Annotated in this window: 45 protein-coding genes and 1 tRNA gene (1 of these 46 running past the window's edge); 8 read left to right on the forward strand and 38 right to left on the reverse strand. The window is 32.1% G+C overall.

Annotation, left to right across the window (positions count from 1 at the left end; all coding sequences use genetic code 11):
• Window positions 1–1,769 (reverse strand): choice-of-anchor L domain-containing protein (locus tag VK164_RS08845; RefSeq protein WP_324208999.1); only part of this gene is annotated, 1,769 nt, incomplete at its 3' end.
• A 108-nt stretch (window positions 1,770–1,877) separates the two neighbouring features.
• Between VK164_RS08845 and VK164_RS08850 the strand changes: the two genes are divergently transcribed.
• From VK164_RS08850 to VK164_RS08860, 3 genes are read left to right on the forward strand one after another with little or no spacing between them, the layout of a single operon-like run.
• A complete protein-coding gene (locus tag VK164_RS08850; RefSeq protein WP_324209000.1) occupies window positions 1,878–2,777 on the forward strand; it encodes a NifU family protein in 900 nt (299 codons plus the stop codon).
• A 45-nt stretch (window positions 2,778–2,822) separates the two neighbouring features.
• Window positions 2,823–4,853 carry a thioredoxin domain-containing protein gene (locus VK164_RS08855; RefSeq protein ID WP_324209001.1) on the forward strand — a complete coding sequence of 677 codons (2,031 nt, stop codon included), beginning with the start codon at window positions 2,823–2,825 and terminating at the stop codon, window positions 4,851–4,853.
• Complete coding sequence (locus VK164_RS08860; protein WP_324209002.1) at window positions 4,850–5,620, forward strand: mechanosensitive ion channel family protein; 771 nt, start codon at window positions 4,850–4,852, stop codon at window positions 5,618–5,620. The genes VK164_RS08855 and VK164_RS08860 overlap by 4 nt, the downstream gene beginning before the upstream one ends.
• Here VK164_RS08860 and tsaB read toward each other — a convergent pair whose 3' ends face one another.
• The 3 genes from tsaB to VK164_RS08875 all read right to left on the reverse strand — a co-directional run bounded on the left by tsaB (window position 5,621) and on the right by VK164_RS08875 (window position 9,044).
• A complete protein-coding gene (gene tsaB / locus VK164_RS08865; RefSeq protein WP_324209003.1) occupies window positions 5,621–6,280 on the reverse strand; it encodes a tRNA (adenosine(37)-N6)-threonylcarbamoyltransferase complex dimerization subunit type 1 TsaB in 660 nt (219 codons plus the stop codon).
• Between the two features lie 97 nt (window positions 6,281–6,377).
• On the reverse strand, window positions 6,378–7,700 hold the full coding sequence (locus tag VK164_RS08870; protein ID WP_324209004.1) for an efflux RND transporter periplasmic adaptor subunit: 1,323 nt from the start codon (window positions 7,698–7,700) through the stop codon (window positions 6,378–6,380).
• A gap of 21 nt (window positions 7,701–7,721) precedes the next feature.
• Window positions 7,722–9,044, reverse strand: coding sequence for a TolC family protein (locus VK164_RS08875; RefSeq protein ID WP_324209005.1), 1,323 nt, complete (start codon window positions 9,042–9,044; stop codon window positions 7,722–7,724).
• A gap of 112 nt (window positions 9,045–9,156) precedes the next feature.
• Here VK164_RS08875 and VK164_RS08880 point away from each other — a divergent pair, with 112 nt between their 5' ends.
• Entirely contained in the window at window positions 9,157–10,548 is a 1,392-nt protein-coding gene (locus VK164_RS08880; RefSeq protein WP_324209006.1) for a DUF4403 family protein, read from the forward strand.
• A 79-nt stretch (window positions 10,549–10,627) separates the two neighbouring features.
• Here VK164_RS08880 and VK164_RS08885 read toward each other — a convergent pair whose 3' ends face one another.
• From VK164_RS08885 to VK164_RS08980, 20 genes are all read right to left on the reverse strand, one after another.
• On the reverse strand, window positions 10,628–10,894 hold the full coding sequence (locus VK164_RS08885) for a hypothetical protein (RefSeq protein ID WP_324209007.1): 267 nt from the start codon (window positions 10,892–10,894) through the stop codon (window positions 10,628–10,630).
• Entirely contained in the window at window positions 10,884–11,423 is a 540-nt protein-coding gene (locus VK164_RS08890; protein WP_324209008.1) for a DUF420 domain-containing protein, read from the reverse strand. Before VK164_RS08890 ends, VK164_RS08885 begins: the two co-directional genes overlap by 11 nt.
• A 42-nt stretch (window positions 11,424–11,465) precedes the next feature.
• A complete protein-coding gene (locus tag VK164_RS08895; protein WP_324209009.1) occupies window positions 11,466–12,092 on the reverse strand; it encodes an SCO family protein in 627 nt (208 codons plus the stop codon).
• A 9-nt stretch (window positions 12,093–12,101) separates the two neighbouring features.
• Window positions 12,102–12,803, reverse strand: coding sequence for a hypothetical protein (locus VK164_RS08900; protein WP_324209010.1), 702 nt, complete (start codon window positions 12,801–12,803; stop codon window positions 12,102–12,104).
• Between the two features lie 78 nt (window positions 12,804–12,881).
• A complete protein-coding gene (locus VK164_RS08905; RefSeq protein WP_166234788.1) occupies window positions 12,882–13,232 on the reverse strand; it encodes a cytochrome C oxidase subunit IV family protein in 351 nt (116 codons plus the stop codon).
• A 21-nt stretch (window positions 13,233–13,253) separates the two neighbouring features.
• Window positions 13,254–14,234: a cytochrome c oxidase subunit 3 gene (locus tag VK164_RS08910; protein WP_324209011.1), complete on the reverse strand. Its 981-nt coding sequence runs from the start codon at window positions 14,232–14,234 to the stop codon at window positions 13,254–13,256.
• A 45-nt stretch (window positions 14,235–14,279) separates the two neighbouring features.
• Complete coding sequence (locus VK164_RS08915) at window positions 14,280–14,867, reverse strand: cytochrome c oxidase subunit 3 (protein ID WP_324209012.1); 588 nt, start codon at window positions 14,865–14,867, stop codon at window positions 14,280–14,282.
• A 2-nt stretch (window positions 14,868–14,869) separates the two neighbouring features.
• Window positions 14,870–15,772: a heme o synthase gene (gene cyoE / locus VK164_RS08920; protein WP_324209013.1), complete on the reverse strand. Its 903-nt coding sequence runs from the start codon at window positions 15,770–15,772 to the stop codon at window positions 14,870–14,872.
• Window positions 15,773–15,859: 87 nt separating this feature from the next.
• Complete coding sequence (locus VK164_RS08925) at window positions 15,860–17,965, reverse strand: gliding motility protein RemB (RefSeq protein WP_324209014.1); 2,106 nt, start codon at window positions 17,963–17,965, stop codon at window positions 15,860–15,862.
• A gap of 6 nt (window positions 17,966–17,971) precedes the next feature.
• Entirely contained in the window at window positions 17,972–18,715 is a 744-nt protein-coding gene (gene deoC, locus VK164_RS08930; protein ID WP_324209015.1) for a deoxyribose-phosphate aldolase, read from the reverse strand.
• A 67-nt stretch (window positions 18,716–18,782) separates the two neighbouring features.
• Window positions 18,783–19,199 (reverse strand): VanZ family protein, encoded by a 417-nt coding sequence (locus tag VK164_RS08935; RefSeq protein ID WP_324209016.1) that lies wholly within the window; start codon window positions 19,197–19,199, stop codon window positions 18,783–18,785.
• A complete protein-coding gene (gene gcvH, locus VK164_RS08940; protein ID WP_324209017.1) occupies window positions 19,168–19,548 on the reverse strand; it encodes a glycine cleavage system protein GcvH in 381 nt (126 codons plus the stop codon). Before gcvH ends, VK164_RS08935 begins: the two co-directional genes overlap by 32 nt.
• A 127-nt stretch (window positions 19,549–19,675) precedes the next feature.
• Complete coding sequence (sprA, locus tag VK164_RS08945) at window positions 19,676–26,812, reverse strand: cell surface protein SprA (protein WP_324209485.1); 7,137 nt, start codon at window positions 26,810–26,812, stop codon at window positions 19,676–19,678.
• A gap of 63 nt (window positions 26,813–26,875) precedes the next feature.
• Window positions 26,876–27,457: a Holliday junction branch migration protein RuvA gene (ruvA, locus tag VK164_RS08950; RefSeq protein WP_324209018.1), complete on the reverse strand. Its 582-nt coding sequence runs from the start codon at window positions 27,455–27,457 to the stop codon at window positions 26,876–26,878.
• Between the two features lie 11 nt (window positions 27,458–27,468).
• Window positions 27,469–29,748, reverse strand: coding sequence for an NADP-dependent malic enzyme (locus VK164_RS08955; RefSeq protein WP_324209019.1), 2,280 nt, complete (start codon window positions 29,746–29,748; stop codon window positions 27,469–27,471).
• Window positions 29,749–29,901: 153 nt separating this feature from the next.
• Complete coding sequence (locus VK164_RS08960; protein ID WP_324209020.1) at window positions 29,902–30,831, reverse strand: carbohydrate kinase family protein; 930 nt, start codon at window positions 30,829–30,831, stop codon at window positions 29,902–29,904.
• A gap of 1 nt (window position 30,832) precedes the next feature.
• Window positions 30,833–32,008: a glycoside hydrolase 100 family protein gene (locus VK164_RS08965; RefSeq protein ID WP_324209021.1), complete on the reverse strand. Its 1,176-nt coding sequence runs from the start codon at window positions 32,006–32,008 to the stop codon at window positions 30,833–30,835.
• 3 nt (window positions 32,009–32,011) lie between these two features.
• The gene (locus tag VK164_RS08970) at window positions 32,012–33,313 is read right to left on the reverse strand and encodes an MFS transporter (protein ID WP_324209022.1); all 1,302 of its coding nucleotides are present in this window, start codon (window positions 33,311–33,313) and stop codon (window positions 32,012–32,014) included.
• Window positions 33,314–33,658 (reverse strand): glutaredoxin family protein, encoded by a 345-nt coding sequence (locus VK164_RS08975; RefSeq protein ID WP_324209023.1) that lies wholly within the window; start codon window positions 33,656–33,658, stop codon window positions 33,314–33,316.
• 119 nt (window positions 33,659–33,777) lie between these two features.
• Complete coding sequence (locus tag VK164_RS08980; protein ID WP_324209024.1) at window positions 33,778–36,399, reverse strand: TonB-dependent receptor domain-containing protein; 2,622 nt, start codon at window positions 36,397–36,399, stop codon at window positions 33,778–33,780.
• Window positions 36,400–36,557: 158 nt separating this feature from the next.
• On the opposite strand from VK164_RS08980, the gene VK164_RS08985 reads away from it, so the two are divergent.
• A complete protein-coding gene (locus tag VK164_RS08985; RefSeq protein WP_324209025.1) occupies window positions 36,558–37,583 on the forward strand; it encodes a LacI family DNA-binding transcriptional regulator in 1,026 nt (341 codons plus the stop codon).
• On the opposite strand, the gene queG is transcribed toward VK164_RS08985, so the two are convergent.
• From queG to VK164_RS09035, 10 genes are all read right to left on the reverse strand, one after another.
• Window positions 37,567–38,490: a tRNA epoxyqueuosine(34) reductase QueG gene (gene queG, locus VK164_RS08990; RefSeq protein WP_324209026.1), complete on the reverse strand. Its 924-nt coding sequence runs from the start codon at window positions 38,488–38,490 to the stop codon at window positions 37,567–37,569. The genes VK164_RS08985 and queG overlap by 17 nt on opposite strands.
• A 1-nt stretch (window position 38,491) precedes the next feature.
• Window positions 38,492–39,514, reverse strand: a complete 1,023-nt coding sequence (gene ruvB, locus VK164_RS08995) for a Holliday junction branch migration DNA helicase RuvB (protein WP_324209027.1) — start codon at window positions 39,512–39,514, stop codon at window positions 38,492–38,494.
• A 74-nt stretch (window positions 39,515–39,588) separates the two neighbouring features.
• The gene (locus tag VK164_RS09000) at window positions 39,589–41,355 is read right to left on the reverse strand and encodes a cytochrome c oxidase subunit I (RefSeq protein WP_166234823.1); all 1,767 of its coding nucleotides are present in this window, start codon (window positions 41,353–41,355) and stop codon (window positions 39,589–39,591) included.
• A gap of 31 nt (window positions 41,356–41,386) precedes the next feature.
• Window positions 41,387–42,535 (reverse strand): cytochrome c oxidase subunit II, encoded by a 1,149-nt coding sequence (locus VK164_RS09005; RefSeq protein ID WP_324209028.1) that lies wholly within the window; start codon window positions 42,533–42,535, stop codon window positions 41,387–41,389.
• A gap of 19 nt (window positions 42,536–42,554) precedes the next feature.
• Window positions 42,555–44,060, reverse strand: a complete 1,506-nt coding sequence (locus VK164_RS09010) for a quinol:cytochrome C oxidoreductase (protein WP_324209029.1) — start codon at window positions 44,058–44,060, stop codon at window positions 42,555–42,557.
• A 27-nt stretch (window positions 44,061–44,087) separates the two neighbouring features.
• Entirely contained in the window at window positions 44,088–44,633 is a 546-nt protein-coding gene (locus VK164_RS09015; RefSeq protein ID WP_166234829.1) for a c-type cytochrome, read from the reverse strand.
• Window positions 44,634–44,642: 9 nt separating this feature from the next.
• The gene (locus VK164_RS09020; RefSeq protein ID WP_166234831.1) at window positions 44,643–45,167 is read right to left on the reverse strand and encodes a DUF3341 domain-containing protein; all 525 of its coding nucleotides are present in this window, start codon (window positions 45,165–45,167) and stop codon (window positions 44,643–44,645) included.
• 4 nt (window positions 45,168–45,171) lie between these two features.
• Window positions 45,172–46,581, reverse strand: a complete 1,410-nt coding sequence (gene nrfD / locus VK164_RS09025; protein ID WP_166234833.1) for an NrfD/PsrC family molybdoenzyme membrane anchor subunit — start codon at window positions 46,579–46,581, stop codon at window positions 45,172–45,174.
• A gap of 31 nt (window positions 46,582–46,612) precedes the next feature.
• Window positions 46,613–49,666, reverse strand: a complete 3,054-nt coding sequence (locus VK164_RS09030; RefSeq protein WP_324209030.1) for a TAT-variant-translocated molybdopterin oxidoreductase — start codon at window positions 49,664–49,666, stop codon at window positions 46,613–46,615.
• Window positions 49,667–49,698: 32 nt separating this feature from the next.
• A complete protein-coding gene (locus VK164_RS09035; protein WP_324209031.1) occupies window positions 49,699–50,973 on the reverse strand; it encodes a c-type cytochrome in 1,275 nt (424 codons plus the stop codon).
• Between the two features lie 215 nt (window positions 50,974–51,188).
• Here VK164_RS09035 and VK164_RS09040 point away from each other — a divergent pair, with 215 nt between their 5' ends.
• Window positions 51,189–51,578, forward strand: coding sequence for an SPOR domain-containing protein (locus tag VK164_RS09040; protein WP_324209032.1), 390 nt, complete (start codon window positions 51,189–51,191; stop codon window positions 51,576–51,578).
• Between the two features lie 53 nt (window positions 51,579–51,631).
• Here the strand turns inward: VK164_RS09040 and infB are convergent, their stop codons facing one another.
• Genes infB through rimP form a run of 3 tightly spaced genes read right to left on the reverse strand, consistent with a single transcriptional unit; the run spans window position 51,632 to window position 56,205 of the window.
• On the reverse strand, window positions 51,632–54,427 hold the full coding sequence (gene infB / locus VK164_RS09045) for a translation initiation factor IF-2 (protein ID WP_324209033.1): 2,796 nt from the start codon (window positions 54,425–54,427) through the stop codon (window positions 51,632–51,634).
• A gap of 54 nt (window positions 54,428–54,481) precedes the next feature.
• The gene (gene nusA, locus VK164_RS09050; protein ID WP_324209034.1) at window positions 54,482–55,723 is read right to left on the reverse strand and encodes a transcription termination factor NusA; all 1,242 of its coding nucleotides are present in this window, start codon (window positions 55,721–55,723) and stop codon (window positions 54,482–54,484) included.
• A 14-nt stretch (window positions 55,724–55,737) separates the two neighbouring features.
• Window positions 55,738–56,205 (reverse strand): ribosome assembly cofactor RimP, encoded by a 468-nt coding sequence (rimP, locus tag VK164_RS09055; protein ID WP_324209035.1) that lies wholly within the window; start codon window positions 56,203–56,205, stop codon window positions 55,738–55,740.
• Window positions 56,206–56,378: 173 nt separating this feature from the next.
• Here rimP and VK164_RS09060 point away from each other — a divergent pair, with 173 nt between their 5' ends.
• Entirely contained in the window at window positions 56,379–57,203 is an 825-nt protein-coding gene (locus VK164_RS09060; RefSeq protein ID WP_324209036.1) for a universal stress protein, read from the forward strand.
• Between the two features lie 121 nt (window positions 57,204–57,324).
• Here the strand turns inward: VK164_RS09060 and VK164_RS09065 are convergent.
• Window positions 57,325–57,395: transfer RNA gene (locus VK164_RS09065), tRNA-Gln, on the reverse strand.
• A 156-nt stretch (window positions 57,396–57,551) separates the two neighbouring features.
• On the opposite strand from VK164_RS09065, the gene VK164_RS09070 reads away from it, so the two are divergent.
• On the forward strand, window positions 57,552–57,671 hold the start of the coding sequence (locus VK164_RS09070; protein ID WP_324209037.1) for a DUF2723 domain-containing protein. It continues 3,081 nt past the right edge of the window; 120 of the gene's 3,201 nt are visible here — the first part of the coding sequence; its start codon is at window positions 57,552–57,554; the stop codon falls past the right edge of the window.

A 57,671-nucleotide genomic window follows, 5' to 3' on the forward strand; every position in this document is an offset into this window, starting at 1 on the left:
TGTCCTGCAGCATCTAATGTTATTGTTTGATTTGCTCCACCATCAACTGTATACGTCACAACTGCATTTGGTGTTCCTGTAAAAGTAACAGTTCCTGTATTGCCTGAACAAATTGTATTTGCTGTTACTGAAGCAGTGGGACCTGTAAAAACAGTTACTACTGCGCTACCCGAAAGAGTAACAACACACCCACTATTTACACTTACTAAATTATATGTAGAATTAGCTGTTAATGCTGGAGTAGTTATACTTGCATTTCCAGATGCATCTAATGTTATCGTCTGATTTGGTCCACCGTCTACATTATATGTCACAACTGCATTTGGTGTTCCAGTAAAAGTTATTACTGTAGTTGTTCCAGACGGGATTGTAGCTGTACCAGAAATAGTTGCTGTTGGTAGTGCAGAATTTACAATAACATCAAACTGAGTAAAAGCAGGGCAAGGAATTGCAAAATTTTCTACTCGAACATAAATAGTTGTAACAATTTGAGTTGCAGTAAAGTTTGCAGAGATCTGATTTATATTATCAATTGCATCTTGAGCTGTTAGATAAAACAATACATCATAATCCGAAGGACTTAATGATCCTAGCACAGACAAATTATTATCTGCCAAATTAAAGTTATAAGTACAACTATATAAATCTGGTGGATTTTGATTTATAGTAATACCTGGTAAATATTCAACAACAATACAATCGCTTTGTGTACATGAAGCTCCAGAAATATTACTTGCTTGCAAACAATATGTACCAGGTTGAGACACTAACAATGTCGACCCTGTAGCTCCAACAATAACATTTGTATCTAATGTCCATATAAAATTATAATCCGCTGGGTCTAAATTAGAATCTAATAATCTTGTATCACCAGGACACATTGCCAAACCATTAGCCTCAGTCATATCATCAGTTTCAACTCCAATACCTACTGGATAAGATAAATCAGCTACCCCAACATTGAAACTTCCGGCCTCAATAAAAACCGCAGAGTTGTAAGCACTATCATTTCTATCTGCAATAACTAATTTTATATGATATGGGTTATTAGGTGTAACCGTTGAAGCGGCTGTCATTAAAACAGTTTGTCCATTAAAATTAATCGCAGCTCCAGCTGCATTAGCCCCTCCATTAAATTCTCCAAAATAAGCAATATTCTCTGAAGAACAACCTGCATTATTTGCATTATCTCTAACAGTAATTACAGAAACTGGAGTTGAAGTCCCCGGCACTAAGGCCAAATTAGTTACTGTTCCAGTTGTAACATCTGTTAAAAAAAAAGCAAAAGCATCAGAATAATTACATTGAAAAGTACCATATTCTTCTGATGCAAATAAGAAATTAAATGACATTTGGTCTGTCAACGGCATAAAATCAAACTCAATAATAGTAGCGTCATTATAATCTGTCAACCCTGGATCAATTCCTAAAGCCTGAATATAATTGAACAATTGATTATCTCCTGGCCAAGAACCATCACTTAACGTTGTAGTATTAGGACCTGGTACATTTGTTAAAGCACCAGTATTCATAACAACCCCTGCGCTTATAGGAAAATTGGGATTTGTATTGGTAAAATATCCAATCCCTGTTCTTGTTCCTAATGTTGCTCCAGAACTCCATGATATGTTGCTCACTAACGCACAAGGAGAGTCAATCAATACATCCTCAACCAATTGCGGTACAGTGTGAGTTGTTGTGTTAACAACAATCGGCTGAGAGAAACCGATGGCAGTTATAAACAAAAAGAATGAGTAAAGTTTTTTCATTGTATAGTTGTTTGTCGTTTTTTTAACCTAAAGTTAATTTTATTTTAAAAAAACAAATATAAACATTTGATAGAATTTTGTTCTTATCTTTGCAAAAACATAGTCAAAATGCGCGTAATATCGATAAAAATAACAAATAACCCTTCAATTGTTAAATTTGAATTAGATGAGTTCATTATCAGAACTGAAAATTTTGAATTTAAAAATATTGATGAAACTCAACAATCACCATTAGCCAAGCAATTATTTTTCTTGCCTTTTGTAAAAACGGTTTATATTTCAGCTAATTTTATTGCCATTGAAAAATTTTCAATTGTAGAATGGGAAGACGTTCAAGATGATTTGGCAAACCAAATTAATGGATTCATTGAAAATGGTGGAGAAATATTAAAAATTAATGAAAACAAGAATAAAAAAATTCCTGTTACTATTTATGCTGAAACTACGCCTAATCCTTCTGTTTTAAAATTTGCTTCTAACAAATTAATGACCAAGACTGCGGTTGAATTTAAAAACATAGACGAAACAGCAGCATCTCCACTTGCTAAAGAATTATTCAAATTTCCTTTTGTAAAAGAAATTTTTATTGATGAAAATTATATTTCCGTAACCAAATTTGCAGTAACAGAATGGGATGAAATAACTTTGGAATTAAGAACTTTCATTAAAGAATATATTGAGAATGGAGGAACTGTGATTGATGAAAACGCTATTATAAAAACCGACAATCATCAAAAACAACAAGAAAGTTATTTTGAAAACTTAGACGTTACTTCACAACAAATTATCAATATCATCGAAGAATACGTTAAACCTGCTGTTCAAAGTGACGGCGGAAACATCATGTTCGAATCCTTTGACCCCACCGAAAAAAGAGTAAAAGTTGTATTACAAGGAGCTTGCAGCGGTTGTCCTTCATCAACCTTCACTTTAAAAAATGGTATCGAGAACATGTTAAAAGATATGTTAAAAGATCAAGATATAAAAGTTGAAGCAATTAATGGATAAACTCCAAACCTATTTAAAAATATTTTACCTTTAAGCGTTCTAACAATGAACGCTTTTTTTATGAATGAACTACATCTAGAATCAAGTCCTTACTTATTACAGCATGCTCAAAATCCAATTTTTTGGAAAGCATGGAACAATAGCACATTGGCAACAGCAAAAAATGAGAACAAACTAATCATTATAAGTATTGGCTATGCTGCTTGTCATTGGTGTCATGTTATGGAACATGAAAGTTTTGAAAATAATGAGGTAGCAGCAGTCATGAATAACAATTATATAGCTATTAAAGTTGACAAAGAAGAGCGACCAGATGTGGATGCCATTTATATGAAAGCTTTACAAATAATGACAGGACAAGGAGGTTGGCCATTGAATGTTGTTTGTTTACCCGATGGAAGACCCGTTTGGGGAGCAACATACGTAAAAAAAGAAAATTGGATTGATACTTTAGAACAACTTGCTGATATGTATCAAAATCACAGTAAAAAAGTTATCGAATATGCCGAAAAATTACACGAAGGCTTGAATATTCTAGGAATAGTTGAACAAAATAAACACACCGATGAATTTCCGTTTGAAAATATTCATTTTTTAGTTGAAAAATGGCAAAAAAGTTTTGATTTAGAATATGGCGGATACGCAAGAGCTCCAAAATTTATGATGCCAAACAATCTTGAGTTCCTTCAATATTATGGCTATGTTTTTCAAAATGATTTCGTTTTAAATCATGTTGATTTAACTCTAACTAAAATGGCCTATGGAGGACTATTTGACACCGTTGACGGTGGTTTCTCACGTTATTCGGTTGACATAAAATGGCATGTTCCTCATTTTGAAAAAATGCTGTATGATAATGGTCAATTAATTTCAGTTTATGCTGATGCCTATAAACGCTCACAAAACCCATTATACAAGTCTATTATTGAAAAAACTTTGCAATTTATTTCAAATGAATTAACGGATAAATCTGGAGGATTTTATGCCTCGCTTGATGCTGATAGCTTAACCGAAAATCAAGAATTAGAAGAAGGCGCATTTTATGTATGGAAAAAAAACGAATTAGAATTTATCCTTAAGGAAGATTATTATTTGTTTGCTGAAGTATTTAACCTCAATTCTTTTGGTCATTGGGAACACGAAAATTATGTCTTAATACAAAAAGAAAGTTTGACAGAAATTGCCACTAAAAATAACCTTTCCCTAGAAGAATTGATAGCAAAAAAACAAGGTTGGGAAAATCTACTTTATCAAGTCCGAAACAAGAGACAAAAACCAAGATTAGATGACAAATGCCTAACTTCATGGAATGCTATGATGCTCAAAGGTTACACGGATGCTTACAGCGCCTTAGGAAATATAGATTATTTAGCTATAGCTGAAAAAAATGCACTTTTTATCACCCAAAAACTTTGGACACCAGAAGGCAATTTACTTCATTCTTACAAAAATGAAACTGCAAAAATTGAAGGCTTTTTAGAAGATTATGCTTTTACTATTGATGCTTTCATCCGATTATATCAAGTAACGTTTAATGAAGAATATCTTCAAAATGCAAAACAATTAACCGATTATTGTTTGGAACAATTTTATGATGAAAACCAACATTTTTTTGCTTTTAACTCAAGGAATGATTCCCAATTAATCGCTCCACATTTTGAAGTAGAAGATAATGTTATCCCTGCTGCAAATTCTGTTATGGCAAACAATTTGTATGTTTTAAGCATATTGTACCATAACTCCTACTACGAAAAATTAGTCAACCAAATGCTACATCATATAACTGTAAAAATTGATTATGCATCAGCTTATTCTAACTGGATGAAATTATGGTTAACAAAAAATAGAGGAAAAGAATTGGCTATTTGTGGCGAAAAAGCTCAACAAGAATTACAAAAAGTAAACAAAGAATATCTTCCAAACATAATTATTGCCGGAAACAGTAGAAATAGTTCAATACCATTTTTAGCACATCGATTTGTAGTAAATGAAACCTTGTTTTACCTTTGTGAAAAGAAAAGTTGTTTACAACCCGAAACTTCTTTTGAAGTAATTCAATCAAAAATCAAATCATGACAGCAATAGAAATTCAAAATTATTTTGAAACCGTTAAAAAATTAGTTCTAGAATATTCTCCAAAATTTGTCGTGGCGGTTATTATTCTTTTAGTTGGACTATGGGCTACAAGTTTTATTACTAGAACCGCTAAAAAATTAATGATAAAGCGAAATGTAGAATTAACACTTTCTAATTTTATTGGAAATCTAATTTTTTGGACACTTCGCATTCTTTTATTTGTTACTGTCATATCAAAACTTGGGATAGAAACCTCTTCATTTGTTGCTATTTTAGGAGCAGCTGGATTAGCAGTAGGTTTATCATTACAAGGTTCATTGTCAAATTTTGCTGGAGGAATTTTAATCATATTATTCAAGCCTTTCAAACTTGGGGATACGATTGAAGCGCATGGCGAAACAGGAAAAGTAGCAGAAATTCTGATATTTTCAACTAAATTAATCACTGCAACCAATCAAGTGATTTATATTCCAAATGGGATTTTATCGAATGGAAAAATTAAAAACTATTCACAATTAGGAATTAGAAGAGCTGATTTGATATTAAAAACAAGTTACCAGTCTAATTTTTCAGAAATTAAATCAAATATCTTAAATTTTGCATCTACTCATGAACTCATTTTACAAGAACCAAAACCTGAAGTGTTAGTGAATGAATTATCAGAAACTACAATTGTTTTTGTTGTAAAAGTTTGGACAAATAATACTGATTTCTCAAAAGTAAGTTCAGATATTTTAGAGTTCAGCAAAGCTATTGTAAAACTTTAATTATTTAATTAAAACAAAATCTTTTAGATAAAAAGGTTCAAAATAAGCTACATCAACAAATTCCTTTTTTTGAAATTTTTCAAAGGATAAAGCACTCATTTCGTTAGCCGAAGGAAATACTTTTGAACTATGAAATACAAATTTTTCATCGATTAATGTATTTTTAAACTTTTCGATTCCGTCACCTACTAAATGAATTGTTTCTGTAATCTCTCGATATGAGGTTTCGTCAATTATTTCAGCCTGTGTAGCTCTAATTTGTTTGTGATTTTTATCAAAAAAAGCGGAAAAAACCTCCATTCTTCTAGCATCAATCATTGGAAGAATAATGCCGTTTTCTATTTCAACTTGTTTAGCTAAAAGTTGTAAAGTATCTATTGCTATTAATGGGACATTCAAAGCATAACAAAATCCTTTTGCCGAAGATATTCCAATTCGCAAACCAGTATAAGAACCAGGACCTTGGCTTACAGCAACAGCGTTTAAATCAGAAAACTTGATGTTGTATTCATTTAAAATTTCTGCAATAAAAACGTGCAACTTTTCGGCATGAGAAAAATTTTGAGCCGCAATTTCTTTACAAGCAATGGTTTTTCCGTTTTTTGCTAAAGCTACTGAACAATTTTTTGTAGCGGTTTCTAAATTTAAAATAAGCGACATAATTGATTTTTGAATTACAAAGTTACTAAGGAATCCGCTCTAAAAAAAATAAGACGCTATTTCTAGCGCCTTATCTAACTCAAATATAATCAAAATTTTATTCTTTTGCTTCAGTTTTGTCTTTTTTATCCTTATCAGACTCAACTCTTACTTTATCATTTGACACTAAATCTTTAGAAACCGTTGTATAAGGCCCGATGATAATTTCCTCACCAGGTTTTAAACCAGATATAATTTCTATATTACTATCATCTTGAATACCTGTTTTTACTACACGTAATTTTGCTTTGTCACCCACTTTTACAAATACACATTCATATTTTTTATCGCTTTTTGGTGCAGTCCCTTTTTTCTCTTGCTCTTCTTTCTCTAGTTCTGCAACAATATCTTTTTTTACTGAAGTGGTATCATCTTTAATTACAACAGCACTAATTGGCACGGCTACAATATTTTCTTTACGTTTTGTAATAATATCTACTGTAGCAGTCATTCCAGGTCTAAATGGGGAATAGTTTTCTGGTTTACCTGCTAGCAAATCCTGATAAGATTCTTTTAATATTCTAACTTTTACTTTAAAATTAGTTACCTGGTCTGCGGTTAAAGCTGTACTCGCCGAATTTGAAATACTTGTAACGATTCCTTTAAATTCTCTTTTCAAATAAGCGTCAACTTCTATATTTGCAGAATCTCCAATGTTTATTTTCACAATATCATTTTCATTCACATCTACTTCAACTTCCATATTGTTTAAGTTGGCGATTCTAAGAATTTCTGTTCCTGTCATTTGTTGAGTTCCTAAAACTCGTTCACCTAATTCTATATTTAACAACGAAATAGTTCCGTCTGCTGGCGCATAAATAGTAGTTCTACCTAAGTTATCTTTAGCTTCAGTTACAGTTGCAGATGCACTTTGCACTTGATAATATGCAGATTGCTTATTAGCAACGGCTACCTCATAAGAAGAAACCACTTTATCCCATTCAGATTTTGAAATAATTCCTTTTTCAAATAATCTTTTGTTTCTATCATAGTTTGCTTTGGCTTCTTTTACCTGAGCATCTGCCTGACTTAAACCTGCTTTCGTAGTAGACATAGAAGCTACTGAACGATTAACACCAGATTCATATAAATCAGGATTGATGCGAACTAATAAATCTCCTTTTTTAACTTGTTGCCCTTCTTTTACAGGTAATGCAATTACTTCACCTGAAACTTCCGATGAAATTTTTACCTCAATTTCAGGTTGAATTTTTCCAGTAGCCGAAACCGTTTCAACTATAGTAGTTTGTGCAACTTTTGACAATTCGACAATTTTTGAATCATCATTATTATCAATAATGCCTCCTTTTTTAAGTCCAACTAATAACAGGATTAATCCAATAGCACTTCCTAATAAAATGAATATGGTTTTCTTTGACATGACTATTTATTTAATTTTTTATTATTGCTTTTTTATTAATGGAATTCCAAAATAGAATTCTAATATTTTAGTTCTAAAAATGTAATCATATTTTGTTCTTAGAACTTCAGATTGTGCATTTTCTAATGCAATTGTTGCTTGAGAAAAATCGAACGCATTAAGTAAACCTACTTCATATCTTTCTTTAGAAAAATCAAAAGCTAATTTTCTTGCATCTAATGATTTTTGGGCCGATTCAAAAGATTTTCTTGCATTGATTACATCATTATAAGCTTGATATACATTACGCTCTAAATCTAATTCCGCTTGTTTTAATTGAAATTCGGCTCTTTCTTGGCTAATTTTTGCTCGTTGAACTCTTCCTCTTGTAGCTAATCCGTTTAAAATAGGAACATTCAATTGCAATCCAATAGCAGTTCCATCAAATAAAGACAATTGATCAACAAAATTAAATGGAGTGCTTTCTGACCAACGCGTGTTGTATCCTACGAAACCAGTTAAAGTAGGTAAATAAGAAGAACGAGAAATAGCCAAATCTTTTTTAGCCAAATCAACATTTGACATAGCTATTTTCACATCTTTAACCGATTCTTTTGCTTTTGCCAAAATAGCTTCTTGTGTTTCATTACTCACATTTGAAAGTGGCAAATCAATGGCTTCATCAGAAATATCAAATGTTGCATACTCTTCAATTAACAATGTTTGACACAAAGCAATTTTTGAAATCAACAAAGCATTTTCAGTACTAATAATTTGTTGTTGTTGTGAAGCATCGGTTGCTTGCAGTTCATATATATCACCAGCTGGAACAGAACCTGCTTCAATTAGATCTTGTGTTCTTTTGATATTCTCTTTTGTAATCAGATTTTGATTTTTTTGTACCTTCAATTGTTCTTTATTGAACAAAATTTGTAAATATGAATTAGCAACCGAAAGCGCAATATCATCTTTCATTTTATCCAAACGATATGAATTTGCTATTTTATTTAACTTGGTTCGCTGTAATGTTTTCCAGTTAGCCAAACCATTAAACAAAGTGATATTTGAATTGGCTCCAGCAGAAAAAGATTTAAAAGTTTCGTTTTGGAACTGATTTGTAACAGGATTAATACTTGCTCCAGTATTTACACTATAATTTGCATTAGCACTCAAAGTAGGTAAAAATCCTCCAATGGCTTCCATTTTTTCAACGTCAGATGTTTTCAAATCTAACTCAGATTGTTTGATGGAAATATTGTTTTTTATGGCATAATCTACACATTCTTCCAACGTCCATTTTTTATCTTGGGCAGCCAATTGAAAGCCTACAAAAAGTAGTAATAGCACTATTTTTTTTGATATCATTTTACGCACTTTAATTCTCATTTCTTATAAGACCTCATTTTTATAATTTTGTTACAGATATCAATTAAAATTTTACATTTACATCGAAAAAATTGAATTTATACCATCAGTAATGAAAATATTTGTTGCCTTAACGCTAATTTGCACTACCTTTTTAGTATTAATCTCTTGTGGAACTACTAAAAAAATTGAAGCTTTAAAACCAGCTCCTTCAAACGATACTCCCGTTGTTTACAAAAATAAAACTTCGTTTGTAGCTATGCCCGTAGAGATAACGTTAAATGAAATTGAGCACCAGTTGAATAAAAATTTAAACGGATTAATCTACAATGATTCCATTTTGAATGATGACAAAACCGAAATGAAAATATGGAAAACAGCACCTATCAAATTAACTGAAAAAGACGGAAATATTGTTTCGGTAATTCCATTAAAAATTTGGGCAAAATTCAAGTACGGAACTGATTTTTTAGGACTAAATGATACTCGAGAAATTAATTTAAACGGAACCATTACTTTAAACAGCAAAACACACTTAACCAATTGGAAATTAACCACTAATTCCAAATTAGAGGATTTCGAATGGAGTGAAAGCCCAAGCATATTGTTAGCCGGAAAAAATGTTCCAATCACCTATATAATCAATCCAACTTTAAGCATTTTTAAAACTAAAATTGCTAAAAAAATTGACAAAGCTATTGATGAAAGTTGTGATTTTAAACCGCATGTTTTATCAGTTTTAGAAAAACTAAGCACACCTTTTTTAACCAGTGAACAATATGAAACTTGGTTCAAAATGGTGCCTATGGAATTATATGTAACCGAAGCCAAACTTGCAAAATCAAAAATCACAATGAACATGGGATTGAAGTGCAATATGCAAACCATGGTAGGACAACAACCCAAAAACGGATTTGATGCTTCTAAAATTGTATTAAAACCAGTTGCTTCAATTCCTGATAACACAACAGCTTCTGTTGTTGCGGTATCAACCTATGAAAGTGCTAGTAAAATTGTAACCAAAAATTTTCAAGGTCAAGAATTTGCTTCAGGAAGTAGAAAAATAGTAGTTCAAAAAGTAGATTTATGGCAAAAAGATGGTAAAATGATTATTGCTTTAGATGTTTTAGGAAGTATTAATGGCACTATTTATTTAGTAGGAATTCCAAATTATAATCCAATTACAAAAGAAATATATTTTGACCAAATGGATTATGTTTTGAATACCAAAAGTATTTTAATGAAATCGGCAAACTGGCTAATGCAAGGCACAATATTGAAGAAAATACAAGAAAACTGTCGCTATTCTATCAAAGGAAATCTTGAAGAAGGAAAGCAAAACATGAAACCTTATTTGAATAATTATTCGCCAATGAAAGGTGTTTTTGTAAATGGCACCCTAAACGATTTTGAATTTGAAAAAGTGGAATTAACAGATAAAGCCATTATCGCATTTATAACTACTTCTGGAAAAATGAATATTAAAATTGATGGTATGGAGTAGATTAAGTTAGAAATAACAAATTCACTATTGATAAATTGAAGATAGAGATGAGTTTAACAAATTTAGCTAAAAAAACTCCTTACTTCTTCTTACCATATCGCATTTTGTAAATTGCATAGCCTAAAACGCCTACTAAAATGTAAGGTATTGCCATTAAATAAACTATACCATCATTAACTGCTTCAGCTTTTACACCGCCATCTTCGCTTTCAAGAGCGGCACGACACATGGCACATTGTGCTTTTGAGGCAATAGGCAATAGGCAATAGGCAATAGTAAAAACAACTATCTGTAAAACTTTTCGCTTTTCCCTTTTCGCTTTTCCCTTATTAACTTTAACTTGCATAATAAGGTGATATCATTAAATAAACTATTACACCCGTAACTGCAACATATAACCATATTGGAAAGGTGATTTTTGCAATTTTTTTATGTTTATCAAATTGTTGCGACCATGCTTTTACATAAGTAGTTAAAACCAACGGAATAATAATAACTGACAACACAATGTGAGTGATTAAAATAAAATAATATATGTATTTAATTACACCTTCTCCACCAAATTTTGTAGAATCTGATGTCATGTGATAGGCAACATACATTGCTAAAAACGCTACCGAACAAGCAATAGCAAACTTCATTAAGTTTTCATGTAAACTTCTTTTTCCGTTTTTTATAGCTATAACTGCTGCAACTAAAATTACTGCAGTTAAACCATTAATTGTTGCATAAATAGGCGGCAAAAAAGACAATGGTTCTACATCAAAGCCCATTCTTTTTAAATTAACCCCAAAAAGTAGCGCAACTACCGCTGGAATAGCTATTGATAAAACTACTATTAGTTTATTGTATTTTGTTTCTATATTATTTTCCATTTTGTTACTTTGAAATTCGTGTTATTTACTTCGTACTTTGTTTTATTCTTCTAATAATTTTTTAATATCTTCTTTAATAGCTTCAACACCTTTGACATCTAACCCATCATAATATAAAATTGGATTTCCTTGAGTGTCTTTTCTACATCTGATATTACCTCCTTTATCAACTAATGCAAATAAACCTGAATGCTCAAATCCTCCTGCTGCTTTGTTGTTTTCGCCAGCATATAAATTGAATCCTTTATTTGCTAATCCATAAATATATTTTTTATCACCTGTTAAGAAATGCCAATTATAATGCTTCACTCCTAATTGATTTGCATGTTCTTTTAAAACAGCCGCAGTATCATGTTCTGGGTCAATAGTAATGGATGCTAAGCCAAAATTTGGATTGCCATAAAATTCTTCTTGCAATTGTAACATGCTTTGATTCATCTTTGGGCAAATAGTTGGACAAGTAGCAAAAAAGAATTCGACCACATACACTTTCCCTAAATAATCTTTATTGGAAATTTTTTTATTGTTTTGATCTGTTAATTCAAATGCTGGAACAGGTCCAATTTCAACTAAATCAGATTTTTGAAATTTAGCAATAATTTTAGGTACAGCCCAAATTCCAAAAATTAAAACAATAAATGAAATTCCAATATATGACTTGTTTTTCATCTTCAATTCTTATTTATTTCTTTCAATATTTTGTTTGATATTATCTCTGAACGCGTCTTTTCTCTCGTTTTTATTCTTCTTTAGTGCTAGTCTATACTCGCGAAGAATAATTTTAATATCATCAGTCATTTCATTATGCAAATCAGCTGCAGAAATGGTATTGTAACTTTCTTTATATTCTTCAACGCCTTTTTTATTTTTCCCTTTTCTTCCTCTATGATTTAATTCTTTGTCTACTATAATCACAGCTGGGGTACCAAAATTTGCATCTAATTTTCCAACCAATTTATAACTATCATAAAACGATTGAATTTCTTCTGGAGTAGCAAATACAAATTTCCATCCTGTCATTTCTCCAGTAATTGGTGCTAACTCATCTATTATCTGTTTCGCTTTAGCTTCATTACCAATTGGCGCAACCATTATCATTTGAAAATCTTTAAATCCTTTGTATTTATTATAAATTTTCTGATTTAAATTGAAAAAATTCCCTCTATTTTCGATTACATTATTTCCTACAAAACCTAAAACCGTTATCTTATCCTTCATACTAATATTTTCATGATTCAATCCTTTCCAATTATGAGGAATATCAGCATTAGCTTTAGAAATAGTTGGCAAAAAAAGTGAATTATGTGTTGCCGTTGAAAATATTAAATAAATTGCAATAGGCAATACAAAAAGTAATATTAGGACTAATTTGTTTTTCATAAAAACGCAGTAAATTTAGTAAACACAAAAGTAAAAAAAATCCCGATGTAAATCGGGATTAAATTATAGAAACAAGTGTTAAAAATTCCACTTGATATGTCCAGTTTTGTAAACATCAAAAACGTAAGCTCCTTCAATTAAAACTATGAAACATAGATATAATATTAAGAATACTACTGTCCAAACGATTGATCTTCTAAACCATTTTTTTTCGCCTTCCATGTGCATGAAAGCCCAAGTAATATAATATGCTTTAACGATTGTTAAGATAATGAACAACCAATTAAGTAAATTCATTCCTGCAAAATTATTAAAGTATAATGATTTAGGTTTAAAAATACCAAACAATACTTCAACAATAGTAATAATAGATAGAATTACAAATACTTTCCAAATTCTTCCTGTATGTGATTCGTGTGCGTGTGCCATGATATGCTTTTATTAAATAAATTATACTAAGTAGAAGAAAGTAAATACAAACACCCATACTAAATCGACAAAGTGCCAATACAATCCAACTTTTTCAACCATTTCGTAACTTTTTCTTTTTTCGTAAGTTCCTAATAATATATTAAAGAAAATAATGATATTAATTAAAACTCCTGTAAAAACGTGAAATCCGTGAAAACCAGTGATAAAGAAAAAGAAGTTAGCAAACAATTTACTTCCATATTCATTTCTAACTAAGTTAGCTCCTTCAACTACATATTTAGTATCCGCTAATCTTTTGATAGACTCTTCTCTAGTTAGAACTGTTTTTTCTTTTTCAGCATTAATGGTTTCTGTACGAACTAATATTGATTCATCAGCTTTGAAACCTTGTACAACTTCATTTACTGAATGAGAAGGAATTGAAGCTTCATCCATGAACCAAAAACCATTGTTTCTGTTTAATTGTTCGCGTTCTTCTGGCAATGTTAAAGCAAAATCACCTAGAGCTACTCTTTCATATTCACCATTAGCTCCTTTTTTTACGAATTGTAAGATAGAACCTCCTTTAGTTTCAACAGCTCCAAATTCACCTTTGATAAAGTTTTTCCATTCCCAAGCTTGGGAACCTAAGAATATTAACCCCCCAACAATTGTAAGTGCCATATAAACAGCTACTTTGGTTTTTTTCAATTGGTGCCCTGCATCTACAGCTAATACCATAGTTACAGAAGAAAAGATTAAGATAAAAGTCATTAACGCTACATAATACATTGGAGCATCAACACCATGTGCAAATGGAAAGTGATTAAAAACCTCATCAGCAATAGGCCAAGTTTCAATAAACTTAAATCTTGAAAAACCATACGCTGCTAAGAATCCTGAAAAAGTTAATGCATCAGATAAGATGAAAAACCACATCATCATTTTACCATAGGTTGCTCCTAATGGTCCTGGACCTCCGTCTAAAGCGTGTTCATTTGAAATAACTGTCGCTCCCATAAATTTTTTAATTGTTAAAAAGTTCCCAAATTTATTATTTTTTTTCTATTTGAAAAAATAGAAAAACAAAAACAAATAAACCCAAATAAAATCCATAAAGTGCCAATACATTGCACTTAGCTCTATACCAAGGGTTTGAGCCGAATTGTATTTTTGTTTATAATGATTATAAATTACTACTAAAAGTGAAATTATTCCACCTAACAGGTGTGCAATATGTACTAAAACAGCAATATACAAAAAAGAAGTCGTAACATTACTTTCACTTCCAGTAAAAAAATAGCCATTATCTATTACTTGTCCAAATCCTTTAAATTGTAACAAAATAAATGCTATACCCAACCCTAAGGTTGAAAGTAACAAAATAGTCGTTTGGCTTCTATTTCCTTTTTTAATCGACTGTAAAGCCAAATAAAATGTAAAACTACTCACTAACATAGCAATTGTACTAATCAAAAATGCCGTCGGCAATTGAAAATCTTTTAACCAATCAGGTCTAGATTTACTTACAACATAAGCACTTGTTAATCCCGCAAAAATCATTGCAATACTTATCATTCCAAACCAAAGTAACAACTTATATGTTCTTCCTTTACGTTCTTGTTCCTCTTCAAAAGTCATTTTATTTTCCATAACTATCGTAAAAATTTATCTAAAACATATACTATTTGCAATAATGAAATGTATGACACACTTACTAACATTAATTTTCTAGCAGCTTTTGCGTCCATCTCTTTATGTAGTTTAAAAGCGTAATATAGCATCCAAACACCTAACAAAACTACAACCACAACAGCTGGTTTAGACAAAAACAATTTACCTGTAAATCCAAATGCAGGAATTACTGAGGCTAAAATAGTCCAAAAAGTATATAAAATTGTTTGCAATGCAGTCTTTTTATCTTTATTTCCCGTTGGAAGCATAAAAAAACCTGCTTTTTTATAATCGTCATACAAAAACCAACCTATTGCCCAAAAATGTGGAAACTGCCAAAAAAACTGAATAATAAATAAAGTTCCTGTTTCAATACCAAAATGCCCCGTAGCTGCTACCCAACCAAGCATATATGGAATTGCACCAGGGAATGCACCTACAAATACAGATAATGGTGTAACTGTTTTTAACGGTGTGTATAAACTCACATACATAAAAATCGAAATTGCACTAAACATAGCAGTTTTCGGATTTACATTGTATAAGATAATTAAGCCTAGTATGGTTAAAATACTTCCTAAAATGAAAGCTGTCTGTTTGGTCATTCTACCTGATGGAAGCGGACGATTTTGGGTTCTATCCATTAAGGCATCTAAATCTTTCTCAATAATTTGATTGAAAACATTTGAAGCTCCAACCATACAATATCCACCAACTGCTAATAATAATAGTACGAACCAATTTTGTGAAGACCAAGAATCAACACCCAACAAATAACCTGCAATTGTTGAAAAAACAACACTAATTGCTAATCGAGCCTTCGTAACTTCTACAAAGTCTTTATATAAAGATTTTTTAATTTGAGGTTGTGTGTTTATATCCACTTTTTTGTTTTTGCTTTGAAATTGCGTGCAAATATACGATTTGGAATTTAGAATTTAGAATTTGAATTTAGAAAATCTAAAAAACCATTAATAATCAAAATACCAGTTAAACAAATCGCTTCTTAGCCCAATTGAAAACCAAGTAGTATTTGATTGTACTGTGGTAGCAGTTTCAGCTGTTGGATCAAAATTTCTAACTAAGACATTTCCAAAAACCTTTAAGTTTGAAGCTGGATTAACCAAATAACCTACTTGTAAATCAGCTATCAAAACTGTGGTTTTATTCCCTTGCGCTATAGAAACACCTGTATCGTATGGTCGATTTTCATCGTAATCCAAATAAATGTTTCCGCCATAATTATAATTATCTACTCCATTATTGAAATCAAAACCTCGTTGTCCGTAGATTAATTTTGCGTCAGCAAAGTATCTTCCTTTATAATATTTTGCAATAGCTACTAATTCTCTGAAATTTGCACCCCAATTATGCCCCATGCTTTGGTTATTATGCCCATAATTTGTCAAAGGGTTGCTATGCGAATACACATAAGGTCTCACTTGATTATATTCTAATTGAAGCATCAAATTTTTAATCTTAAATGCATCATAATATTTTACCCCTAGTTGATATCCAAATTTATTTCTCCAACTTTGATTACTTTCTTGCACATCGCTTATGGCAAATTCATCAATTAAAAATTGTCCATAAAAATTAATTTGATTGTTCCATTTGTATTTTGAAGAAAGTCCTAAAACAGCATTTCCTGTTTTTGAAGACGAACCAAACTCTACTGCTCTATAAAATATCAATGGATTTACAAAGTTAAAATCAAAACCTCTATCGTTTGTATTGGTCCAAACTACGTTTTCAAAGAAACCTAAATTAAATCGTTTTGTAACATTCCAACTCAAATAGTGGCTTGCCATATATTTTGTTGCATAAGTTCCGTCAATTGTTGCTAAATCTCTTACATCTTTTAACCACATGTAAGTATTTGTATATTTAATTTTCCAAAAAGTTGTATTGATTTTAAAAAAAGGATAAGGACTGGCTCCATCACTTTGTAATAATGAACGGTATCCATCGCCAAGAAAATTTCTTCCGTACCCTAATTGCAAATTAATGAATTGGCTTGGTGTGTATTTTATATTTGCTTCCGCCATTGGAAAATCATAAGCATCTTCTTTAAAACGCTTTGCTATTCCTATTCCAGGAATAATAGCTGGATTTCCACCAGAAGGCTTAATACTTTCTGAATAAGCATTATAATAATCGGCAAATCGCCCTTGACTTTCATAAATAGAAGTTGTAAAAGTTAATTGCTTCCCTAAAGCTCCATCAACTTTTAATCCACGAGTATTCACAAATGTATTTGAAGCTTCGCTTTCAATATCTTTTCCAATTCTTAAATCTAAAATTGGGTTCAATGTAAACCAATATTCTTGACCTTGTATAGCAACTAAATTTTCATTCCAAAATTTTCTTCCCCACCAAGATGTTTTTTGTTTTAAAGCAGTTTGATTAACTGCTTCAAAATCATAATATTTAGCCACTTCATCATACGAATAAGGCTTTGAAGCTGTATGATTATTGCTTCCAACTTGGTTTAACAAGGCGTCAAATACCGCATAATTTTGATGTGTAAACGGTATATTTCCATTGCTTTTAAATTGTGGATTTTCAAATGGTTTATACACAATTGAATCATATTCAGACAATTCTTTCGTATTGTCAATAAGTGCGCTATTTGTCTTATCCTGTAATACTTGATTTCTATCTTCAAAAGGTTTTGGTTGTTCTAATGGAATAGAAAGTTTTAATGTAAATTTAGAATAAGTAGGTTTCCCCGAATATTTAGCAGGAATTACTTTCGGTAAAGTTTGAAAAACTCTTTTTGCTTCTATTTTTAACGACTCATGTGCAGCATCAATATATAAAACTTTAAATACACCAGTAGTATCCACCTCAAAAAGCACCATTACATTTCCTTTATAATTGCCAGTTTGCAATTCTTGCGGAACCTTATAATTAGTGTAAAAAAAGTTTTGAATAGTAGTATAAAAACATCCTTCTTGTTGATTGCTCATAGCGTTTACACAATCTGGAAAAACAGGAAATTGTTCATTAGTATTAGTTTGAGCGAAAGCTGAAAAACCAATAATTGCAATCAGAAAACACAGGGATTTTTTCATAATTTATTAATATTCGCTTTTAGAAATTTCTCCATTTGCAATTGCTTTTGCGGCAGAAGTTCCAATTCTTTTTACGCCTAACTGAATCATTTCAACGGCTTCTTCATAAGTCCTAACTCCACCAGCTGCTTTAACTGGCAAAGGAAACGAGTTTTCCAACATTAATTTAATTGTTGGAACTGTAGCACCATTTGGCATTCCTTCTGGTGTTTTATAAAATCCTGTTGATGATTTTACAAATACTTTTTCATAGTCTTTTTCACTACAATTAGCTATTACTACATTTTTTATCAATGCCGATAACTGCACTATTTGATGATTATCTAAAGCAGCAACTTCGATAATCCATTTTACAATTTTGTTGTGTTTTAATCCAAATTTTGTGCACTCAATTACTTGCTTTTTTACTTCGTCAATCGCACCATTTTTGAATGCTTTGTAATCAACTACAAAGTCTAAATCATCAACACCATTTCTTACGGCTTGAGCAGCTTCTTCAAGTTTAGATTCAAGAGCACCATCTCCTTCTGGAAAATCAATTACAGTTCCAATAGTTACTTTAGAATTAGATTTTTGAATCATTTCTTTTGCCAAAACCACTTTATCAGGTCGAATCATAATCAATTTAAAGTTATTATCAATCGCCTCTTGAATGCAATTTTTAACCACTTCAGTATTCTTCTCTTCTGATAAATTTGCTTGTTCCGCTGTTTTTAAATAAGTAGAATCTAAATATTGCTTGATGTCCATTTTGTAGTATTTGTAATATGTGGTAAAAATAAAAAAATCCCATCGAAATGGGATATTTTTATAGTAATTATTTGAAGTTTTTATACTTAGAATAATTTATGTGAGTTGTTTTTTTGTTTAAAAACATACAAACTATGAAAATTCCAAAAAGCGCTCCAAATGTATTGGCTAATATATCATAAAAATCAGCTTGCCGATTTTCTGTTAATAGCGATTGCATAATCTCCATAGCAATTCCATACAAAACCGTTGCAAAAACTAAAACAAGGTTGAAATTTTTATTCTTTACTTTGCTTTTTAATGCTAAATACCAAAACAGCACAAACACAAAATAAAATATAAAATGAGCGGTTTTGTCTTTTCCAGGAATACTTAATTTAGGTGTGTTATTTAAACTTACTAAACTTCCAATGGTAATTCCAATTGTCCAAAGAATAGCAAGTATAAAAAAATTACGCTCCGATAAGTGCTTTGTAATCTTCACTTGATAAAAGTGTTTCAACTTCTGAAGCATCTGAAATTTTTACTTTTACCATCCATCCATCTCCGTAAGGATCTGTATTTACTTTTTCTGGGGCAGACTCTAAAGAATCGTTAAATTCTATAATCTCACCTGAAAGAGGCAAGAATAAATCAGAAACTGTTTTTACAGCTTCAACTGTTCCAAAAACTTCATCTTTATCTAACGTTTGATCTAATGTTTCTACTTCAACATATACAATATCACCCAATTCTTTTTGAGCAAAATCTGTAATTCCTACTGTTGCAACATCTCCATCAACTAAAACCCACTCGTGGTCTTTTGTGTATTTTAAATTAGTTGGTATATTCATTTTAATATGATTTTTTGTTGTACAAATGTAATTGTATTTATTGAATTGCAAAATATGTTTTTTGTTATTTTTTTACAACCCTGTAGAAACAAAAAAACCTGTAAATAAGTACAGGTTTTTTTGTTTTTTAGTTTCCAAAATTATATCGAAGCGTGAATCCTGCTCTAATATTAGTAATTGGGAATGATGTTGAAATTACTGCTTGAGAAAACTGATGATCATAGAATAAAATTGCAGTTAGGTTTTTACTAAACGAATAATCTGCAGTAAATTTTACCGACCATAAATTTTGACCTCCTCCTAATTGATTGTTGTCATAATCCAGATAACGAACAATTGTGTTGCTTTTTCGCAAAGAAAAATCTGCTTTTATATTAACATCACTTTTTATAACTCCTGAAACATTATCTGCCAAAGAAGAATTTATAGTAACATCTTTAATTCTATATCCTAGTCCTATGATATATTCATTGCCACTTACTTCTGTTAGTAAATTATTATCAAAACTCATGTTTAACGTTCTGTCTTTTTTAATTTCAGCTAAAATTTTAAGAGAGTTTTTCAAAGTCATGTCCACTTTTATTAATGGATTGAACTGCTCTGCTAAATTTACATTTGAAATTAACTTATTAGCATAGAAATTTCCATTAGCATCTGTTGGAGTTGTATTCAAATTAGAACGGAATGAATTGATATTATAACTAGCTCTATAACCGTGTTGAATTGAAAATGTTTTAAATTTATCTTTAAACCAAGTATAACGCATTAAACCTGTATATTTTACATTCCAGTTAGGCAATGGCACATTTCTAAATACTCCTGTTGATACTTTTCCAGCATCTGTTCCAGAATACGCTGCAATAAAAGCTGGTAATAATACTTGTTGACTATTTTTACCATATCCAATTGGATAACCTTCTGCATCTCTTGGTATAGTAACATTTCCGTAATAAGATTCTGCTAAACGATTAGCAACTTTTATACGGTTATCTCTAAAATCTTCAAATGCCGCTGAAAAATTAATATCACTTTGCGAAAATGCAGTTTTTATTAAAATTGTTGAAATGTTGAAATTACCAAAATCATACGGTGAACGCGAATTATACTGACCCGCAGTAACATCATACTGTTCAGAATAATTAAAAGAGTACATTCTTTCTCCAGTCAAATCAATTTTTAAATCTGGGAACGGTTCTAATTGAGCCGTAAAATTTAATTGCTTGTTTTCAACTTGTGTAAAATTTTGATTGAATTCTGGGAATGAAGTAAGCCAACCATTTTTAGCTGCTTCATATCGAACATCTGATTGACTTCCAAAAACGAATCCAAGTGTAGGTTTAGAAGAACCAAAGAATCCTAATCCTGGCAAATATCCTGGCAGTACAGTCCCGCTATTTTCAGTATAATTTACTTGGATATTTTTTACACTAGTAACTAATCCGATTAAACCACTCACAAAAATATTTCGCTCAGAGTTAATGTTTTTGTTTGCCGCCACTAGTTTTTGTCCTGGTTTTGGAGCCGCTCCTTTATCTTTAGTATCTTTAGATTTGTTTTTTGATTTATTTGATTTGTTTTTTGTTAAACCAATATATTTATAAAAGGTGTCCATATTAAACGTAGTGTTTAATTTGTGTGAACTTGCATTTTGAATTGTATTTCCAAGCGCATAAATAGTACCATCCTCTGCCTCAACAGTTGAATAAGCATCTGATGAACGTTGCCAATTGTAATCACCAGTATAAATGTAAGTTGATTTAATAAAGGCTAAAGCTGGAATTTTATTAATTGGTAAGTCATAATTTACTACAATTTGCTGATTGTGTTGATTAGATTGACCAATATTCCAATAATCATCCCAAATATCTAATCCATCGATTGGCAAATTATTTTCATCCAAATAATTTCGCACAATATTATTAGAAGAAGCCGTATAATTCACACGAAGTGCTTTTGTAATATTATAATTAAAACCATACTGATAATTAAAGAAATAATTTCTTCGGTACAAATCACCAAGCCCAATTCCCTGAACATCAACTAGTCTGAAACGTTGTTTATTGAATTGTCTTATAATATTTGAACTAAAGTTGATATTAGTTGGCAAGAAATTAAAGTTAAAATCCGACAACATTTTATAATAACCACTTTTCTTTAATGCTTTTGAGTTTTTGAATGGCTCAATAGTTTTTGGTTTAAATGTATAGGCGTAATCAACTGAAGAACGATTTTGTTTATCTACTAAACTTTCGATTTCATAATCATGATGTTCTGTTTCATTCAACGAATAAGAAAGTGTTAAGTTTTCAACATCATAAAAATGACTTTTCTTTTCTGGATTCTTTTCTTTTTTAACTCCAATAAAGTTTATACTTGTACGTTTTGTATAATCTATAGCTCTATTTTCAATATTTGCTCTTTCAGTTGCATCACTTGTAATATCTAATAATTGATTTAACTCAATATCTTGATAAAATGGATCATATTTTGGTGTAATAGTTTCTTCTCCAACAGCATAATTAAACGGCAAATTAACTCCCCATTTTTTAGGTAATAATTTTCCTAAATTAACATTGGTTACAACATCATATTGAAAAACATCTTCTCTACTTCTTTCATTTGGTCCTTGCTCCAATGATCCAAAACCAATGGTACTAACTCTTGTTGTTGCAGAAACATTTGCGAAATCAGCAAGATTTGTGTCTAAATTAGCTACAGCTGCATATCCTCCTTTATTATCCATATCAGAAATACGCAACTCGTTAAACCAAACTTCTCCTCTTAATGGATCTCCTGAGTTTTTATTTTTAACCCCAACCATTAACGTTCTTACAAGACCAAAATTTGGGTTTCCTTTAATCCCTAACGTTAATTTATTATCCTCTGAACCGATTGCTTCTTCTTCAACAAATCCAATTCCATTTGCATCATATATAATAGCTGGATCATTGCCTAATGCTAAAATTTTAAGCTTTGTTAATAATGATAACGGTAAGGCAATTTCGTTATCTGCTGGCCAAATTTCATCAGCGGATGTAGCGCCGTGATCTGTTACTTTTAATGGCATTTCAACCTGATAGAAGTTATCAGTAAAATCATTTCCAAATCTTATAAAAGCAACCATTTCATCATCTTCCAAACGATCAGGATTTGTATTTCCTTCAATTGCTTCAGCATGTAAAAACATTCTAAGTTTTTTAAACTGACGCATATCAACATTTACATTTTTGAAAACAGCTCTAGAATCTTGTGTTTCTAATCCTCCCAAACCAGACAAAGCTGGGTCTTTCTTGTATACTCTCAATGAAAGTGATTGTTCATTTTGATTAATTACTGTGTTATTGTTATATAATTGTTCACGAACAACACCTGGTGGAGTTACGTAATTAATTGGACTTCTACTACCATTTTCTTGAACATTCAAAGCGACAACATCAAATCCTGTATTGTCATCATCTACATCGATATCATTTACATCTAACGAACTTGTATATCTTCTCCATTCGCCTCTTACTAAATCTAAAGCTCCGAAACGCAACGTTACTTCATCTTTAAATCCTGCCATATACATACGCATAAAACGTATGGAACGGAAATCAGAAATTGGCCCAACTTTATTATCGTCAGTAAATTCTAATATTGGAATTTTATATAAAATCCATCTTGCCTTACCTGTTTCCCCATTTGGTAAATCAACATTATCATCTTCTCTATAATCTGCAATATAATTTTGTCCTACTGGAACTGCTCCTGGTGGATAATATTGAATTGGCACTTCAAATTTAAAATACGCATTAATGGTATTCATAGTATTATCTCGATTCACATCTTCAACATCAGGGTAAGTTGTGCTTCCTCTATTAGTATCCGTAACGGTTACTGGGGAATTCCCTTGATTACCATTATAATTTCTATATCTATTGATTACATCTCCAGATGCACTTAAATAAAACTGATAGTTGTCTGCAGCTGGGTCAGGTTGAGCTGCAAAATTTGTATATTTTGCTGCTTCATCAACATCTGTCAACCCGTCATAACCTGCATCTTGGACTGCTCTATTTGCTTCAGATGTATCAAAAGCGTATATTAAAGATTGAGAAGCAGGAACTTTACCCCAAGTAGTTTCAACCGTTGGTTGAGTTGAACCAGCTTCAGGCAAACCATTTTCAAATAATTTTCTTCCGTCTCTTAATACATCTTCAGAAATTTCACCTAGATTAAATACTATTTTACCTGAATTTGTTGGATCAGTAACATCTCCTGGATTCCCGTAATATGGATCCATTACCCAAAATTGAATATATTCTACATTTGATTGCTCAAAATTTGTAGAATTGATAGGTCGCATAATTCCTGCCCAGTTATTTGGAGCATCAGCATCAGTGAACACATTCGTTGCTGCTAATGAAGAATTAAAATTATAAGGCCCTCTATCTTTTGGAAAATACGTTAAATCTAAAGTGCTAATAACCGTTGATTGCCCTTGAGCAATGTCTGTAACTGGGTATAATTCTCTACTAAAAATACGTCTCGTTTTGTTAAACGACAAGTCATCATCGTTGATTCCAGAAGGAGGTTGTGTATAAAACAATGGATCTATTGAATACCATGACATTTTTGCTCGTTTATCTCCAATACTTAATACGTCAACAGGAGGTTCATTTGAAGTTGGGTCTCCATCATAGTCCCCTTCTAATGGAACACTAGCTAAACTCCATGATAAAGCTGAACGCATATCAATTGTTGATTGTGAGCCTTCAAAATCATCAATATAGGTTGTAGCTTCGCCATTAAATTGATCTGTTTTTGAACTACCAGGTTTTAGATAAGCTATTTCTCCTCTAAATGATAAATTAGACGGTACGTCCGTATCAATATTTGGCAATTTATTTACTAATCTAGTCAAGAATGGAACTTCTGTTGAAAAATTAGTATTCAATCCAAAAATAGTATTGTTAACCGATTCCTGACCATAATTAGATTTTGTCGTAAATGGTCTTTCGGTCATATTTAAAAGGGTTGCACCTATTAAAAATTTATCATTGAATTTGTGTTCTACATTGAAACCCCAAAATCTTCTGGTTTGTTGACCAAAAATAGAGTTATTCTCAACTGAAACTTCGATTGGTGTATTTGATGCTTGTAGAGAAGGGTCTAAAATTTGAACTTTTCCTAATTGATAATTTACAGTATAGTCAACACCTTCAACAAGTGTTCTACCACCTGCAGTCACTACCACCGAGCCTTGAGGTACGTTGAATGCACCAATAGAAATTCCATCACCTCCAGTAGATTTATAACGTCCTTTTAATTGGAATTTATTTTTAGCACTCTCTTGTAAAGCAGCAGCTTGTGTTGATTTATATAAATTTCTAAAAACGTATTTTGTTTGGTTTGTATTATATATTCCTCCATCATAATCTTCAGCACCATTTAAACGCAATTTTTCAAATAAATGCTTACCAAATGGCTCTACTGTGGTGAAAATAACTCTTCCTTTTTGGGCGTCTATAGTTAATCCTTGAATAAAATCAAAAAAACCATCTCCTCCATCTTGAGGATCATTGGTATAATTTAGTCTATCAGCATTAAAGACTTTTAACAATGGTGTTTCTTCAACACCAACAGGAAGTGGATCAATCCCTGCTTGTGTTATATAGTTTAATGGCGAAGGATCGGTATATAAAATATTAAGCTTAAAATCTTCTTGCTGTAATTGATAACCACCAGGTATTTGATAAATATTTTTCATCATCAAATCCCAAACTGGTTCTTCAACAACTACTAAATTTCCTTTTAACATTTTTAAAACCAAAGCTTGAGATGAGGGAACACCAGCTGTATCAACATTAGTTGCATCTACTCCGTCTGTTCCAAATTCTCCAACTTGATATACCTGATCACCAATTGTATATTGATAAGCAACCGCTAAAACTTCATCATTTGCTAATTTTTGATTTAACGAAATGTAACCTAATTGTGGGTGAAAAGTATATTCAGTAGCTGTAAGTTTTCTTGCGTTTTCTAATTTAGCAAAATCTATTCCTTCAGCTACCGCAGGAATATTAAAACCATTTGAAGCCGTTGCAACATCTCTAATGGAACTATTCAAAAAATTACTTCCTATATTATTAGGATCAAATTTATTGTTTGCATTATTTGTTGGTGTATCAGGGGAAACATTAAAAAATCCAGCATCTGAAACCCCAACAACCTCACTATCTGCTATTCCAAAAAGTTGTGCTTCTCCTAAATCTTGAAGAGCAACAATATTTCTTAAATTATTTTCAGTAGTACTTACTCTATTTTGTTTATTGGTAATCCAAACTTCTATCCTTGTAATTTGTACACGAGAATTAATATAGGGATAGTTTTCCAATGCTTTATCATATTTATTTCTAAAATATTGTGACAGAAAATAATGCCTATCCGAATCATAATCTAAAGCAAACATTTCAAAATCTTGCAATGTTCCTCCTCCTTGAGATGTAACAGATTTTGTTTGCGATTTTTGTTCCGAAAAAACACCCGTAAAAGTTGTTTTTCCAAATTGTAACTGTGCTTTAACTCCAAATAAACTTTGAGCACCACGAACTAAAGAATTTGAAAGCGGGAAACTCACATTACCCACTTCTATTTTTTGAATTATATCATCCTCAGTTGGTGCGTACTCTAATTTAATTAAGTTTTGAAAAGCAAAAGTTGATTGTGTATCATAATTTACGTTTACGCTTAATCTTGTACCAACTTTTCCTTGCAATCCGACACTAATTCTTTGATCAAAATCAAAACTTGTTGTTTTTCTGTTTCTAGGTGAAAAAGATGGATTGTCTTGTTTTGTGAATCGTACACCCAAATCTAACTCTACAGAACCTGTTGGTTTCACATCAATAGTATTGCTACCAAAAATAGCTTCAAAGAACTTAGAATTCACATAATATCTTGGCAACAAATTTTTCTTTGCAGCATCAGAACCCGCTTTTTTCCCATCAATAGCTGCTGATTTTTCTTGATAGTATTTACGCATTTGTTCACGTAATACCAGTTCATCATACTGTTTAGGCGTTAAAATTAAAGGATAATTAATATTAAACCCATCAACTGAATTAGTATAAATATATCTATCAGATGCGGCATCATAGGTATATGATTCTAATATACTTTTAGGATTAGGCATTTCTATTTTACCTAAATCTACGCCTGTTTTTAAGGTATCTTGATCCTGTTCATCTACTTGAGCTTGTAGTGAAGAAGAAAATAACATTACTACGAATGCGATACTATATTTTAACTTACCTATTGCTTTTATTGCTGTTTTTTCCAAGTTTTATAAATTTTTTAAAGCTTGTTTTATTAAGTTTTCAACAGAGGCATTTGGGGTTTCTCTAATGATTTTATCTATTACTTTTTCAGCTGCTTTTCTAGCAAAACCTAAAACTTCTAAAGCAGATAACGCTTCATCTTTATTTGTATTGCTTTCAATTACTGAAACTTCATCTAAACTATATACTTTTAACACTTTCTCTTTCAAATCAAGAATAATACGTTGTGCGGTTTTTGCTCCAATACCTTTCATTGACTGCATTGTTCCAACATCATTTGAAGCGATTGCTTGAATAATTTGGTTAGGAGCTAAAGAAGAAAGCATGGTTCTAGCAGTACTTGCTCCAACTCCAGAAACCGAAAGTAATAGTTTAAATAATTCGCGTTCTTGCTTTTCTACAAATCCATATAATATATGTGCATCTTCTTTAATTTGCAAAAAAGTAAATAATTTCAAACTTTCAGAATCAGGTAATAATGAAAATGTGTGCAATGAAATATTAATATGATATCCTACCCCATTACAGTCGATTATAACTTCTGTTGGTGTTTTTTCTACTAATCTACCTTGAATGTGAGCTATCATATAAAAATCAATTATTGTTTTTTCTTTCCTTTTTCTTGTGCATCAACTACAGCTACAGCTGCCATATTTACCATTTCCTCAACACTTGCTCCTAATTGAAACACGTGAACAGGCTTATCTAAACCAAGAATTATTGGTCCAATTGATTCCGCTTTATTTAATTCTTTCAATAATTTATAAGTAATATTAGCTGCATCTAAATTTGGAAAAATAAGTGTGTTCACTTTTTTATTTACTAATTTAGAAAACGGGAATTTACTTTTCAACATTTCTGAATTTAAAGCAAAATCTGTTTGGATTTCTCCATCTACAATTAAGTCTGGGAAATTTTCATGTAAATAATCTACCGCTTGTCTTATTTTATTTGGACCTTCATTTTGAGAAGAACCAAAATTTGAATAAGATATCATTGCAATTACTGGCTCCATACCGAACATTCTCACTGTTTTTGCAGTCATTAATGCTATTCTTGCTAAATCGTCAGCAGATGGATTTGGATTAATCGCTGTATCCGACAAGAAAATTGGACCTCTAGCCGTCATCATCATATTAGTAGTCGCAATTTTTGAAACTCCTGGTGCTTTATCAATCAATTGCATAACTGGTTTAATAGTTGAAGGATAACTTCTGGAATGACCAGTTACCATTGCATCTGCTTCACCAGTATTGACCATCATTAAACCAAAATAGTTACGTTCACGCATCCATTTTTCAGCTTCATATAAAGTTACACCTTTTCTTCTTCTGGACTCCCAAAAATGTTGTGCATATGAATGTCTTTTTGCTTCAGATTCTTTTGTTTTTGGGTCAAAAATTGGCACTTCGGTATCAAAACCAATTTCTTCTTTTAGTTCTTTAATAATTTCTTTATTTCCTAATAAAATTGGGAAACCAATACCTTCTTCATGAACAATTTGTGCTGCTTTTAAAACATCAATTTGATCGGCTTCAGCAAAAATAATTCGTTTAGGATTTGTTCGAGCTCTATTGGTTAGCAAACGTATCATTTTATTATCAGAACCCATTCGTTCTAATAAGTCATCTCTATATTTTTCCCAATCTGTAATTGGCGCTAATGCTACACCAGAATCCATTGCAGCTTTTGCAACTGCTGGTGGAACTTCTGCAATTAATCTTGGGTCAAAAGGCTTTGGAATAATATAATCGCGACCAAATGTTAATTTAGTTTCTCCGTAAGCGATATTAACTTGTTCTGGCACTGAAGCCTTTGCTAAATTAGCCAAAGCAACAACAGCTGCTTTTTTCATTTCCTCATTAATTTTAGTAGCTCTAACATCTAAAGCACCTCTAAAAATAAATGGAAAACCTAATACATTATTTACCTGGTTTGGATGGTCTGAACGACCAGTTGCCATGATAATATCTTTTCTTGTTGCAATAGCCAAATCGTAGTTAATCTCAGGTGTTGGATTTGCCATGGCAAACACAATTGGGTTATCAGCCATTGATAATAACATTTCTTGTGTCACGATATCTCCTGTTGATAATCCCACAAAAACATCTACACCTTTCATAGCATGAGCTAAATCATCATAGTGTTTATCAGTAGCATATACACGTTGCATGTCAGATATTTTTGGATCATCTTTTCGCAATGCACCTTTACTATTAAACATTACTACATTTTCTGGTTTTACGCCAAAAGAAACATACAAATTAGCACATGCAATGGCTGCAGAACCTGCTCCAGAAATTACCATAGTAACTTCTTCCATTTTTTTGCCTGCCAATTCAACAGCATTTAATAAGGCAGCTGATGAAATAATAGCGGTTCCGTGCTGATCATCATGCATTACAGGAATATTTAACTCCTCCACTAAACGTCTTTCAATTTCGAAAGATTCTGGCGCTTTGATGTCTTCTAAGTTAATTCCACCAAAAGTTGGAGCAATATTTTTAACTGTAGCGATAAATTCTTCAATATCTTTTGTCCCTACTTCAATATCAAAAACATCGATATCTGCAAATATTTTGAATAACAATCCTTTACCTTCCATTACTGGTTTTGAAGCTTCAGGGCCAATATCACCTAAACCTAAAACAGCTGTTCCATTTGATATTACAGCTACTAAATTTCCTTTTGCGGTATATTTATAAACGTTGTTAACGTCTTTCTCAATTTCTAAACAAGGTTCTGCAACACCTGGAGAATAAGCTAGAGCTAAATCCCTTTGAGTAGCATATTTTTTTGTGGGAACTACCTGAATTTTACCAGGAGTTGGTTTTGCGTGATATAATAAGGCTTCTCTACGTTTACTATCTTTATGCATGGTTTTATATTTTACTAACTTACAAATATAATGGTATGCGCATAAAATGAGAAATTTTTAACCATAATCTTTAAAAAAAACATTCATAAAAAAAGTTGCAATTTTAAAACTGCAACTTTTTTTACATAACTTAAAATGAACTAGACTTGATATTTAACCTTGCAAAATTTGGTTAAGATTAATGTTGTCTGGTAATCTCCCTACATTTTGTAGTTTTATTGCGGCTAATTTTTGAGCAATTGACATACTCTCTTCAATTGCTTTATTTTGAATTTGTGCATATAAAAATCCGGTCCAAAATGCATCTCCTGCTCCAGTAGTATCTTTAATTTCGTGAATTTCTAGTGCTTTTTGAAAAAATAATCCGTGATTTAAATCTGAAACCACAACTCCTTTTTTCCCTTTTGTTAAACAAATTGTGGTAACACCTAGACCATGAAAATAATCAAAAATATATTCCTCAGACTTTGCTTCTGCAAATAATCGGTAACAATCATCTTCACTTAGTTTTACTAATGGATCATTGGCTAAATATTCTTTTAAAATTAATTTAGCTTCTTCTCTATCAGTCCAAATTTTTTCAGAAAAATTAATATCAATACTTAATTTCAAACCTAATTCTTTGGCTTTCTTGGCTCTATTTAAAATAGTTTGTCGAGCTGGATTTTTACTTAATGCAAAACAGGTGGTGTGAAATATTTTAGCATTTGCAATCACTTCTTCTGGCAGTTGATTTTCATATACTTCGCAATCGGCTTGTCTGAACGGAATAAAATCAGGTGTGTCTGTAGATTTTGAAACAAAAATTACCGACGTTGGTGTTACATCAGATCTTTGTATATGGTCTGTATTTACATTATTTGATTTTAATTTTCTAACTATGTAATCCCCTAATCCATCTTGACCACAAGAGGCTACAAGAACTGTATTTAAACCCAACCTAGAGGCGTTAACCGCAACATTGGTCGGAGAGCCTCCCAAAAAACGATGGTAATCTTTAGTTCTATTAATAGACGTGTTGACTTCATGGCCTATGAAATCAATTAATACTTCTCCTATGCTTATAATATCTATAGTTTTCAAACTAAAATAAAAATTTAAAATTATTATGTAATGATTGATGTACTAAAATGCTTGCTGCTGCACTCCAAGCGCAATAAGCAACTCCATTTGGTTCCTGTGTATTTGTATTGAAATTCTCATAAAATGAAAAATCTGCTGCTGCATTGGCTTTATTTATATTGCCTAAAATAAAAGATGTCTTCTCGATTTCATTCTTTGATAGTAAAGCTAATCCAAAAAAACCATTGACCATTGACCAACTTCCGCCATTATGAAATTCATAAGGAAAATTTCTAAATTCGTATTTACAATTGTTCTTAAGTAAATTCCAATGTTCGTCTTCTGGAAATACAGGTGGCCAAAATGCTGGTAGCAATCCTAATTTATTTGCAGTAGCTAATTGAAATGAATACTGAACAATTTTGTTTTGAAATTCTGAAGATCCGATGTTTAACAACAATGCCAAAGAATTAGCAAAAGCATCAAACTGAGATTTATAACCTGATGGTGAAAACGAACAAGGCATAAAATCTTGATATATTAGCCCATCATAAGCTCTTTGATGAAACTTTTCCCCGGTAGATTTGGGAGTAAAATTGATTTCAATTTGAGTTGTTATTGCGCTTATTTTTGCGCTAATTTCATCACTTTTGATAAAATGATTATAGCTATTTAAAGCCCAAATTCGTAATAATTGATCATATAAAACATAACCATCTGTAATATATTCATCGGCCCAATTTCCTGAAAGTGGCACATATAAAAGATGCTTATTATTAAATTCCCACGATTCTAATAAAGCAATACATTTTTCAATTTTTGAAGAATGTTTTTGTACAAAATCAAAATCGTTTATATAAAATCCATACTGACAAACTCCTATAATAAACCAAGTTACTGCATCTACTCTACCAGCTAAACCACCATAACTAACCTCTATTTCATCTTCTGTAATTAAAACATTCGAAGGAATTGTTCCTGTCTTATGCTGATATTTAGCTAACGTTTCAAGTGTGTTTTCAAATGTTTCAATCAATTTTTCATTCCCAGAAGCTAATGCTGCTAATCCACAAATCACACCGTCTCTAGCCCAAACTCTTTGATAATTTGAGGTGCTTTCCGCACTTGCTAAAAAACCATTCGGCGTAGCTACTTTATGCAATAATTCTATCGATTTATTATAAAAAATATCGCTCATAATTTAAACTGTAACTTGTTTTTTTGATTTAATAAACAGGGTAAATACACCTCCAATCAGCAAAAATACACCTGCAAAAGTGATTGCATTTCTTGGATCATTATCTAGAAAATGTTTTAAAATATAACCAAACGTAAGATTCTGAAAAATCATAGGAATTACAATCATCATATTTATAATCCCCATATATACCCCATAACGTTCTTTTGGAATATTAGACACAATCATTAGATATGGGATACCCATCATACTTGCCCATCCTATTCCAAAACCAGTAATGGCAAAAAATAATACGTTTTTGTTTTCGATATGCGGAAATGCTAAAAACCCAATTGCCGCGATAAACAAACACGCTGCATGTACATATTTAGCACCATACTTTTTTGCATAACCAACTAACAAGAAAGCAACTAAAAAAGTTACAATATTATACCATCCATTTACTAATCCGGTCCAACTAACTGCCTTTTCATATGCTTCTGGATTAGATTTTGGGGTAGCACTCCAAACAGACAGAGCAATACTTTTGGATGAATTTTGCCAATAACAAAACAAAGCATACCATTGAAATAAATAAACTAAAGCCAATTGCCACATCACTTTTGGCATTTCAATAATTGCTAAAAAAATTTCCACTAATGGATGCCACAACCCTCCTTTTCTGGTTTTCATTTGAGCAATTTCTGCCTCTGATGGTGGAATTTCAGATGTAGTTCGCATACTCCACCAAATAGAGCCAATTGAACAAATGGCCCCTAAAAAGAATGAAGCGTATACCCAAGTAGGTAATGAACCTGTTTTTCCAATAAAAATCAATGGAAAAATAAATAATGAAAGGTTAGCTAAAGTTTGTCCAAAACCTGTAAAAAAGCTTTGCATCTGAAAACCAAGTGGCTGCTGATCGTCATTCAATTTATCTGCTACAAATGCCCTATATGGTTCCATTGCAGTATTGTTCCCTGCATCTAAAATCCAAAGCAATCCAGCTGCCATCCATAATGAACTACTATAAGGGAAAGCCAACAAACATAAGCTACACAATAAAGCTCCAATAAAAAAGTAAGGCTTACGACGGCCAAATTTTGGATGCCACGTTTTATCACTTAATGCTCCGATAATAGGTTGTACTAGCAATCCTGTTACTGGACCAGCAAGGTTTAACAAAGGAATCTCATCTGGTGTAGCTCCTAAAAAATCATATATAGGGTTTACAGCACTTTGTTGTAATCCAAAACTATATTGAATGCCAAAAAAACCAACATTCATATTCCAGATTTGCCAAAAGCTTAATTTTATTTTATTCATTTATTCTAATTTTTTTAGAAATTCTTGAAAATCACCATTATTAGTATATAGTACTCCATATTTATCAACTACTGGTATTCCAAGATTTGAAGTACTAATATTTGCATTCTTTAATTTTATAAGCACTTCTTTTAAAGCTTCAGGGTTTTTATCAATGTCATAAAAAACAAAATCCATTTTTTTTTCTTTCAAAAAAGCTTTGGTTTCTATACAATGATGACATTCATCACTTCCATAAATAATAATTGTTTTCTGTTCTGTAGCTATTTTTTGAGTTTCTTGGGCAATTAACTCATTTTGGGCAATTCCAAAAAAGAAAATAATTAGGAAAAATAACTTTTTCATCTGTAATTTTTTTTAGTAATCCATATTGTAAAAATACATTAGTTTTAAAAATAATTCCCATACCAATGCTACATTCTACATTGGTACAGGAATTATAAACTAAGCATGAAATAATTTAATTAGAACTTATATGATAAAGTCATTGAAATTGATCTTCCTGGCAAAGGTCTTGCTCTAACAATGTTTGTAGTGTTTTCTGTTATACTACCTTCTTCTGATTCAGTAATAGCTAACGTGTCAAGTAAATTATTACCCGCTACATTCAATGATAATCCTTTAGTTAATCCAAACTCAACAAATCCGTTAACAATTACAAAACCATTCATAACTAATTCATTATTATCTTGTGCATATGCTTTTGTTTGACCAATAAAGCTTAATCCTAATGTGTTATTGCTTTGTGAAAATTTATAAGTTGGAATAAAGTTATACATTAATTTTGGTTGTCTTCTTGGTTGATTTCCATCGTTTGCTCCAGAAGTTATTTCAGCTTTTGTATATGTAAATCCACCTCTAAAATTTAAATCTTCATTTACATCATATGATGATTCTAATTCTAATCCATACGATTTATAGTCATTATCAATTATACTATTTGAGGATGCTTCAAATCCGCCTTCTTCTGTTGTTGCAGAGCTAAATAAAGTAGCATATAAATATCCTTTTGAGAATTTTCTTTTATATCCAAATTCAGCTTGTGCTAAATAATCTAATGAATTGATTTTGTCTCCATCTAAATAATTTAATCCAGAAAATAAAATTCTATCTGCTTTTGCAGAAGCACCTTTACTATATCTCACAAAGAAAGATTGTTGCTCATTTAATAAATAGTTTGCTCCTAAAGTATAAGAAACGTATCCATAGTCATAATCTACAGCCGTAGCATTTGCTGTATCAACAGCAGAAACACTTGATTCTGGAGTAGAGATATCACCATCATTATTAATATCATAAACTGTTTGAACAGCACCTGAAAACGATCCGTCAACTTGCCCTTTATCATAACGTATACCTCCTTCTAAAGATAATTTATCAGTAGCATCCAAAGTTACGTTTGCATAAGGAGCAGAAACATTATATTGAGTATCATAATTTCTTGTACAACAATTTCCCCAATATGGAACACCATAAGCATACAATCCATTTTGAGATAATAAATTTCCACTAGCGTCAGTAACATTAATTAAACGAGGATTATTATCCGAAACTTCTTGAAGATATGAATTCCATAACCAAGACATTGAAATATTTTGAATAGATTTAAAATAACCAGCAGTTATTCCTACTTTATCATATTTCTTAGTGATACGGAAATCATTCATAAAGTTGTTAAAATTGTTTAACTGAACATCAAACATATGTATTCTTGCCACTAGACCATTTGCTGTATTAAATGGAGCCCCATCATTTGCATAACTTAATGTAGAACCTGCTCCGAAAGAATTTGCAATTGAAGCAGCAGATGCAACTTCAGCAGGGAATGGCGCAATAAATTGCCCGTTATTAAAAGAGAATCGCCCATTATTTGATAATTTCCAACCGTTTAGTAAATCAAAATTTATCGATGCTCCAATTGTTTTAGATACAGGATGCATTCCGTCTGCTACTTTTCCTCTTCTTAATTCACCATCTGGTCCTAATCCAACATTTTGACTTAAATATACTGATTGTAATGCTCCAGTTGTTGCATCATATCCACTTACACTATCCCAATTTGGATTTGAGTTTGTACCTGTAACTTTGATAGGCATTGGCATATATGCAGCCGCTCTATCGTTTAAGAATTTAGTATAAATTGTTACAGAACCGTTTTCAAATTCTTTAGTAACATTAAATTTGAACTGACCTCCATTATTTGCAGTAAAACCAGGACTTCTCACCCCTTCACCTGCTCTGTAAAACCCACCAACATGAAAATATAGTCCTTCTCCAATTCTAGAACCATATTCTACATCTGTTCTAAAATCATTATAATCTAAACCAAAGCTTGTTGCCATGCTTCCTCCATCAGTTTTTCCAGTTTTGCTAATGAAATTGATAATTCCACCTGGTGAATTTGAAGATAATGTAGAAGCAGACCCGCCACGAATAGCTTCTATTTTAGCTACATTTCTATCAAATCTTGTAAAAATATCTGCTGTACCAAAAGAAATATCACCATATAAAAGTACCGGCAATCCATCTTCTTGAATTTGTAAATATTTTGATCCTCCAGAAGAAATTGGCACCCCTCGAACAGAAATATTTGAATTTCCTTCCCCTCCTGAAGATTCCGAACGAATACCAGGAATAGTTCTAAAAATTTCTGCTGTCGATCTTGGTGCTGACTGTTCAATTTGCTTCGCGTTAACAGTGGTTATCGAAACACTTGATTTTAACTTAGTTTTTGGATTAACTACACCTGTAACCACCACTTCATTTAAGTCTGAAGTTTCTTCTTGTAATACAAAATCAACAGTAGTATTTCCTTCAACAATCGCTTCTTTGACACTAGTTTGAAATCCAATGTAAGAAGTGGAAATTGTAATTGAACCATTACTAACAGAAGAAAAAGTATAAATACCGTTGCTATCCGTCATTGTGGAATTTGATCCCGCAACAACATTTGCACCAATAACAGCTTCCCCTTTGCTGTCTGTAACTTTACCTGATAAAACACCACTTTGAGCAAATGCTTGATTGAATAGCAATATTGCCATCAAAAAAAACATGTTCTTCAAAAAATTAGTAATTTTTTTCATTTTAAAATTTTTGTTTGATTAATAAAATTGGTTTGTTTAATATTTCGAAATTATATTTTTAAGATATAAAAAATGCGAAATATTTATCGAAAACGTTTTCGAAATAACCGAAAACGTTTTCGATTTTAATATTGATTTTTTTTTATCATATTTGTTAAATGAAAGATATTACACTTAAACAAATTGCAGATACATTAGGAATATCTATAACAACAGTATCAAAAGCATTAAAAAATTATCCTGATGTTAGTCCCAAAACGAAGAATGCCGTTTTAGAACTAGCAAAAAATTTACAATATACACCAAATAGTTTCGCAGTAAATCTCAGAACTAAAGAATCGAAGACCATTGGTTTAATAATCCCTGAAGTAGTCCACCATTTTTTTTCCAATGTAATTAATGGTATTATTGAAGAAGCAGAAAAAAGCGGGTACTTAGTAATAATACTTCAATCTAATGAGTCTTTGGAATTAGAAAAAAAGCAAGTTGAATTATTAATAAACAAAAGAGTTGATGGAATAATAATGTCTCTTTCAAATGAATCAAACGACGATGAGCATATTAAAGAAATTATTAAGCGAGAAATACCATTTGTACTATTTGATAAGATCTCAAAGTTTATAAATTGTTCAAAAGTAATCATAGATGACCAAAAAGCCGCCTATAATGCTGTAGAACACTTAATTAGTAAAGGCTGTAAAAAAATAGCTCATATTCGAGGTCCTGTAAATCCTCAAAATGCCATAGATAGGTTTTTAGGTTATAAAAAAGCCTTAGAAAAACACAACATCCCTTTTGATTATAAATTAGTATATACTTGCAAAAATGTTACGTTTGAAGAAGGCAAAGAGTTTGCCAAGCAAATTGTAAATAATCATCCAGATATTGATGGTATTTTTGTAATTACTGACTTAGTCGCAGTAGGTGTTCTGGCTTTTTTTAATGAGCAAAATATTATTGTACCGAATCAAATTAAAGTAATTGGCTTTAGTAATTGGTTTATGTCACAAGTTATTAGTCCTAAACTAAGTACGGTAGACCAACCAAGTTATGAAATGGGAGTACAATCATTTAATTTATTATTAGAAGAAATAAATCAAAAAAAAGAATCTTTAGATTTTATCCCGAAAACCATAGAATTAGGCACTAGTATCATAGAACGAGAATCTACTTCAGAAAAGTAATATTTCTCAAAAGTCCTTCATATTTTGTCCTCTTAATGGCAGAGTTTTTAAATACTTTTTGAAAAACATCAACAGTTATTTCTTCCCATTCTTTTTTGGAAAATTTTAATATAGATTCATTTGATTTCAATAAAGACTCATCGTGTGGTTTTGCAAACCGATTCCATGGGCAAACGTCTTGACAAACATCACAACCAAACATCCAATTATCAAATTTCCCTTTCATTTCTTGTGGTAAATTATCTCTCAATTCAATAGTGAAATAAGAAATACATTTACTCCCATCAACAACATAAGGTTCAACAATAGCTTCAGTAGGACAAGCATCAATACAAGCTGTGCAAGTACCACAATGATCTGTAGTTGTTTTATCGTATTCCAAATCCAAATCAACGATTAATTCGGCTATAAAATAAAACGAACCAACTTTTTGCGTGATCAGATTGCTATTTTTTCCAACCCAACCCAAACCGCTTTTTGCGGCCCAAGCTTTATCTAAAACTGGCGCCGAATCTACAAAAGCCCTACCAGAAACTTCACCAATTTCAGTTTGAATGAAATATAATAATTCCTTTAACTTCTCTTTTATGACATGATGATAATCTTGTCCGTAAGCATATTTTGAGATTTTATAGGAATCTTGATTTTGAAGTTCAGAAGGATAATAATTCAATAATAACGAAATCACACTTTTAGCATCACCTACCAATAAAGTTGGATTCAAACGTTTGTCAAAATGATTTTCCATGTAATTCATTTGACCATTCATTTGATTCTTCAACCAATTTTCTAATCTTGGAGCTTCATCTTCTAGAAACCCAGCTTTGGAAATACCACAAGAGAGAAAGCCGAGTCTTATTGATTCGGCTTTTATAAGTTGAGCGTATTTTTCTTTATTTTCAATCAAACTAAAAAAGACCTCCTTGAATATTATTTTTAATTTTTCCTAAATGCTTGTAGGCTTTTTCGGTTACTTCTCTTCCTCTTGGCGTTCTCATGATGAAACCTTCTTGAATTAAGAAAGGTTCGTATACCTCTTCAATGGTTTCTCCACTTTCTGAAACAGCGGTTGCCAAGGTTGATAATCCAACTGGTCCTCCTTTGAATTTTTCGATAATGGTTAATAAAATTTTATTATCCATTTCATCTAAACCGTGTGCATCTACATTAAGTGCTTTTAGTGCAAATTTTGCAATTTCGATATCGATTTTTCCGTTTCCTTTAATCTGGGCAAAATCTCTAACACGACGCAATAGAGCATTAGCAATACGAGGAGTTCCTCTACTTCTACCTGCGATTTCAATTGCCGCTTCCATTGTAATTGGCATTTTTAAAATGGATGAACTACGTTGTACAATTGTGGTTAGTAATTCGGTGTTATAATATTGTAATCTGCTTTGAATTCCAAAACGAGCACGCATTGGTGCAGTTAATAATCCAGAACGAGTGGTGGCCCCAACTAAAGTAAACGGATTCAAGTTGATTTGAACTGTTCTTGCATTTGGACCAGATTCAATCATGATATCAATCTTGAAATCTTCCATTGCAGAATATAAATATTCTTCTACAATTGGACTTAAACGATGAATTTCATCAATAAATAAAACATCCCTTTCTTCCAAATTTGTCAATAGACCAGCTAAATCGCCGGGTTTATCCAAAACAGGTCCAGAAGTAATTTTAATTCCAACTCCTAACTCGTTTGCCAAGATGTTTGCCAACGTTGTTTTTCCTAAACCAGGAGGCCCATGAAACAAAGTATGGTCTAAAGCTTCTTTTCGCAAATTAGCAGCTTGAACGAAAACGACTAGGTTTTCCAGAACTTGTTCTTGACCAGAAAAATCATCAAAACTTAAAGGACGCAAAGCTTTTTCGATATCAATATCTTGCGGAGAATACGATTCTTTATTAGGATTTAAATTATCATTCATAAGAGCAAAGATAAGTAAAGTTATAAAACAAAAACCTCTCCAATAGGAGAGGTTTGTATATTGTAGAAAAAATCTTAATGGTGTAAAACTTCTTCTCCTTCTTTCATTGGAACCACTTGAGGCACAAAGTCATCATCGTGACCTGGTTTACTATAATCATATGGCCATCTATGTACTTCTGGTATTTCACCAGGCCAGTTTCCGTGTAAATGTTCAACTGGGGTAGTCCATTCTAAAGTATTAGATTTCCATGGGTTTTGAGTCGCTTTCTTACCATAGAAAATACTATAGAAAAAGTTCCAGAAAAATACAATTTGGAAAGCAGCACCAACAATAGCAAAAATTGTAATTAAAACATTCACATCAGCTAATTCATCAAATAATGGGAATGCAGAGTTAGTATAGTAACGTCTTGGTAAACCAGCCATTCCAATAAAGTGCATTGGGAAGAAAACTCCGTAAGCACAAACTGCAGTTACCCAGAAGTGAACATAACCTAAGTTTTTGTTCATCATTCTACCAAACATTTTAGGGAACCAATGGTAAACACCAGCAAAGAATCCGTAAAGTGCAGATATACCCATTACTAAGTGGAAGTGAGCTACTACGAAATAAGTATCGTGAACGTTAATATCTAAAGTTGAATCTCCAAGAATAATACCTGTTAAACCTCCTGTGATAAATGTAGATACTAATCCAATAGAGAATAACATTGCAGGATTTAATTGTAAATTACCTTTCCATAGAGTTGTAATGTAGTTGAATGCTTTTACAGCAGATGGAATTGCAATTAATAATGTTGTAAAGGTAAATACAGAACCTAAGAAAGGATTCATACCTGATACGAACATGTGGTGACCCCAAACAATAGTTGATAAAAATGCAATTGCTAAAATAGAAGCAATCATAGCACGGTAACCAAAAATAGGTTTTCTAGAGTTTGTAGCAATAATTTCAGAAGTAATACCTAAAGCAGGTAATAATACGATGTAAACTTCAGGGTGACCTAAGAACCAAAATAAGTGCTCGAATAATACAGGAGAACCACCTTGATAATGTAAAACTTCACCTTGAATGAAAATATCTGATAAGAAGAATGATGTCCCAAAACTTCTATCGAAAATTAATAACAAAGCTGCAGAAAATAATACTGGGAAAGAAACGATACCAATAATTGCAGTTACGAAGAAAGCCCATACTGTTAAAGGCAATCTTGTCATTGTCATTCCTTTTGTTCTTAAATTGATAACTGTTACAACATAGTTCAAAGATCCCATTAAAGAAGATGCAATAAAAATTGCCATTGAAGCCAACCATAAAGTCATACCTAATCCAGAACCAGGAATAGCTTGAGGTAAAGCACTTAAAGGAGGATAAATTGTCCACCCTGCAGATGCTGGTCCTGATTCAATAAACAGAGAAGAAATCATTATGATACAAGAAACGAAGAACATCCAGAAAGATAGCATGTTCATGAATCCAGAAGCCATATCTCTAGCTCCAATTTGTAATGGAATTAATAAGTTACTAAATGTACCACTCAAACCTGCAGTTAGTACAAAAAATACCATAATTGTTCCGTGGATAGTTACCAAAGCAAGGTAAATATCATTACGCATTACACCATCTGGTGCAAAATTATCTCCTAAGAAAACTTTGAAAATTTCAAACGATTCTTCTGGCCATGCGATTTGCATACGGAAGAATAAAGATAAAACAACCCCAACAATACCCATTAATAAACCTGAAATTAGGTACTGTTTTGCTATCATTTTATGGTCAATACTAAAAATGTATTTAGTAATGAATGTTTCTTTATGATGACCGTGTTCGTGTGACATATTAATTCTATTATATGTGATATAAAAATTCTTATTTAATAACTTGAGCTACAACTTTTGTAGAATCGACTGCTGGAGCAACTGCTGTTTCAACAGGTTTAGGTGCATTAGCCTCTTTCCATTGTTGAGCCAAAGTTGGTTTATCAGACAACCATGTTTTAAATTCTTCAGGTGTATCGACAACAATTTTCATTTGCATGTTGTAGTGAGAAGAACCACATATTTTGTTACATAATAACAAGTAATCAAATGTGTAAGGATCTAAAGCTGCTCCACCCTCAGCAACAATTTTAGCGCTATTTTTAGTTCTAATCTTATTAATTTTATCAACTTTTGCAACTATTGCAGCATCAGTTCTCATATCAGCGGTAGTAACCGTTGGAGTAAATGAAAATTGAGTAATCATACCTGGCACACAGTTCATTTGAGCTCTAAAATGAGGCATATAAGCTGAATGTAAAACATCTTGAGAACGCATTTTAAAAATTACTTTTTTACCAACAGGCAAATGCAATTCAGTAACCACTTTATCATCTTGAGCCGCTGGATCAGCTAAATCAACACCTAAAGTATTAATACCTTCAATTAATCTAACATTAGCTTTACCTAAAGTTTTGTCATCACCAGCATAACGAGCTTCCCAACCAAATTGTTTGGCGTATAACTCAATTACAATAGCGTCTTGTTTGTCTTCTTCATCGACAAACATTATATTATTCCAAGTATATAGACCATACATGATTAAACCTGCTAATACAATTACTGGAATGATAGTCCAAATAGCCTCTAATTTATTATTATCAGCAAAATATAATGCTTTTTGTCCTTCTTTTCCTCTGTATTTGAAAGCAAAGTAGTGTAATAAAAACTGAGTAAATGTTTGAACAAAGAAAATCAATGTCATAGAAATAGCCATCAAGCTATCAACATCTTTTCCATGTTCAGAAGCTGGAGTTCCTAAAACTAAATCACTCCAAGCATATAATGAATAAATTGTGAATACATAAATGAATCCAACAAAAGCAAACATTAAGTAACCATTAACACTATTATCTTTATCGTTAGCAATTTCTGAATCAGCAGAAGTGCTTCCAATTTGTGTCAAATCAAAAATTTTAGTCAATTGCCATACTGCAATTCCGATTAAAACTAAAACTGTAAATACCAAGAAACTTGTCATTTTTATTTCTTTTTAACTATTAATAATGAAAATGTTTACTTTCCTCAATGAATGGATTTCCTTTAGCTACTAATGGAGCTTTAGTTAATGTAGTAAATACCACAAATATAAATAATCCCAAGAAAAACAATAAGGCTCCAATTTCTGGTAAACCTATAAACCATTGATCACCAACTGTTGCAGGCATAATCATATTGAAGAAATCAATATAATGTCCGAATAAAATTACTGTACCAGCCATTACAACAATCCATGTTAAACGTTTAAAATCAGTATTGATTAATATTAACAATGGAAATATAAAGTTTAAAGCTAGCATACCAAAGAAAGGCAATCTATAATGCTCTATACGAGTTACAAAATAAGTAACCTCTTCTGGAATATTTGAATACCAAATTAACATAAATTGAGAAAACCATAAATATGTCCAGAAAATACTGATTCCAAACATGAATTTAGCTAAATCATGAATATGACTTGTATTAACTTGTTCTAAATATCCTTTAGATTTTAAATACAAAGTAGTCATAGCAATTACAGTAATTCCACTTACGAAGAAACTTGCAAACACATACCAACCAAACAATGTACTATACCAATGAGGATCTACAGACATAATCCAATCCCAAGACATCATAGATTCAGAAACAATAAAGAATACTAAGAATCCAGCAGCTAATTTGAAATTTTTCTTATAGTTAGAATTATCAGAAGCAGCATCTTGAGCTAATGAATTCTTTCTTGAAAAATATCTATATAAATTCCAAACAATCAAGAAAACAGCAGCTCTTCCTAAAAAGAAAGGAACATTTAGATATCCAGATTTTAAATCTATCAATTTATCATAATCTGCATGTTTTGGATTAATCACATCAGGATTCATCCATACAAAGATATGATTATGCCCCCAGTGCATACTTGCTGCTACTAACAAAATAAAGAAAATGATAGATCCAGGTAATAAATATCCTGTTATACTTTCCATTACTCTAAATAAAATTGGAGACCAACCTGCTTGTGCAGCATATTGGATAGCGTAAAAAGCAAGAACTCCAACAGAAATTAACATAAAGAAAATACAAGCAACATACAAAGCAGACCATGGTTTGTTTTGTAATTGATGAAGTACGTGTTCTAAATGTTTTTGGTGTTCTTCATCACTATGCGCAACTTCATCTTTTTTATGAGAATCGTGATTATCAGAATGGGTTTCAGCAACAGCAACTGCTGCAACAGCAGAACTATCTACAGCTTCAACTACTGCATGAGTAGAATCAACAGCTTCAACTTTAACAGAGTCAACAACTTTAGCCTCAGCGTGAGTTGCTTCTACAGCGTGAGCTGCATGTGCATCATGTGAAACTTTTTCTGAATGAGATGCCTCTTTATGATGACTATCTGCTAACAATTTTTCAACATCCTCAATAGTTTTAGGAGCATTCAAAAATCCTGCAACTATCCCGACAACTCCAAGAGCCATCAAGATGAATGAAAAAGTTTTTAATTTACTTGAAAACGTGTACATATCTATTATTTTCAAAAAGTATTAGTATTATAATTCTGATTTAAGTTTTAAAACATAATCTGTTACTTGCCATCTTTCTTCTTGCGATAATTGATTAGCATGAGAACCCATTGAGTTCAAACCGTAAGTGATTACGTGAAAAACACTTCCTTCTGTAATTTCTCTATCTTTATAGTTAGGAACTCCTAAGAATTTTTCTTTAACTACTAAGTTTCCTTTCCCATCACCTTTTTCACCGTGACAAATTGCACAATAAATATTGAATAATTCCTTTCCTTTTTCAGCATTTAAACTTAAAGAATCAAGTGGTGATTTTAAAGTAGCTTTTGCTAAAGCATAACCTTCAGGAGTATTCGGAATTTCATAAGGCACAAAACCTCTTTTAATTGTTCCTTTCACTGGGGTTTGTGCTTCTACTCCACCTTTAAAAACTCCATGCTCTGAATAAGTCTCATAAGAAACTGCTTCATACATATTTGGGAAAAATTGATAGTTAGGTTTAGATTTATCGAAACAAGAAGTTGCCATAAAAGACAAACCTACCACTGCTACTATTTTATATAATCTTTTCATAACTACTTCTTAATGCTTTTCAATTACTTTAACTTCAACTGCTCCTGTACTTGTAAAAAAAGAAACTAATTCTTCTTCATTTCCGTGAACACCTACTTCCATTAAAAAATGGTCATCTGTAGTTCTTACATCTGGATTTTCAGCTTTTTTAAATGGCCATAATTTACTTCTCATATAAAAAGTAATTACCATTAAGTGAGCTGCAAAAAAAACAGTTCCTTCAAACATAATAGGCACAAATGCTGGCATATTATCAATGTAACTAAAACTTGGTTTACCTCCAATATCTTGAGGCCAATCATTAATCATAATGAAATTCATCAAAGCTGTGTATATTGAAAGTCCAGTTATTCCGTATAGAAATGCGGCTATAGCAATTCTTGTTGGAGCTAACCCCATTGCTTTATCCAATCCGTGAACTGGAAATGGAGTATATATTTCTTCAATATGATGATGAGCTGCTCTAGTTTGTTTTACAGCATCCATTAAAACATCATCATCATTATATATAGCGTGTATTACTTTATTACTCATAATATTAATGATTATCTGAATGATTGTGACCGTGATCTTCTCTTTCTTTTTTATAATTATCTCCAGAAGATTTTAAAATTGTTTTAACTTCCGCTTGAGCAATTACTGGGAAACTTCTAGAATATAATAAGAATAACACAAAGAAGAATCCAATTGTTCCAATATATATACCCGCATCAACAAAAGTTGGTTGAAACATAGTCCATGAAGATGGTAAATAATCTCTATGTAAAGAGGTAACGATAATTACAAAACGCTCGAACCACATTCCTACGTTTACCACAATTGAAATGATAAATGAAGCCATAATATTAGTTCTAATTTTCTTAGACCACATTACTTGCGGAGAAATTACATTACAAGTCATCATTAACCAATATGACCACCAGTAAGGACCAGTTGCTCTATTTAAGAATGCATATTGTTCATACTCTACTCCAGAATACCAAGCTACGAATAACTCTGTAATATAGGCACAACCTACGATAGAACCTGTAATCATAATTACGATGTTCATTAATTCTATATGTTGTACTGTGATATAATCTTCTAAGTTAGATACTTTTCTCATAATAATAAGTAAAGTATTTACCATTGCAAATCCTGAGAAAATAGCTCCTGCAACGAAGTATGGAGGTAAGATTGTGGTGTGCCATCCTGGAATTACAGAAGTAGCAAAGTCAAAGGATACAATAGTGTGTACAGAAAGTACAAGAGGAGTTGCTAAACCAGCTAACACAAGAGAAACCTCTTCAAAACGTTGCCAATCTTTAGCTCTACCCGACCATCCAAAAGATAATATAGAATATACTCTTTTAGTAAATGGAGTAACTGCTCTATCACGTAACATCGCAAAATCAGGTAATAAACCAGTCCACCAGAAAACTAATGACACCGATAAATAAGTTGAAATTGCAAATACGTCCCACAATAATGGTGAGTTAAAGTTAACCCATAGTGATCCGAATTGATTTGGAATTGGTAATACCCAGTATCCTAACCATGGACGTCCCATGTGAATAATAGGGAATAAACCTGCTTGAACTACTGAGAAAATAGTCATTGCTTCTGCAGAACGGTTAATCGCCATTCTCCATTTTTGACGGAATAATAATAATACGGCTGAGATAAGAGTTCCGGCGTGACCGATACCTACCCACCAAACGAAATTGGTAATATCCCATGCCCAACCTACTGTTTTATTTAATCCCCATGTTCCAATACCAGTAGTTATAGTATAAATCATACAACCTAATCCCCAAAGGAACGCAGCTAATGCGATTGAAAATACTATCCACCATTGTTTGTTCGCTCTACCCTCTACAGGTCTTGCTACATCTACCGTTACATCGTGGTAAGATTTACTTCCTACTACTAAAGGTTTTCTAATGGGTGCTTCGTAATGAGACGACATAATCCTTTATATTGTTTCTGTTAATTAATACTTATTTATCGTTTCTAACTTTTACGTGATAGAACACGTTTGGTTTAGTTCCTATATGCTCTAATAAATGATACATTCTTTCATCTTCTAGCAATTTAGCCACATCAGAAGTTTCATCATTTACATCACCAAACTTCATAGCTCCACTAGTACATGCAGCAGAACATGCTGTTTGGAATTCATCTTTTCCAACTAATCTACCCTCGCGTTTCGCTTTTAACTTAACCGCTTGAGTCATTTGGATACACATAGAACATTTTTCCATTACCCCACGAGAACGTACGTTAACGTCTGGATTAAGAACCATACGACCTAAATCATCATTCATATGATAATCAAACTCGCTATTTTTGTTATATAAGAACCAGTTGAAACGTCTAACTTTATATGGACAGTTGTTTGCACAATAACGTGTACCAACACATCTATTATATGCCATATGGTTTTGACCTTCTCTTCCGTGAGATGTTGCAGCAACAGGACAAACTGTTTCACATGGTGCGTGGTTACAGTGTTGACACATAACTGGTTGGAAAGCAACTTGAGGGTTTTCAGAAGGATCTTCCATTCCTGAGAAAGTATCAATCGAATTCATTAAACCTGAAGTACCTTCTTTTAGCTCAACATCACCTGCAAAAGTATTTTCAGAAGAATAATATCTATCAATACGCAACCAATGCATATCTCTACTTCTTCTTACTTCAGATTTACCTACTACCGGTACATTGTTCTCTGCGTGACATGCAATAACACATGCACCACATCCTGTACAAGCGTTCAAATCAATAGACAGATTGAAATGATGACCAGTTGATCTGTCAAAAGAATCCCATAAATCAACTTCAGTAGTTGCAGTAGGCTTATGATCTAAAGATACCATTGGAATTGGATTCCATTCCTTAGCATCTTTCGTGTTAAATACTTCTAGAGTAGTTTCTTTTACAATATCACCTCTACCCATCAATGTTTTTTGTAACTGAACACAAGCAAATTCATGCTCACCGTCAGCAACAGTAATAGTAGCTGATTGATTCGAATTTAAGTTAGTGTATAAAGCATAAGCATTAACACCTACTTGCATTTCTTCTTTTAAAGCTGCTTTTTTACCATAACCAAAGGCTAAACCTAAAGTCCCCTTAGCTTGACCTGGTTGAATAATTACTGGTACATTTTCTAAAGTAGCATTTCCTACTTTAATTGTTGCATAACTTCCGTTTAAACCTCCATTAGCCACATTCCAGTTTTTAAACCCTCCTTTTTCAGCATCTACTTTTGAAATAGTTACGTAGTTATCCCAAGATACTCTTGTAATAGGGTCTGGAAATTCTTGTAACCATGGATTGTTAGCTTGTTGACCATCTCCCATTCCAACTTTAGAATATAAAACTAAATCAAAATTAGAAGATTTTGCTTGTGATAAAGCAGAAGCAGCTGCATTAAAATCAGCAGAAGAAGCTGATAATGGACTAGCTACAGAAGCAACAAATCCATCGTGAACTGCTTGATTCCATGACTTGCCAACTAAAAATGAAGCTGAATAAGATTTTAAGAAATCGTAATAAGCAATAGTATTATCGGTCCAAGCTAATAAAGCTTCTTGGAATTGTTTAGTATTAAATATAGGACGAATGGTTGGCTGCATGATACTATAATTACTTCTAGTAATTGCAACATCACCCCAAGATTCTAGATAATGTGGAGCCGCAGCAGCAATTGTAGTTAAAGTTGAAGTTTCATCTTCTTTCATTGAGAAAGCAACAGACAATTTAACCGATTTTAATGCCGCAACAAACTCTTTAGAATTAGCCAAAGTGTACACTGGATTGACACCATTCATAATTAATGTGTGAACTTTTCCAGCTTTCATATCAGCAACTAATTGAGAAACTGCTTTAGCATCTCCTTTTCTTGTAAGGATTGCATCTGAAGGATTAAAAGCTGCAGATTGCAATGCATTATTAATAGCTAAAGCTAATAATTGAGCATTTACATCATCTAAACCAGTTACAAAAACACCTTTAGAACCAGCTGCTTTTAATTGACTAGCTGCTTTTAAAACAGCTTCTTCATATTTATCAATTTTTGATGTACTTACAGCACCGCCAGTAACGATATTATAAATTTTAACCAACGCTTGTTTTTGAGCTGCTACATTCAATGGAATTCTGACATCTGCATTAGCACCTGCTAAAGACATATTAGCTTCAATTTGAATATGTTTAGACATCATTCCATTTTTAGGAATGCGACCTTGAGCATATCCTGCGTCAAAACCTCCTCCTTGCCAATCTCCTAAGAAATCTGCACCAACAGAAACAATTGTATTAGCTTTTGAAAAATCATAATTAGCTAAACCTCTAACACCATAAACTGCTTGAAAAGCGTCTAGTGCGTTTGATTCAGAAACTGCATCATAAACAACGTGTTTAGTTGTTGGATATTTTGCAACTAAAGAAGCAATTAAAGCATCTGTTGAAGGGCTTGCCATTGTATTTGTTAACACAACCACATTTCCACCTTTCGTTTTAGCATCTTCTAAACTAGCTTTAACTTTAGCATTTACGTCTGCCCATGTTGCATCCTTTCCAGCAATTTTAGGGTTTTTTAGACGTAAACTATCATATAATGAAAGAACAGAAGCATGAACTCTAGCATTTGCACCAGTTTTTGCTCCTTCTAAATTATTATTTTCAACTTTAATAGGACGACCCTCACGAGTTTTGATTAAAATATTAGCAAAATCAAAACCATCAGCCATTGTTGTTGCATAATAATCAGCAACACCAGGAATAATTTCTTCTGGTTGAACTACGTAAGGAATTGACTTTACAACAGGACCTTCACAAGCTGCTAATGAAGCTGCAGCTGTGCTAAATCCAACATATTTTAAAAAGTCACGACGAGTAGTTGACGAAGAAGATAAAGATTCTTTATCACCTAAAAATTCATCAACAGGAATTGGTTCCACAAACTCGTTGTTTCTTAGCGTCTCAACAATAGAACTATTTTCGTTTAGTTCTTCAACACTTTTCCAGTATTTTTTGTTTGATGCCATTGTATAGTATATTAGCTTCTTAAATTATTTTATTAATAGTGACATTTACCACATTCTAAACCTCCCATTTGAGCCGCAGTTAACTGAGACACTCCGTATTTTTTAGAAAGTTCTTCGTGGATTTTTTTGTAGTAAGCATTATCTTCTACCTTCACATTTGTTTCTCTGTGACAATTAATACACCATCCCATTGTTAATGGAGCATGTTGTTTCATGATTTCCATTTCTTGAACTGGACCGTGACATGTTTGACACTCAACTCCCGCAACAGTTACGTGTTGTGAGTGATTGAAATAAACGTGATCAGGCAAATTATGAACTCTAACCCATTTAACTGGTTTAGTTTTACCTGTATATTTTTGCAAAGACTTATCCCAACCTACTGCTTCGTACAATGCAGCAATTTGCTTATCATAGAACGCTTTAGAATGTTCTTCTGTAGCAGTTGTTTCAGCAACTTCACTAATATTTTTATGACAGTTCATACAAACATTTAAAGATGGAATCCCTGAATTTTTACTAACTCTTGCAGAAGAGTGACAATATTTACAATCAATTCCATTATCACCAGCGTGAATTCTGTGAGAATAATGTATCGGTTGTACAGGCTCATATCCTTGATCTACACCTATCTGCATTAAATAACCATAAGCAAAATAAGCACTAACCAACAAGAATAAAATTGCAGACACTAATACTAAAAATTGATTTTTAGCATAAGCATTAAACAACCCCATTAATGAGCGATTCTTTTTAACAATTTCTAATCCTTTAGCATCTGCAATTTTAGTTAACATGTTATACACCAAGAACAACATTACAATTAACATTGCCATTACTAATGTAAGTACACCTAAAATTACATTGTTAGAAACACCACTTTCAGTTGCACTTTCTTTTCCAGCAACTGGAGCACCCGCAACTGGAGCAGCTGCAGCCGGAGCAGGTTCTGAAGTGTAAGCTAAAATATTGTCAATATCTTCATTTGACAATTGCGGAAATGCAGTCATTGGAACTTTGTTGTTCTCTTCAAACACTTTTACTGCTTGCGCATCTCCTGACTTGATTAAATCTCCACTGTTCTTAACCCATTTGTAGATCCATTCTTTATCATACTTATCAGCAACACCACGAAGTGCAGGACCCGTAGCTTTTGCGTCTAATTTATGACATGCAGCACAATTGGTATTAAAAATTTCTTTACCCTTTGCTGCATCCTGAGAAAATGCAGTTAAAGAAAAAGTTAGCACAAAAGCTAAACTGAAGAAAATCTTTGAAAACGATTTATGGTTACCCACCTTTTTCATATTTAAAATGATTATCAACTAATTTTGGTATAATTTTAGATATCCCTACCTATAAATCAACTCTAATTTTTAAAAAACTCCGACAAAAATACAATATTAGAACTATTATTAAAACCTTAATTTTATCTTAAAATGTAATTTATATTTGTTCTAAATAATATTAAAGCATCTCCATATAAATTGAAATTGTATTTTTGTATTAAATTATAATCATTATGAAAAATTTGCAAAAACATAACTTATTGTTCTTCTTAATACTATCAACCATTTTCTTTGTAAAAACAAATGCTCAGGAAATTAAAACTTCGATTAATCAAGATCCAAAATTTGAACAAATGTTAAAAGAAAAAAGAAAAATAAATGTTGGATTAGCCTCAAATGAAGCCTATAAAATTCAAATTTTTTACGGAAATAGCGATGATTCAAAAAAGAAATTACAAGAATTTAAGAAAGAATTTAAAGATATAGACGGCACAATTGTTTACACAAATCCAAACTATAAAGTATGGGTTGGTAATTTTGAAACAAGAATTGAAGTTGAGAAAGCAATGCTTGAAATTAAGAAAAAATACCCAACTGCTTTAATTATTAAACCGTCAAAATAAACTCATTAAAATAAAAAAGCCTTGCAATGCAAGGCTTTTTTTATGTACTAAAACTATTTCAATTTTTTCTTTACTTCCACTTCTTGGAAAGCTTCTATTAAGTCATACTCCTTAATATCGTTATAGTTTTTAATCTGCATACCACAATCATAACCTTTAGCAACTTCTTTCACATCGTCTTTAAAACGTTTCAATGTAGCTAATTCTCCTGTATAGATTACAACACCTTCTCTAATGAGACGTATTTTAGAATTTCTAAAAATCTTACCATCTGTTACCATACATCCAGCAATAGAACCAACTTTAGTTACTTTAAAGATTTCTCTAATTTCTGCAGTACCCGTAATCTCCTCTTTCATTTCTGGAGACAACATTCCCTCCATTGCATCTTTTAAATCATCAATAGCATCGTAAATAATTGAATAATTACGGATATCGATTTCTTCTTTATCTGCTAATTGTTTTGCATTTCCTTGAGGACGAACGTTAAATCCTATAATAATAGCATCAGATGCAGAAGCTAACAAGACATCCGATTCTGTAATAGCTCCAACTCCTTTATGAATGATATTGATTTGAATTTCTTCAGTAGACAATTTAGAGAACGAATCAGATAATGCTTCAACAGAACCATCTACATCACCTTTAAGAATAATATTTAATTCTTTAAATTGACCTAAAGCAATACGACGCCCAATTTCGGCAAGTGTAATATGCTTTTGTGTACGAACAGATTGCTCACGTTGCAATTGCGTACGTTTTGCAGCGATTTGTTTTGCTTCTCTTTCGTCCTCGTACACATTAAATTTATCCCCTGCTGTTGGTGCGCCATCTAATCCTAATACAGAAACTGGAGTTGATGGTCCAGCAACTTTTACTTGATTTCCTCTCTCGTCAAACATGGCTCTAATTTTACCATGATTTTTTCCAGCCAAAACATAATCTCCAATACGAAGCGTTCCTGCTTGTACTAAAATAGTTGACACATAACCTCTACCTTTATCCAATTGTGCTTCCACAACTGTTCCAAGTGCAGATTTATTTGGGTTAGCAGTAAGTTCTAAAACTTCTGCTTCCAACAATACTTTTTCTAAAAGCTCTGGTACACCTTGACCAAATTTAGCTGAAATATCGTGTGATTGATATTTTCCACCCCAATCTTCGACTAAAAGATTCATTCCTGCTAATTGTTCCTTAATTTTTTCAGGATTCGCATTTGGTTTATCCACTTTATTAATTGCAAAAATCATTGGAACACCAGCTGCTTGTGCGTGACTGATTGCTTCTTTTGTTTGCGGCATGATATCATCATCGGCAGCTACTACAATAATTGCAATATCTGTAACTTGGGCTCCACGTGCACGCATAGCAGTAAATGCCTCGTGACCTGGTGTATCTAAGAAAGTGATTTTTTCTCCACCTTCTAAAATAACCCCATAAGCTCCAATATGTTGTGTAATTCCTCCTGACTCTCCAGCAATTACATTTGCTTTACGAATGTAATCTAACAAAGATGTTTTACCGTGGTCAACGTGACCCATTACTGTAACAATTGGTGCTCTATGAACTAAATCTTCTGGATTATCAGCAACAACTTCAGCTGCTTCTTCAATATCAGTTGTAATAAACTCAACTTCAAAACCGAACTCATCTGCTACGATAGATAATGTTTCAGCATCTAATCGTTGATTCATTGTTACCATGATTCCAAGCGACATACACGTTCCGATTACTTTTGTAATTGGCACATCCATCATTGTAGCAACCTCTCCTACAGTTACAAATTCTGTAACTTTTAAAGTTTTACTACCTTCTTCAAGAGCTTGAAGTTCATCATCAACACGTTGACGGTGTGAATCTCTTTTATCTCTACGGTATTTTGCTGATTTAGACTTATTACCTTTACCTTGTAATCTTTCTAAAGTTTCTTTAATTTGGTTTTTTACATCTTCTTCAGAAGGCTCAACCTTTTGAATAATTGGTTTTTTTCCTTTATTGAAACCACCAGCGCCACCACCTTTAACAAACTCTTTTTTAGGACCACCTGCTTGATTATTTGTTCCAGGAGCCCCAGGAGTTCCAGGCTTGATGATTCTTTTACGCTTATTTTTATTGTTGTTATTTGCATTTGCTCCGCCTGCATTTGGTGCTTGAGGAGTTCCTGGTTTTTTGATATCTTTTTTAAAGTCTTCTTTTTTCTTTTTTGGTTTTTCAAATTGAGTCAAATCAATTTTTTGACCTGTAAAAGTAGCTCCCGACAATTTTTGATATTGTGTTTCTATTTTTACTTCACCTGCTTCATCTGTAGATTCTGCAGCTGGTTTATCTTCTTTAGAAGGCTTTTCAATTTCTACTTTTTTAACAATAGGTTTTTCAACTTCCACTTTAGTTTCTTCTACAACTTTTACCTCAGAAGTAGTTTTTACTTCAGGAGTTTCAACTTTTTGTTCAGCAACAGGAGTTTCAGATGTAACAACTGGTTTTTTAGGGTCTAATTCTATTTTTCCTACTGCTTTTGGCGCAGTTACAATAGCTTTAGCTTTAATAACTTCTTGTCTTTGGCGTTCTTCTTCCTGCAAACGTTTTGCTTCTTGTTCTTTTTCAAGCTCGCGTTTTAATGCCTCTTTCTCTTTTCTCTTTTCTTCACTTACTTCAAGAGAGGCAACCTTATTCCCTTTGTCAGCAGAAAATTGACCACATAAGACTCCATACTCCTCTTGAGATATTTTAGCATTTGGACTAGACTCGATTTCGTGACCTTTGTCTTTTAAAAAATCCACAGCTCTATCAAGAGAAATATTTAACTCCCTTAAAACTTTGTTTATTCTTATTACTCTTTCTTCAGACATATAATCTTTTTAAAAAATTCTTCTTTGTTGTTGTGTTGTTTATTTCAGTAAAAATTATCCTTCTAATTCTTCTTTTAGGACATTCATAACATCTATAATTGTTTCCTCTTCAAGATCAGTTCTTCTTACTAAATCAGCAACATCTTGTTTTAAAACGCTTCTTGCTGTATCTAATCCTATTTTTTCAAATTCTTCGATTACCCAAGCTTCGATTTCATCAGAGAACTCTCTTAATTCAACATCATCTTCTTCTTCTGCAACACCTTCACGGATTACATCTATTTCATAACCAGTTAATAAACTTGCTAATTTAATATTATTTCCGCCTCTACCAATTGCTTTAGAAACTTCTTCAATCTTCAAGAACACTTCAGCTGTTTTCGCTTCTTCATTAATTTTAACCGAAGATACTTTTGCTGGACTTAAAGCTCTTGTTATATACAATTGTGGGTTTGTTGTATAATTGATAACATCTATGTTCTCGTTACCTAATTCACGAACAATTCCATGAATACGCGATCCTTTCATTCCTACACAAGCTCCAACCGGGTCTATTCTATCGTCATAAGAATCCACAGCTACTTTTGCTTTTTCACCAGGAATTCTGACTACTTTTTTAATAGTGATTAAACCGTCAAACACTTCAGGAATTTCTTGTTCAAATAATTTTTCAAGAAAATCTGGAGCTGTTCTTGACATGATGATTTGTGGTTTATTCCCTTTCAATTCAACATTTTCAATTACACCTCTAACATTATCTCCTTTTTTGAAATAGTCATTTGGAATTTGCTTTTCTTTTGGTAAAACAATTTCGTTTCCTTCATCATCCATCAAAATTACAGCTTTTGGACGAACATGATGCACTTCTGCGGTATAAATATCACCTATAATATCTTTAAATTGTTTATAAAGATTTGTATTATCGTGTTCATGGATTTTAGAAATAAGATTTTGACGTAAAGCCAAGATTGCTCTTCTTCCCAATTGAAACAATTTCACTTCTTCAGAAACATCTTCTCCCACTTCAAAATCTGGCTCAATTTTTCTTGCTTCAGATAATGAAATTTCAGAATTTTCATCCTCAACTTCTCCATCTTCAACTACCACACGATTTCTCCAAATTTCCATATCCCCTTTGTCAGGATTGATGATAATATCAAAGTTATCGTCTGAACCATATTTCTTTTTTAAAGCATTTCTAAATACTTCCTCTAAAATTGCCATTAGTGTAACTCTATCTATGAGTTTATCGTCTTTAAATTCTGAAAACGATTCAATTAATGCAATATTTTCCATGTCAACTCTTTATTTTAAAATGATACTATAACAATTGCTTCTTTTATATTTTCGTAAGGAATTTCAGCTTTTTTATCAACTGTTTCTTTTCCTTTTCCTATTTTTTTTGGTTCTCTAGCTTGCCACTCTAGAGTAATCTTTTCTTCATCTGCCATAACAAGTTTCGCTTCAATTTCTTCTGACAAATTTGTTTTTACCTTTAAATTTCTTCCAATATTTTTCTTATATTGTCTGATAAATTTTAATGGACTTGAAATACCCGCAGATGCCACTTCTAAAGAAAAATCTTGTTCTTCTCTATCTAAACCGTTCTCGATTGCTCTACTAATATCTATACAATCTTGAAGATTAACTCCCTTATCACCATCTAAATTAATACTAATTTTATTAGCCTCATTTATAGATAAATCAACCAAAAATAATTCAGGTCGCTCCGCTAGCGCAACATCTAACAACTCTTGAACTTTATTTTTAAACGTCATATTTTTTATAAAAAGAGGCACGCCATGCGTGCCTCATTATTCATTTATTTCCAAATAACTGGGCAAATGTACAAATTTAATTTGAATTAAAAAAAATATTGTGTATTCAGATATTTTTTGTACCTTTATGATGTGATATATTCACACCTGATTCAATAACCTAAAACAAACTTATGAAACGAATTTTAGTACCAACCGATTTTTCTAAACACGCAGAATACGCCTTAAAAGTTGCCGCACAAATCGCAAAAAAGAATGACGGTGAAATTTTCTTAGTACACATGCTAGAATTGCCTACTTCTGGAAATGACGCATTATCAACAGCTCATGAAATACCAGAATTAATGCTATTTAAAAACGCAGCCGTTAATAAATTAGACACAATTATGGATGCTGATTACCTTGACGGTGTTAAAGTTTCAAAAATCATTCAATTCGAAATGGCTTTTGACGGCATCGTTAAAAATGGGAAAGCGCATAATGCAGATTTAATCGTAATGGGCTCTCATGGTGCAAATGGATTTCAAGAAATGTTCATCGGTTCAAATACTGAAAAAGTGGTTAGAAACTCTGAAATTCCTGTCTTAGTAATTAAGCGTGACGAAGAAACATTTAGCGCAAGTAAATTTGTTTTTGCTTCAGATTTTTCTGATGAAGCTAAAAAGCCTTTTGAAAAAGCATTTGAATTTGCAAAATCATTTGGTGCTCATTTACATTTAGTAAATATCAACACCCCAAACAATTTTAAATCTACAAAAGTAGCTCAACAAACAATGACCGATTTCCTTACCGGAACTGATATGTCAAATATAACCACACACATATATAATGATGTTAATGTAGAAAAAGGAATCTTACATTTTGCAAAAAGCATTGATGCTGATTTAATTGGAATGAGTACTCATGGAAGAAAAGGTCTATCTCACTTCTTTAACGGAAGTATTAGTGAAGATTTGGTAAATCACGCAAAACGACCAGTAATTACTTTTAAAATCTAATTATATTAGATTCTTATAAAAAAAGACCACTAAATTTAGTGGTCTTTTTTTATGCTTAAATTTCTTAAAATCAAGCATATGTATAAATGAAAAAACTCCGCCTTTTACAAGCGGAGTTTTGTTGGCCCACAAGGACTCGAACCTTGAATGACGGTACCAAAAACCGGAGTGTTACCATTACACCATGGGCCAATTACCATACAACCTTTTCGATTGCGAGTGCAAATGTAGTACATATTTTTTATTCTACAAATTTTTCCAAAAAAAATATTAAAAAATTAATTTAACATTCTATATAAACAAAAAAATAGTTTCTTTGTAGTTGAAATTAAGAAACCAAATTATTGTATGACTTCGTTCAATTTTAAAAAATGGAATACCATTCTAGGATGGTTCGCTTTTGCTATAGCATTACTAACCTATTCATTAACTGTTGAGCCAACACTTAGTTTTTGGGATTGCGGTGAG

The sequence above is a fragment of the Flavobacterium sp. genome (assembly GCF_035299005.1).
Lineage (GTDB): Bacteria > Bacteroidota > Bacteroidia > Flavobacteriales > Flavobacteriaceae > Flavobacterium.

What these genes read in the sequence shown, in the direction of transcription:
- rimP (WP_324209035.1), bottom strand. Translation starts at nt 56,205, where the DNA reads ATGACGTTTAAAAATAAAGTTCAAGAGTTGTTAGATGTTGCGCTAGCG.
- VK164_RS08885 (WP_324209007.1), bottom strand. Translation starts at nt 10,894, where the DNA reads ATGCAAGTTAAAGTTAATAAGGGAAAAGCGAAAAGGGAAAAGCGAAAA.
- VK164_RS09030 (WP_324209030.1), bottom strand. Translation starts at nt 49,666, where the DNA reads ATGGCATCAAACAAAAAATACTGGAAAAGTGTTGAAGAACTAAACGAA.
- VK164_RS08965 (WP_324209021.1), bottom strand. Translation starts at nt 32,008, where the DNA reads ATGAGCGATATTTTTTATAATAAATCGATAGAATTATTGCATAAAGTA.
- VK164_RS09015 (WP_166234829.1), bottom strand. Translation starts at nt 44,633, where the DNA reads ATGAAAAGATTATATAAAATAGTAGCAGTGGTAGGTTTGTCTTTTATG.
- infB (WP_324209033.1), bottom strand. Translation starts at nt 54,427, where the DNA reads ATGTCTGAAGAAAGAGTAATAAGAATAAACAAAGTTTTAAGGGAGTTA.
- tsaB (WP_324209003.1), bottom strand. Translation starts at nt 6,280, where the DNA reads ATGTCGCTTATTTTAAATTTAGAAACCGCTACAAAAAATTGTTCAGTA.
- VK164_RS08910 (WP_324209011.1), bottom strand. Translation starts at nt 14,234, where the DNA reads ATGGGAGCGACAGTTATTTCAAATGAACACGCTTTAGACGGAGGTCCA.
- VK164_RS08955 (WP_324209019.1), bottom strand. Translation starts at nt 29,748, where the DNA reads ATGCATAAAGATAGTAAACGTAGAGAAGCCTTATTATATCACGCAAAA.
- VK164_RS08900 (WP_324209010.1), bottom strand. Translation starts at nt 12,803, where the DNA reads ATGAAAAACAAATTAGTCCTAATATTACTTTTTGTATTGCCTATTGCA.
- VK164_RS09035 (WP_324209031.1), bottom strand. Translation starts at nt 50,973, where the DNA reads ATGAAAAAGGTGGGTAACCATAAATCGTTTTCAAAGATTTTCTTCAGT.
- VK164_RS08855 (WP_324209001.1), top strand. Translation starts at nt 2,823, where the DNA reads ATGAACGCTTTTTTTATGAATGAACTACATCTAGAATCAAGTCCTTAC.
- VK164_RS09060 (WP_324209036.1), top strand. Translation starts at nt 56,379, where the DNA reads ATGAAACGAATTTTAGTACCAACCGATTTTTCTAAACACGCAGAATAC.
- VK164_RS09020 (WP_166234831.1), bottom strand. Translation starts at nt 45,167, where the DNA reads ATGAGTAATAAAGTAATACACGCTATATATAATGATGATGATGTTTTA.
- VK164_RS08905 (WP_166234788.1), bottom strand. Translation starts at nt 13,232, where the DNA reads ATGGCACACGCACACGAATCACATACAGGAAGAATTTGGAAAGTATTT.
- VK164_RS08895 (WP_324209009.1), bottom strand. Translation starts at nt 12,092, where the DNA reads ATGAAAAACAAGTCATATATTGGAATTTCATTTATTGTTTTAATTTTT.
- VK164_RS08970 (WP_324209022.1), bottom strand. Translation starts at nt 33,313, where the DNA reads ATGAATAAAATAAAATTAAGCTTTTGGCAAATCTGGAATATGAATGTT.
- VK164_RS08925 (WP_324209014.1), bottom strand. Translation starts at nt 17,965, where the DNA reads ATGAAAAAATCCCTGTGTTTTCTGATTGCAATTATTGGTTTTTCAGCT.
- sprA (WP_324209485.1), bottom strand. Translation starts at nt 26,812, where the DNA reads ATGTTATTTTCTTCTTCACTACAAGCTCAAGTAGATGAACAGGATCAA.
- gcvH (WP_324209017.1), bottom strand. Translation starts at nt 19,548, where the DNA reads ATGAATATACCAACTAATTTAAAATACACAAAAGACCACGAGTGGGTT.
- VK164_RS09005 (WP_324209028.1), bottom strand. Translation starts at nt 42,535, where the DNA reads ATGACAAGTTTCTTGGTATTTACAGTTTTAGTTTTAATCGGAATTGCA.
- VK164_RS09040 (WP_324209032.1), top strand. Translation starts at nt 51,189, where the DNA reads ATGAAAAATTTGCAAAAACATAACTTATTGTTCTTCTTAATACTATCA.
- VK164_RS08890 (WP_324209008.1), bottom strand. Translation starts at nt 11,423, where the DNA reads ATGGAAAATAATATAGAAACAAAATACAATAAACTAATAGTAGTTTTA.
- ruvB (WP_324209027.1), bottom strand. Translation starts at nt 39,514, where the DNA reads ATGAATGATAATTTAAATCCTAATAAAGAATCGTATTCTCCGCAAGAT.
- deoC (WP_324209015.1), bottom strand. Translation starts at nt 18,715, where the DNA reads ATGGACATCAAGCAATATTTAGATTCTACTTATTTAAAAACAGCGGAA.
- VK164_RS09010 (WP_324209029.1), bottom strand. Translation starts at nt 44,060, where the DNA reads ATGTACACGTTTTCAAGTAAATTAAAAACTTTTTCATTCATCTTGATG.
- VK164_RS08915 (WP_324209012.1), bottom strand. Translation starts at nt 14,867, where the DNA reads ATGGAAAATAAAATGACTTTTGAAGAGGAACAAGAACGTAAAGGAAGA.
- VK164_RS08875 (WP_324209005.1), bottom strand. Translation starts at nt 9,044, where the DNA reads ATGATATCAAAAAAAATAGTGCTATTACTACTTTTTGTAGGCTTTCAA.
- VK164_RS08880 (WP_324209006.1), top strand. Translation starts at nt 9,157, where the DNA reads ATGAAAATATTTGTTGCCTTAACGCTAATTTGCACTACCTTTTTAGTA.
- VK164_RS08985 (WP_324209025.1), top strand. Translation starts at nt 36,558, where the DNA reads ATGAAAGATATTACACTTAAACAAATTGCAGATACATTAGGAATATCT.
- ruvA (WP_324209018.1), bottom strand. Translation starts at nt 27,457, where the DNA reads ATGATAGCTCACATTCAAGGTAGATTAGTAGAAAAAACACCAACAGAA.
- VK164_RS08870 (WP_324209004.1), bottom strand. Translation starts at nt 7,700, where the DNA reads ATGTCAAAGAAAACCATATTCATTTTATTAGGAAGTGCTATTGGATTA.
- VK164_RS09000 (WP_166234823.1), bottom strand. Translation starts at nt 41,355, where the DNA reads ATGTCACACGAACACGGTCATCATAAAGAAACATTCATTACTAAATAC.
- VK164_RS08860 (WP_324209002.1), top strand. Translation starts at nt 4,850, where the DNA reads ATGACAGCAATAGAAATTCAAAATTATTTTGAAACCGTTAAAAAATTA.
- VK164_RS08850 (WP_324209000.1), top strand. Translation starts at nt 1,878, where the DNA reads ATGCGCGTAATATCGATAAAAATAACAAATAACCCTTCAATTGTTAAA.
- VK164_RS08980 (WP_324209024.1), bottom strand. Translation starts at nt 36,399, where the DNA reads ATGAAAAAAATTACTAATTTTTTGAAGAACATGTTTTTTTTGATGGCA.
- nrfD (WP_166234833.1), bottom strand. Translation starts at nt 46,581, where the DNA reads ATGTCGTCTCATTACGAAGCACCCATTAGAAAACCTTTAGTAGTAGGA.
- VK164_RS08975 (WP_324209023.1), bottom strand. Translation starts at nt 33,658, where the DNA reads ATGAAAAAGTTATTTTTCCTAATTATTTTCTTTTTTGGAATTGCCCAA.
- nusA (WP_324209034.1), bottom strand. Translation starts at nt 55,723, where the DNA reads ATGGAAAATATTGCATTAATTGAATCGTTTTCAGAATTTAAAGACGAT.